The 57,671-nt window shown below is 39.9% G+C and carries 61 protein-coding genes (1 of these 61 running past the window's edge); 44 read left to right on the forward strand and 17 right to left on the reverse strand.

Features of this window, described 5'->3' with window-relative positions:
• The 3 genes from B4U37_RS08925 to B4U37_RS08935 form a co-directional block, all read left to right on the forward strand.
• On the forward strand, positions 1-1,083 hold the 3' portion of the coding sequence (locus tag B4U37_RS08925; RefSeq protein WP_088017945.1) for an EAL domain-containing protein. The gene continues 135 nt to the left of window position 1, outside the view; 1,083 of the gene's 1,218 nt are visible here — the last part of the coding sequence; its start codon lies off the left edge, out of view; the stop codon is at positions 1,081-1,083.
• A gap of 65 nt (positions 1,084-1,148) precedes the next feature.
• A complete protein-coding gene (locus B4U37_RS08930; RefSeq protein WP_010192707.1) occupies positions 1,149-1,388 on the forward strand; it encodes a hypothetical protein in 240 nt (79 codons plus the stop codon).
• A gap of 192 nt (positions 1,389-1,580) precedes the next feature.
• On the forward strand, positions 1,581-2,261 hold the full coding sequence (locus B4U37_RS08935; protein ID WP_088017946.1) for a DUF3993 domain-containing protein: 681 nt from the start codon (positions 1,581-1,583) through the stop codon (positions 2,259-2,261).
• A gap of 536 nt (positions 2,262-2,797) precedes the next feature.
• On the opposite strand, the gene B4U37_RS08940 is transcribed toward B4U37_RS08935, so the two are convergent.
• Complete coding sequence (locus B4U37_RS08940; RefSeq protein ID WP_010192709.1) at positions 2,798-3,034, reverse strand: glutaredoxin domain-containing protein; 237 nt, start codon at positions 3,032-3,034, stop codon at positions 2,798-2,800.
• A gap of 217 nt (positions 3,035-3,251) precedes the next feature.
• On the opposite strand from B4U37_RS08940, the gene B4U37_RS08950 reads away from it, so the two are divergent.
• From B4U37_RS08950 to B4U37_RS08985, 7 genes are all read left to right on the forward strand, one after another.
• Positions 3,252-3,491 (forward strand): YkuJ family protein, encoded by a 240-nt coding sequence (locus B4U37_RS08950; RefSeq protein ID WP_010192712.1) that lies wholly within the window; start codon positions 3,252-3,254, stop codon positions 3,489-3,491.
• Positions 3,492-3,534: 43 nt separating this feature from the next.
• Positions 3,535-3,921, forward strand: a complete 387-nt coding sequence (locus B4U37_RS08955) for a YueI family protein (protein ID WP_010192714.1) — start codon at positions 3,535-3,537, stop codon at positions 3,919-3,921.
• Between the two features lie 14 nt (positions 3,922-3,935).
• Complete coding sequence (locus B4U37_RS22205; protein WP_087942032.1) at positions 3,936-4,079, forward strand: hypothetical protein; 144 nt, start codon at positions 3,936-3,938, stop codon at positions 4,077-4,079.
• A gap of 609 nt (positions 4,080-4,688) precedes the next feature.
• A complete protein-coding gene (locus B4U37_RS08970; protein ID WP_088017949.1) occupies positions 4,689-5,207 on the forward strand; it encodes a ribonuclease H-like YkuK family protein in 519 nt (172 codons plus the stop codon).
• Positions 5,208-5,239: 32 nt separating this feature from the next.
• Positions 5,240-5,410, forward strand: a complete 171-nt coding sequence (abbA, locus tag B4U37_RS08975) for an antirepressor AbbA (protein ID WP_010192724.1) — start codon at positions 5,240-5,242, stop codon at positions 5,408-5,410.
• A gap of 212 nt (positions 5,411-5,622) precedes the next feature.
• Positions 5,623-6,084 carry a cyclic-di-AMP-binding protein CbpB gene (gene cbpB, locus B4U37_RS08980; RefSeq protein WP_088017950.1) on the forward strand — a complete coding sequence of 154 codons (462 nt, stop codon included), beginning with the start codon at positions 5,623-5,625 and terminating at the stop codon, positions 6,082-6,084.
• A 128-nt stretch (positions 6,085-6,212) separates the two neighbouring features.
• The gene (locus tag B4U37_RS08985; RefSeq protein WP_088017951.1) at positions 6,213-7,739 is read left to right on the forward strand and encodes an MDR family MFS transporter; all 1,527 of its coding nucleotides are present in this window, start codon (positions 6,213-6,215) and stop codon (positions 7,737-7,739) included.
• 35 nt (positions 7,740-7,774) lie between these two features.
• Here the strand turns inward: B4U37_RS08985 and B4U37_RS08990 are convergent, their stop codons facing one another.
• Positions 7,775-8,515 carry a sulfite exporter TauE/SafE family protein gene (locus B4U37_RS08990; RefSeq protein ID WP_010192729.1) on the reverse strand — a complete coding sequence of 247 codons (741 nt, stop codon included), beginning with the start codon at positions 8,513-8,515 and terminating at the stop codon, positions 7,775-7,777.
• Between the two features lie 122 nt (positions 8,516-8,637).
• On the opposite strand from B4U37_RS08990, the gene B4U37_RS08995 reads away from it, so the two are divergent.
• From B4U37_RS08995 to B4U37_RS09015, 5 genes are all read left to right on the forward strand, one after another.
• Positions 8,638-9,516, forward strand: a complete 879-nt coding sequence (locus B4U37_RS08995; protein WP_088017952.1) for a transcriptional regulator CcpC — start codon at positions 8,638-8,640, stop codon at positions 9,514-9,516.
• A 95-nt stretch (positions 9,517-9,611) separates the two neighbouring features.
• Positions 9,612-10,448, forward strand: a complete 837-nt coding sequence (locus tag B4U37_RS09000; RefSeq protein ID WP_088017953.1) for a DUF368 domain-containing protein — start codon at positions 9,612-9,614, stop codon at positions 10,446-10,448.
• Positions 10,449-10,556: 108 nt separating this feature from the next.
• A complete protein-coding gene (dapD, locus tag B4U37_RS09005; RefSeq protein WP_088017954.1) occupies positions 10,557-11,267 on the forward strand; it encodes a 2,3,4,5-tetrahydropyridine-2,6-dicarboxylate N-acetyltransferase in 711 nt (236 codons plus the stop codon).
• A gap of 120 nt (positions 11,268-11,387) precedes the next feature.
• Positions 11,388-12,467 (forward strand): N-acetyldiaminopimelate deacetylase, encoded by a 1,080-nt coding sequence (locus B4U37_RS09010; protein WP_245840091.1) that lies wholly within the window; start codon positions 11,388-11,390, stop codon positions 12,465-12,467.
• A 71-nt stretch (positions 12,468-12,538) separates the two neighbouring features.
• Complete coding sequence (locus tag B4U37_RS09015) at positions 12,539-12,784, forward strand: YkuS family protein (RefSeq protein ID WP_010192741.1); 246 nt, start codon at positions 12,539-12,541, stop codon at positions 12,782-12,784.
• Positions 12,785-12,976: 192 nt separating this feature from the next.
• On the opposite strand, the gene B4U37_RS09025 is transcribed toward B4U37_RS09015, so the two are convergent.
• Positions 12,977-13,816 (reverse strand): mechanosensitive ion channel family protein, encoded by an 840-nt coding sequence (locus B4U37_RS09025; protein ID WP_088017956.1) that lies wholly within the window; start codon positions 13,814-13,816, stop codon positions 12,977-12,979.
• A gap of 368 nt (positions 13,817-14,184) precedes the next feature.
• On the opposite strand from B4U37_RS09025, the gene B4U37_RS09030 reads away from it, so the two are divergent.
• From B4U37_RS09030 to B4U37_RS09045, 4 genes are all read left to right on the forward strand, one after another.
• Positions 14,185-14,727 (forward strand): peroxiredoxin, encoded by a 543-nt coding sequence (locus B4U37_RS09030; RefSeq protein ID WP_010192747.1) that lies wholly within the window; start codon positions 14,185-14,187, stop codon positions 14,725-14,727.
• Positions 14,728-14,810: 83 nt separating this feature from the next.
• The gene (locus B4U37_RS09035; RefSeq protein WP_088017958.1) at positions 14,811-15,260 is read left to right on the forward strand and encodes a redoxin domain-containing protein; all 450 of its coding nucleotides are present in this window, start codon (positions 14,811-14,813) and stop codon (positions 15,258-15,260) included.
• Positions 15,261-15,545: 285 nt separating this feature from the next.
• Positions 15,546-17,300: an ABC transporter ATP-binding protein gene (locus tag B4U37_RS09040; RefSeq protein ID WP_088017960.1), complete on the forward strand. Its 1,755-nt coding sequence runs from the start codon at positions 15,546-15,548 to the stop codon at positions 17,298-17,300.
• 16 nt (positions 17,301-17,316) lie between these two features.
• Complete coding sequence (locus B4U37_RS09045) at positions 17,317-19,164, forward strand: ABC transporter ATP-binding protein (protein ID WP_088017961.1); 1,848 nt, start codon at positions 17,317-17,319, stop codon at positions 19,162-19,164.
• A 401-nt stretch (positions 19,165-19,565) separates the two neighbouring features.
• On the opposite strand, the gene B4U37_RS09050 is transcribed toward B4U37_RS09045, so the two are convergent.
• The gene (locus B4U37_RS09050; RefSeq protein ID WP_088020222.1) at positions 19,566-20,030 is read right to left on the reverse strand and encodes a helix-turn-helix transcriptional regulator; all 465 of its coding nucleotides are present in this window, start codon (positions 20,028-20,030) and stop codon (positions 19,566-19,568) included.
• 159 nt (positions 20,031-20,189) lie between these two features.
• Here B4U37_RS09050 and B4U37_RS09055 point away from each other — a divergent pair, with 159 nt between their 5' ends.
• Positions 20,190-20,870 (forward strand): potassium channel family protein, encoded by a 681-nt coding sequence (locus tag B4U37_RS09055; RefSeq protein ID WP_088017963.1) that lies wholly within the window; start codon positions 20,190-20,192, stop codon positions 20,868-20,870.
• A 320-nt stretch (positions 20,871-21,190) separates the two neighbouring features.
• Here B4U37_RS09055 and rnjA read toward each other — a convergent pair whose 3' ends face one another.
• The gene (gene rnjA, locus B4U37_RS09060; RefSeq protein ID WP_010192757.1) at positions 21,191-22,858 is read right to left on the reverse strand and encodes a ribonuclease J1; all 1,668 of its coding nucleotides are present in this window, start codon (positions 22,856-22,858) and stop codon (positions 21,191-21,193) included.
• Between the two features lie 6 nt (positions 22,859-22,864).
• Positions 22,865-23,074, reverse strand: a complete 210-nt coding sequence (locus tag B4U37_RS09065) for a DNA-dependent RNA polymerase subunit epsilon (protein WP_010192759.1) — start codon at positions 23,072-23,074, stop codon at positions 22,865-22,867.
• A gap of 791 nt (positions 23,075-23,865) precedes the next feature.
• On the opposite strand from B4U37_RS09065, the gene B4U37_RS09070 reads away from it, so the two are divergent.
• Complete coding sequence (locus tag B4U37_RS09070; RefSeq protein ID WP_088017965.1) at positions 23,866-24,771, forward strand: DMT family transporter; 906 nt, start codon at positions 23,866-23,868, stop codon at positions 24,769-24,771.
• Positions 24,772-24,790: 19 nt separating this feature from the next.
• Positions 24,791-25,579 (forward strand): Cof-type HAD-IIB family hydrolase, encoded by a 789-nt coding sequence (locus tag B4U37_RS09075; RefSeq protein WP_088017967.1) that lies wholly within the window; start codon positions 24,791-24,793, stop codon positions 25,577-25,579.
• Between the two features lie 229 nt (positions 25,580-25,808).
• Here the strand turns inward: B4U37_RS09075 and def are convergent, their stop codons facing one another.
• On the reverse strand, positions 25,809-26,363 hold the full coding sequence (gene def, locus B4U37_RS09080; RefSeq protein ID WP_088017969.1) for a peptide deformylase: 555 nt from the start codon (positions 26,361-26,363) through the stop codon (positions 25,809-25,811).
• A 217-nt stretch (positions 26,364-26,580) separates the two neighbouring features.
• On the opposite strand from def, the gene B4U37_RS09085 reads away from it, so the two are divergent.
• The 5 genes from B4U37_RS09085 to lpdA all read left to right on the forward strand — a co-directional run bounded on the left by B4U37_RS09085 (position 26,581) and on the right by lpdA (position 32,917).
• Positions 26,581-27,246, forward strand: coding sequence for a YkyA family protein (locus tag B4U37_RS09085; RefSeq protein WP_088017970.1), 666 nt, complete (start codon positions 26,581-26,583; stop codon positions 27,244-27,246).
• Positions 27,247-27,772: 526 nt separating this feature from the next.
• The gene (gene pdhA / locus B4U37_RS09090) at positions 27,773-28,888 is read left to right on the forward strand and encodes a pyruvate dehydrogenase (acetyl-transferring) E1 component subunit alpha (protein WP_060667189.1); all 1,116 of its coding nucleotides are present in this window, start codon (positions 27,773-27,775) and stop codon (positions 28,886-28,888) included.
• Positions 28,889-28,891: 3 nt separating this feature from the next.
• On the forward strand, positions 28,892-29,869 hold the full coding sequence (locus B4U37_RS09095) for an alpha-ketoacid dehydrogenase subunit beta (protein WP_088017971.1): 978 nt from the start codon (positions 28,892-28,894) through the stop codon (positions 29,867-29,869).
• A gap of 267 nt (positions 29,870-30,136) precedes the next feature.
• Positions 30,137-31,501, forward strand: a complete 1,365-nt coding sequence (locus tag B4U37_RS09100; RefSeq protein ID WP_088017972.1) for a dihydrolipoamide acetyltransferase family protein — start codon at positions 30,137-30,139, stop codon at positions 31,499-31,501.
• Between the two features lie 3 nt (positions 31,502-31,504).
• On the forward strand, positions 31,505-32,917 hold the full coding sequence (gene lpdA / locus B4U37_RS09105; RefSeq protein ID WP_088017974.1) for a dihydrolipoyl dehydrogenase: 1,413 nt from the start codon (positions 31,505-31,507) through the stop codon (positions 32,915-32,917).
• Between the two features lie 77 nt (positions 32,918-32,994).
• Here the strand turns inward: lpdA and B4U37_RS09110 are convergent, their stop codons facing one another.
• A complete protein-coding gene (locus B4U37_RS09110; RefSeq protein ID WP_088017976.1) occupies positions 32,995-33,387 on the reverse strand; it encodes a thioredoxin domain-containing protein in 393 nt (130 codons plus the stop codon).
• Positions 33,388-33,613: 226 nt separating this feature from the next.
• On the opposite strand from B4U37_RS09110, the gene B4U37_RS09115 reads away from it, so the two are divergent.
• Together B4U37_RS09115 and B4U37_RS09120 are read left to right on the forward strand one after the other, a co-directional pair.
• A complete protein-coding gene (locus tag B4U37_RS09115) occupies positions 33,614-33,862 on the forward strand; it encodes a hypothetical protein (RefSeq protein WP_088017977.1) in 249 nt (82 codons plus the stop codon).
• 96 nt (positions 33,863-33,958) lie between these two features.
• On the forward strand, positions 33,959-34,897 hold the full coding sequence (locus B4U37_RS09120) for a polysaccharide deacetylase family protein (RefSeq protein WP_088017979.1): 939 nt from the start codon (positions 33,959-33,961) through the stop codon (positions 34,895-34,897).
• A gap of 211 nt (positions 34,898-35,108) precedes the next feature.
• On the opposite strand, the gene B4U37_RS09125 is transcribed toward B4U37_RS09120, so the two are convergent.
• A complete protein-coding gene (locus B4U37_RS09125; RefSeq protein ID WP_088017980.1) occupies positions 35,109-35,534 on the reverse strand; it encodes a DUF1885 family protein in 426 nt (141 codons plus the stop codon).
• A gap of 152 nt (positions 35,535-35,686) precedes the next feature.
• Between B4U37_RS09125 and B4U37_RS09130 the strand changes: the two genes are divergently transcribed.
• Both B4U37_RS09130 and B4U37_RS09135 read left to right on the forward strand, forming a co-directional pair.
• On the forward strand, positions 35,687-35,986 hold the full coding sequence (locus B4U37_RS09130; protein WP_088017981.1) for a DUF3055 domain-containing protein: 300 nt from the start codon (positions 35,687-35,689) through the stop codon (positions 35,984-35,986).
• 613 nt (positions 35,987-36,599) lie between these two features.
• Entirely contained in the window at positions 36,600-36,725 is a 126-nt protein-coding gene (locus B4U37_RS09135) for a GapA-binding peptide SR1P (protein ID WP_010192775.1), read from the forward strand.
• A gap of 62 nt (positions 36,726-36,787) precedes the next feature.
• On the opposite strand, the gene B4U37_RS09140 is transcribed toward B4U37_RS09135, so the two are convergent.
• Positions 36,788-38,269: an aminotransferase class I/II-fold pyridoxal phosphate-dependent enzyme gene (locus tag B4U37_RS09140; protein ID WP_088017983.1), complete on the reverse strand. Its 1,482-nt coding sequence runs from the start codon at positions 38,267-38,269 to the stop codon at positions 36,788-36,790.
• Positions 38,270-38,454: 185 nt separating this feature from the next.
• Between B4U37_RS09140 and B4U37_RS09145 the strand changes: the two genes are divergently transcribed.
• A complete protein-coding gene (locus B4U37_RS09145) occupies positions 38,455-39,414 on the forward strand; it encodes an NAD(P)H-dependent flavin oxidoreductase (protein ID WP_088017984.1) in 960 nt (319 codons plus the stop codon).
• Between the two features lie 54 nt (positions 39,415-39,468).
• The gene (locus B4U37_RS09150; RefSeq protein WP_088017986.1) at positions 39,469-39,744 is read left to right on the forward strand and encodes a UPF0223 family protein; all 276 of its coding nucleotides are present in this window, start codon (positions 39,469-39,471) and stop codon (positions 39,742-39,744) included.
• A gap of 44 nt (positions 39,745-39,788) precedes the next feature.
• Here B4U37_RS09150 and B4U37_RS09155 read toward each other — a convergent pair whose 3' ends face one another.
• Positions 39,789-40,436 (reverse strand): YktB family protein, encoded by a 648-nt coding sequence (locus tag B4U37_RS09155; protein ID WP_088017987.1) that lies wholly within the window; start codon positions 40,434-40,436, stop codon positions 39,789-39,791.
• Positions 40,437-40,651: 215 nt separating this feature from the next.
• On the opposite strand from B4U37_RS09155, the gene B4U37_RS09160 reads away from it, so the two are divergent.
• On the forward strand, positions 40,652-40,840 hold the full coding sequence (locus B4U37_RS09160; RefSeq protein ID WP_010192786.1) for a hypothetical protein: 189 nt from the start codon (positions 40,652-40,654) through the stop codon (positions 40,838-40,840).
• 160 nt (positions 40,841-41,000) lie between these two features.
• Positions 41,001-41,798 carry an inositol monophosphatase family protein gene (locus tag B4U37_RS09165; protein ID WP_088017988.1) on the forward strand — a complete coding sequence of 266 codons (798 nt, stop codon included), beginning with the start codon at positions 41,001-41,003 and terminating at the stop codon, positions 41,796-41,798.
• A gap of 73 nt (positions 41,799-41,871) precedes the next feature.
• Here B4U37_RS09165 and B4U37_RS09170 read toward each other — a convergent pair whose 3' ends face one another.
• The gene (locus tag B4U37_RS09170) at positions 41,872-42,057 is read right to left on the reverse strand and encodes a YlaF family protein (protein WP_088017989.1); all 186 of its coding nucleotides are present in this window, start codon (positions 42,055-42,057) and stop codon (positions 41,872-41,874) included.
• 128 nt (positions 42,058-42,185) lie between these two features.
• Between B4U37_RS09170 and typA the strand changes: the two genes are divergently transcribed.
• The 3 genes from typA to B4U37_RS09185 all read left to right on the forward strand — a co-directional run bounded on the left by typA (position 42,186) and on the right by B4U37_RS09185 (position 44,730).
• Entirely contained in the window at positions 42,186-44,021 is a 1,836-nt protein-coding gene (gene typA, locus B4U37_RS09175) for a translational GTPase TypA (protein WP_088017991.1), read from the forward strand.
• Between the two features lie 98 nt (positions 44,022-44,119).
• Entirely contained in the window at positions 44,120-44,434 is a 315-nt protein-coding gene (locus B4U37_RS09180) for a YlaH-like family protein (protein WP_010192794.1), read from the forward strand.
• A gap of 11 nt (positions 44,435-44,445) precedes the next feature.
• A complete protein-coding gene (locus tag B4U37_RS09185) occupies positions 44,446-44,730 on the forward strand; it encodes a hypothetical protein (RefSeq protein WP_088017992.1) in 285 nt (94 codons plus the stop codon).
• A gap of 55 nt (positions 44,731-44,785) precedes the next feature.
• On the opposite strand, the gene B4U37_RS09190 is transcribed toward B4U37_RS09185, so the two are convergent.
• Together B4U37_RS09190 and B4U37_RS09195 are read right to left on the reverse strand one after the other, a co-directional pair.
• Positions 44,786-45,217 (reverse strand): hypothetical protein, encoded by a 432-nt coding sequence (locus B4U37_RS09190; protein WP_088017993.1) that lies wholly within the window; start codon positions 45,215-45,217, stop codon positions 44,786-44,788.
• Between the two features lie 3 nt (positions 45,218-45,220).
• A complete protein-coding gene (locus tag B4U37_RS09195; RefSeq protein WP_010192800.1) occupies positions 45,221-45,421 on the reverse strand; it encodes a YlaI family protein in 201 nt (66 codons plus the stop codon).
• 164 nt (positions 45,422-45,585) lie between these two features.
• Between B4U37_RS09195 and B4U37_RS09200 the strand changes: the two genes are divergently transcribed.
• Positions 45,586-46,044 carry a pyridoxamine 5'-phosphate oxidase family protein gene (locus B4U37_RS09200; protein ID WP_088017994.1) on the forward strand — a complete coding sequence of 153 codons (459 nt, stop codon included), beginning with the start codon at positions 45,586-45,588 and terminating at the stop codon, positions 46,042-46,044.
• A gap of 728 nt (positions 46,045-46,772) precedes the next feature.
• On the opposite strand, the gene B4U37_RS09210 is transcribed toward B4U37_RS09200, so the two are convergent.
• Positions 46,773-47,402 carry a YhcN/YlaJ family sporulation lipoprotein gene (locus tag B4U37_RS09210; RefSeq protein WP_088017996.1) on the reverse strand — a complete coding sequence of 210 codons (630 nt, stop codon included), beginning with the start codon at positions 47,400-47,402 and terminating at the stop codon, positions 46,773-46,775.
• 227 nt (positions 47,403-47,629) lie between these two features.
• On the opposite strand from B4U37_RS09210, the gene B4U37_RS09215 reads away from it, so the two are divergent.
• On the forward strand, positions 47,630-48,958 hold the full coding sequence (locus tag B4U37_RS09215; protein ID WP_088017997.1) for a PhoH family protein: 1,329 nt from the start codon (positions 47,630-47,632) through the stop codon (positions 48,956-48,958).
• 79 nt (positions 48,959-49,037) lie between these two features.
• Here the strand turns inward: B4U37_RS09215 and B4U37_RS09220 are convergent, their stop codons facing one another.
• A complete protein-coding gene (locus B4U37_RS09220) occupies positions 49,038-49,538 on the reverse strand; it encodes a hypothetical protein (RefSeq protein ID WP_088017999.1) in 501 nt (166 codons plus the stop codon).
• Between the two features lie 113 nt (positions 49,539-49,651).
• On the opposite strand from B4U37_RS09220, the gene glsA reads away from it, so the two are divergent.
• The 4 genes from glsA to B4U37_RS09240 all read left to right on the forward strand — a co-directional run bounded on the left by glsA (position 49,652) and on the right by B4U37_RS09240 (position 56,620).
• Complete coding sequence (gene glsA / locus B4U37_RS09225; RefSeq protein WP_088018000.1) at positions 49,652-50,581, forward strand: glutaminase A; 930 nt, start codon at positions 49,652-49,654, stop codon at positions 50,579-50,581.
• 104 nt (positions 50,582-50,685) lie between these two features.
• The gene (locus tag B4U37_RS09230) at positions 50,686-50,967 is read left to right on the forward strand and encodes an Fpa/YlaN family protein (protein ID WP_010192813.1); all 282 of its coding nucleotides are present in this window, start codon (positions 50,686-50,688) and stop codon (positions 50,965-50,967) included.
• Between the two features lie 224 nt (positions 50,968-51,191).
• On the forward strand, positions 51,192-54,635 hold the full coding sequence (pyc, locus tag B4U37_RS09235) for a pyruvate carboxylase (RefSeq protein WP_088018002.1): 3,444 nt from the start codon (positions 51,192-51,194) through the stop codon (positions 54,633-54,635).
• Positions 54,636-55,198: 563 nt separating this feature from the next.
• Complete coding sequence (locus tag B4U37_RS09240; protein WP_088018004.1) at positions 55,199-56,620, forward strand: cryptochrome/photolyase family protein; 1,422 nt, start codon at positions 55,199-55,201, stop codon at positions 56,618-56,620.
• 42 nt (positions 56,621-56,662) lie between these two features.
• Here B4U37_RS09240 and B4U37_RS09245 read toward each other — a convergent pair whose 3' ends face one another.
• Positions 56,663-57,601 carry a COX15/CtaA family protein gene (locus B4U37_RS09245; protein ID WP_157663756.1) on the reverse strand — a complete coding sequence of 313 codons (939 nt, stop codon included), beginning with the start codon at positions 57,599-57,601 and terminating at the stop codon, positions 56,663-56,665.
• Positions 57,602-57,671 lie beyond the last annotated feature (70 nt).

The following is a 57,671-nucleotide window of genomic DNA, read 5'->3' on the forward strand; positions in this document are numbered from 1 at the left end:
AGTTTAGGGGCATTTTTTCGTGATAAAACAGTGCCTGGGGAATACCAGCTCGAAGTGGATAAGGTTATCATAAATAAAGCTTTAACCTATTATACCGAGCAAGATTGCACGTCGAAGTTATTTTTCAACCAAAATGCAGAACTTCTTTTGGAAGATCAGGGTGAATCTTTGCTTGAACTCTTTCTGTCCTATGTTCCAAGAGGGTTAAAGCTTGAGAATATTGTAATTGAAGTAGATGAACATTCATCTATGGAAGGGGAGGAATTTCTCCAACATCTTTTCAATTACTATAGGACTTATGGTATCCAACTTTCTGTAGCAAATATCGGGGATGCTGGTGCAAATATGGATCGAATTGGACGCTTAAATCCTAATATACTAAAGGTTAATTTAGAAATCCTTCGTCAATCATATGAAGTCGCGGCCCACCAAGATATTTTGTATTCTTTATCCATTTTATCTAGGAAAATAGGAGCTGCATTAATGTATGAGAACATGGAAGCATCTTTTCAATTACAGTATGCTTGGAGAAATGGTGGAAGGTACTACCAGGGTTACTATCTGCATAAACCTGAACCTAATTTTATTGACATTTACCATGCAAAAAATGTTCTTGTAGAAAAGTTCCAACAATTCATTCGTTATGAGAAAAGGAAATTGCAAGCCATTCACCAGTTTACCGGTATGCTTCAAACTAGACTTCAACCACTTATTCTGAAAGGACATAACCTTGAAGATTATGATGAATGGTTGAACTCCATCGCGGACGAACTAACAAACATCAGCTTCAGAATGTATGTTTGTGATGAAAATGGATTTCAGCTTTCTTCGAATCTCACAAAAGATAATGGAAAGTGGAAACCAGACAAAAGTTATAAAGGGAAAAACTGGAGTTGGAGGCCATATTTCCTTGAACATGTCATGAAAATGACTATCGAGAAAAAAGGAATATTATCCGACTTGTATAGTGATATTGAATCAGGTGAAAGTGTTCGGACCTATTCTTGTCTGATTAATCAAAACCGGTTCCTATATGTGGATATTTCTTATGAGTATCTATATGAAAACCAGGATCTTTTATAAGCTATGAATAGAATTTACCCGTTTGTTTACCTTAAGAGTATAGTATGCTCGGTGAGGTGATAGAAATGGGTTCTTTTGATTTTATTTTGCTAATAGTGGCATTGCTTATTTTAGCTGGTGGAATGATTTACACTTATAAAGTTGGTCGGCAGTCAAGTACGCAGTCAGCAAATCAGGATTCTTCTATCGATGAGAAGGTTCAGGATCATTATGTGCTAAGAAATCCTGTTTTTTTAACCTACTTAATTGCGGCGGTATTGGTATTGTCATATATCGTATATGCAGGACTGAATTCCAACTGGTAATGCAAAAACCCTTACATAAAATGTAAGGGTTTTTGTTTTATCCGTATTTTTGTTTTGTCTTTAAAAATGAGGGTAAAAGTTAATAGAGTGAATAATTTGTCAGTTTTCAACGTAATTTTACGAACGGTTACGAACCCTTGTCCGCTCTGTTCTTGATACAATTAGAACACATCATCTGAGGAGGAGAATGGATTGCTTAAAAGTATGACAGGAATTATTGCCATTATAACCATACTATTTTTCGGATCAAATTATGCCAGCGCTGAACAATCCCCTAGAGACGAAGAAGTTTATACCTTTTTGAAAGATGCGTTTCAATCACAGCTTTCCTTAGGAGAGAAACATCGTTCTTTAGAAGAAATTGACCTGGTATTAGATCCGTATTTTACAAAAGAATATCAACAATCATTTCTTAAGGAGCATTTATTCGAGGAAGAAGCAGGCTATATAACATACGGAACCGACTTTCCCGCATATTACATTCCTTTCTTTAGCTATGATGAAGAAACGAAGGTGATGGAAAGCAGTGAGGATGAGATAATCATATATGAATTTTTCACATCTGAGGAGGATATGCCAAGCCTTTATGATGACCACTATGAGTACGTAAAGCTACAAGAAACACCCTCAGGTTGGAAAGTGAATGACTATGGGTTTGAATATGAGATGCCCGATTTTGTTAAAAACAATGAAATGGAACAAGAGGACTCCATCGTTACTACAGGCTCTGTGAAAGATGTAAGGATGAATCGAATCACCCCATTTGGAATGTTTGCCTATCCCTTTTTTCATTCCTTACCAGTAACGATCGGGATGATGGCATCTCAATTACTTCATGATTATAATCAGAATACCTTTCTTGTGACAAGATAATCCCACTAAAAAAGAGCGTGGAAATACGCTCTTTTTTTAGAAAGATAAGAAAGTATAAAAATCGGTTGATTTCCGTTCCAGGCGCTTCGCTAGCCTGCGTGCGGTCCGTGAGCCTCCTCACTCCGTTGCGGGGTCTCACCTGTCCCTTCCTCCCGCGGGCGTCTGCGCGCATTCCACTCCAATCAACAAGGTGACTTCATTCAGCTAAGGGGCTATGAAGAGGTTTTTACTTGAGTTAACTGTTAAAGCACTAACGTATCGTTCTAGTAATCTATAGCTGTTGATTGGAGCAAAAGGCGGAGACTCCTGAGGGAGATAGCGCTTGATGGAGACCCCGCAGGCGAAGGCCGAGGAGGCTCCAGCAGCGCCCCTAGGAAAGCGAAGCCATTTGCGGAAATCAACAGCGGTGCATAACCAAGCAACAAAACAAGGACCGGGCGGTTTACCCGGTTTTTCTTATGGAAATCAATAAAATGCTTTCTTCTAGCATCTCATTAGTGGTATGATGTATTCTCTTGCGAAATTAGCACAGTGACTTATTCCTCTATACCTAATAAATTTTGCAGCTTTGACAGGTCAAATCCTTTTACAACCTGCTCATCGACTGTTACAGTAGGAGTGGAATAAGACTGTAATTCATGTACTAAATAATCTCTTGCTTCTAGGTTCTCAGAGATGTCAATCACCTTATAGGAGATATTATGGTGTGTTAAAAATTGTTTTACCACCTGACACGGGGGACAATCAGGTTGAGTATAGACGGTTATATTCATGGATACAGCTCCTCGTAAGAAAAAATTCACAACTTCGCATGTTTTATTCGTCATTTTAGACTACAATAAAAGGGAAGTTATGTTCGAACATTATTATAAATTTGTATTCCTAACTTTTATTTTACCGGATATTGAAAGGTTTTGTACAAAAAAACGAATGGCCTTACAAAACAAGGTGAATGATATAGGTAGGAAGGAATAGAAGGAGAGTTGTTACATGTCACTATTAGTAGGGATTGTAAAAAGATTGAATGATTTAAAGGAAACATCAGAAGCAGGAAATGAACCAGCACAACGCTTTTTTGAAGTAAACGGAGAAAAAGTGTGCAGCGTGAAATTCTTCGACAAGACCAATACATATGAATTGGAAGTATTTCTAAAAGGGGAAAACCCTAAAACATATCAATTTGATAATATTGATATGATTGCTATTGAAATATTCGACCTGATCCACTAAGAATTCCAGGGAAACCCTGAATTTCGAAATGGAGGGAAGTTACATGGGTAAAAACATTGATGATTATATAGATAAAGGGCTTAAAGGAACACCGGAAACAAAGGCAAGTGAGAGACGGGAATACCTCTCGCAAATTCGTGAGCGAATTATTCTTGCATTGACAAACGGCCAAGTGATCCAGCAAAAACCTTATAAGCCCATTGCAGATCTAATGAAAAGATACCCTTCTTCCAAACTGTATCTGGATGGGGAATTGGATTATATACATCTTTCCAAATATATTCGAATTGCGAATGATAACAATATCCCATTTACTATTGTCGACGATAAAGCGTCCTCTACCAATATTGGACTAGTCCTTTCTAGTCCTACAGCAATTGATAAAGAAGATATCTTTGTATCAAAGGAAGAGTTTCAACGACATTTATAGTAGGAGTGGTTTACATGATGCCAACGGTTCACTGTCCTAAGTGCAATCGCGAAGAAGAAATGGATAAAGTACTTACTGCCCATTCAAATCAAAATGTCATGTATCGATGCCCGCATTGTGCGTATTCGAAGTCACAAATCCATACAAGTAAAGGTTAACCAGGCTGTCCATCCACAGCCTGGTTTTTTTGTGTTTATGATCTGGTTGATTTCCGTTCCAGGCGCTTCGCTTGCCTGCGGGCGGTCCGTAAGCCTCCTCACTCCGTTGCGGGGTCTTACCTGTCCCTTCCTCCCGCGGGCGTCTGCACGCCTTCCACTCCAATCAACAAGGAAACTTCATTAATATAAGGGTTATTGAGTAGCTAATAAACCTAGATAATTGAACATCATTCTTTAACGAGATTTTTAGCTGTGACTTGGAGCAAATGGCGAAGACTCCTGCGGGGGAGTAGCGGCAATGTTGAGACCCCGCAGCGAACGCGAGGAGGCTCAAGGTCGCCCCGCGGAAAGCGCAGCCATTTGCGGAAAGGAACAGCGGATTAACCATTTACCTAAGAATTTCAGATTAAAAAGGGCCGGAAAGGTTTTAATGTTTTCTTTGCGAACAACAGCTGAAAATTCATTGGATTTAACGTATAAACTTTTGATAATCGCGACAATAATGTAGATATATTTGTCATCCAACCAGCTTGAACGAAGAAAACACTACTTTTTTGGGAGGAAGGAACATATAAGTATAAGGGAAAGTACGGAAAAGGAAGTGGATAAATGGATAACCCCAGCAAGTTTATTAATATTACCCACGGCTACCTTACTTTTGAACAAGCTTATGAAAAGATCCTTTTGTTTATCCAAAAAGACGTGAGGGCCCCATACTTACTATCTATCGGTACAGATTCGCATGTTCATCAACAGGAAACCAAATTCATGACAGCGGTGCATTTGCATCGGGTTGGTAAGGGTGCTTGGGGTTGTGTAAGACCATACATCGTAAATAGAGCCATTAGAAGCCTGCATGAAAAAATTTCGCTTGAGACTGCTTTAAGTCAAGAAATTGCGATGTTATTTACAATGGAAAAATTGGAAAAGATACAAAATCTTTTACTGCCACATATAGAGCATGGCGCGGATTTCCATTTTGAAATTCATCTCGATATTGGACAAAAAGGTGCTACAAAAGATTTCATTCAGGAAATGACAGGTCGGATTACTGCCATGGGCCTAGATGCCAAAATAAAGCCGGATGCTTATACAGCTTTTTGTTATGCTAACCGCTATACAAAGTAAAACCAATCATGGAAAGGAGGGAAAATGGTGCAATGGTGACTTTAACTCAAGAGGAAAAAGATCTGCTGGTAACCTTATTAATATCAACTGACGTGGCCAAGGAATTGGTAATCAGTGAAATAAACGATATAGAGGTGGGGGAAAAGGAACTTGAGACTAGAACCTATCAAAAACTGATTGAACTGTATGATAAAATCTCATAGCGGGACGTCTTCCAGTAGCTGCCTAATCTAGGGCAGTTTTTTTGTTTTACTCTTAATTTTACAAGTTTTAAGTTAATCTTTGTCGAAGAAAGACGATTATTTTATTTTGGTTAAAATTCGAGTCCAAGTCATATTTGTGCTACAATAATATTGGTCAATTACACAAAGTGGCATATAGTATTAGAGAGTAAATATAGAGAGGAAGAACATTTATGATCAGCCTCCAAAGTAGTAAAGTATTAGGAGCAACCATTAAAGATTTAATTATTCCAGCCGAACGGGTGGCACATGTGCAAGTTAAGAATAATCTGGAACACGCTTTACTAGTTCTGACTAAAACAGGATATACAGCTGTTCCTGTTCTAGATCCTAAATATAGGTTACATGGTCTTGTCAGCACTACCCACATTATGGATTCTATACTTGGATTAGAGCGAATTGAATTTGATAAACTTGAACATATGATTGTTGAAGATGTGATGAATAAAGAACTTCCTTGTTTAAATGTAACGGATACAGTGGAGAAGGGTTTGGAGTTACTAGTGGACCATCCTTTTGTCTGTGTACAAGATGAGAACGATGTATTTGAAGGTATCCTGACCCGTCGTACAATCTTAGATAGATTAATTACACATTTTCAAACGAATGAAACGAAAAAAGACCCTGAAGCATAGGGTCTTTTTTTGTTAAAATTCAAGGTTGCATTAATTTGGTTAAAGGGTACAATTTACATAGAGTCACGAAATATATGAAGCATACTAAGAATCTATAGAGTTATTCAATAGAGAGAGAAGGGAAACATATGGGAACTGCAACACTTGAGAGGCAAGAAGTGAAACAAGCCTCACCAAACAAAACGAAGAAGCCATTGGTCCTAGCAGCTATTATGCTGGCAATGTTCATGGCAGCCATTGAAGCGACGATTGTGTCTACAGCGATGCCGGCAATTGCTGCAGATCTTGGGGGATTCTCTTTATACAGTTGGGTATTTTCTTCCTATTTATTGATGAATGCTGTAACAGTCTTAATATATGGAAAACTGTCGGACCTGTTTGGTAGAAAACCAATCCTTACATTTGGAATTATCGTCTTTTTAATCGGATCTTTATTATGCGGAATGGCTACTTCCATTGAAATGTTAATCGTGTTTCGTTTTATTCAAGGTTTTGGGGCAGGAGCCGTTATGCCGATAGCCTCCACTATTGTGGGGGATATGTACACAAAGGAGGAACGGGCAAAGATACAAGGGTATTTATCGAGTGTATGGGGAATCTCTGCAATCTTAGGGCCAGCTATAGGCGGATTGCTTGTTCAGTATGTTAGCTGGAGATTTGTATTCTGGGTAAATATCCCTTTAGGCATTTTAGCCATTATCGGTCTGTATCTCTTTCTGCATGAGGGAGTGGAAAAGAAGAAGCACTCCATTGACTATGCAGGAGCTGGCTTATTATTTGTATCTGTAAGTTCATTCATGCTTGTCATGGTAGAGGGCGGTGTAAGGTGGGAGTGGATTTCAGCTCCTGTATTTAGCCTTATTTCCTTATCCTTGATAACTTTTATATTCTTTATTTTGCAAGAAAAGAGAGCGAAAGATCCAATGATGCCGTTTGATATATGGCAAGAAAGGTCTATCTTAATTGCCAATACGACTTCGTTGACAACAGGTGTCATGTTAATTGGTATTTCTAGCTTCCTACCAGCATTTGTGCAAGGTGTCATGGAAAGGCCACCGATTGTTGCAGGCTTCACCCTGACTACCATGTCCATTGGATGGCCAATCGCTGCCATGATAGCAGGCAGGCTTTTGTTAAAAATAGGTTTCAGAACCACTTCCATTATTGGAGGAGTTGCGCTGATACTTGGAAGCATCATTTTTATGACATTGAGCCCTGATGACGGTCCAGTCTGGGCTGCATTTGGTTCGTTCATGATTGGAGTCGGAATGGGGTTTTCCACAACTGCCTTCATCGTCTCTATACAAAGCACCGTTCCTTGGCAAAAACGAGGAGTCGCAACAGCATCCAATATGTTTATGAGAACGCTCGGAAGTACCATTGGAGCAGCATTGTTAGGTGGAATCTTGAACTCAAGAATTCAGGAGCATCTACGGGAAAATGGAGCCTTGGATCAATTTTCTTTAGACTCGACGACGCTTCTTCTTAATGAGGAGCAGCGCAATCAACTTACAGAATCCATGAGAGTCTTGCTTCAAGATGGACTGACTTCCGCACTTCAGACCGTTTACCTTGTCGTTGCAGGATTTGCGGTCATCAGCTTTTTATTAATATTGCTCTTACCTAAGAAAAATGAAGAAAACGGCAACTCTTAAGGATAATAATTTAAGAGTTGCCGTTTTTTCTTTTATTACAGAATAATTTTTATAGACAAATAGAGTATGAGAAAAATAGAAAACGCGCTAAGTATCTTTTGCCAAGGAAGAAAAGCCAGCCTGTTAGCCAGTTTAATTGCAGTTTGAGCACCTACAAAAGATCCTAACCCTAAGGCCACCCCGACCCTCCAATCGAAATACCCCATGGAGAAGTATACCCAAAATGAGACTGTGCAACTTGTAAAAGTTTGGAGTCTTGTTAGTCCAATGCTGGTAAGAAAAGAATGTCCAGCATTTAAAAAGGAATGCATAAGCAGAGTAGCTTGCCCTGGACCGAATAAACCATCGAAGGCGCCAATACCTATATAAGTTGGATAAAAAAGCGGGGTAGGAGTTCCGGTGTTTTTTGTTTTTTTAAAATTCGATTTTACGATATTTAGAATGGTGGCAATGAACAACAACACCAAAGCAACTTTAAGCAAGACTTCCTCTGTAAGAAAGGAGGCCAGCAATGCACCACTGATGCCTCCAATGATGGTAAAAGGCACAATGGATAAACCAAGCTTCAATTGAACTTGTTGCTTTTTCCATATCGTGTAAAAGCTAGTGAATGAACTAAAAGAATTTGAAAACTTATTTGCGGCAATCGCGGTATGAATAGGTACTCCCAAAAGTAGCATAGAAGGCAAATTAATAAGGCCGCCGCCTCCTCCGAGGGTTCCGACGAATGTTGCGATAAAACCAATTAAGGTAAGATAGTAGTAGGATGTTTCCATTGATGTCACCTTCTTTCAACGGTACTTTCTGTTGCTACTTCATTGTATGCTTTTAAAAGTCATAATGAAATGACATTAATATTAAGATATACTATAAGAAAAACTTATATTGAGGGTAGTTTATGAACACATCAGAATTTCAAATTTTATCGGTATTGGCAAAAGAAAAAAATATGAGAAAAGCATCTGAACGCTTATTTGTTTCCCAACCTGCTTTATCACAAAGACTGCAATCCATTGAAAAAAATTGGAATACGAAAATATTTATCAGAACGCAAAAAGGATTACTAATTACACCAGCCGGAGAAAAGATTGTGGAATTTGCCGAAGAGGTACTGGCAAAAGAAGCGAAGGTAAGAGAAGAAATTACTTCACTCGATAAAGAAATATATGGAACCCTAAAGATTGCAGTGGCAACCATTATAGGACAATATTGGCTACCTAAAGTGCTGAAGAGATACATTCAAAAATACCCGAACGCGAAAGTTTCGCTTGTGACAGGGTGGAGTAGTGATATTGTCAAAAGTTTGTATGAAGATGAAGTTCACTTAGGAATTATTCGGGGAAATCCGGAATGGAAAGGGGTAAAGAAACATCTGCTCAGAGACAAACTTTACCTGGTAGATACGGAAATAAAAGAGCTTTCTGAACTTGAACTTACGGAGCGCCCGTTTATCCAATTTAAGAGTGATTCCACCTATTATCAAGAAATTCAAGTATGGTGGCATAAGAAATTTCAGGCACCGCCAAAGCGCACAATTGTGGTAGATCAAATAGAGACATGTAAACAGATGGCGTTGAATGGAATCGGCTATGCAATCCTGCCGTCCATCACCTTGCAGGATGATTATGATAACATTAAAAAAATTCCGCTAGAAGAAGATGAAGTGTCCAATTTGCACCGAGATACTTGGTTAATTGGATATGAGTCTTCCTTTAATTTAAAGCAGGTAGAGGCGTTTCTAGAAGTATTAGAGGAATATGAACATGGAGGAAAATGATCCTTCTATTGAGATAATATTGGATTATCTAGAGAAGAAATAGTAATATAAATCTTTGAGATACTAGACTGCATGTTAAGGTGGAACGATTTTATATGGAATGGAAAAATATTTTTCGCGGTATGTTAATGGGTATCAGTGATGTGATCCCTGGTGTAAGTGGTGGAACGATTGCTTTTATTTTGGGAATTTACGATCGTTTAATTGAGTCAATAAGCGGTATTTTCAGCAGAGATTGGTTAAAGCACCTTAAGTTCCTTATTCCTTTGGGTATTGGGATTGTAGGAGCGCTGTTAATCTTCAGTCATCTGCTCGATTACTTGTTACATACCTACCCGCAACCGACTATGTTCTTATTTTTAGGATTGATTATTGGTGTATTACCACTACTAGCTAAAGAATCTAATATGTTACAGACATTTAAAGCACAACATTATTTTGCCCTTTTACTTTCCCTCGTATTGGTTGGTTCTATGGCATTCTTGCAGGAGTCCACAAGACCGGTAATTGAAACGTTAACTCTTGGATCAGCCATCAGTCTGTTCTTTGCTGGCTGGATTGCTAGTATGACAATGCTTTTACCTGGTATCAGTGGCTCGATGGTATTATTGATTCTTGGTTTTTACACCACAGCAATCGCGGCACTTAAAGATATCAATATCCCTATCATCCTTACTATCGGTGCAGGAGTTGCTGTCGGATTTATCATTTCAAGTAAACTGATCAAATACGTCTTAGAGCACTTTCCGAAAATTACATTTGCAGCTATCATTGGCCTTGTGCTGGGATCGACGCTAATTGTTTTCCCGGGCTTTTCCCAAAGCATGCTTGCAAATGTAATTAGCATCATTACCTTCATCATTGGTTTAATTGTGGTTCAATTTATCGCACGCACAAATGAAAAAATGGTTGCCAAAAGAGAGACAGAATGAGTCTCTCTTTTTCTATATGAAAAATGTATAATTTTTTTACTTGTCACACTTTTCTTTGTTTGATAGAGTAAAGGGATAAAGACTTATTGTTTTAGGAGGAATTACATAATGAAAATGATGGATGCAAACGAGATTATTTCTTTTATTCAAAACAGTACTAAATCCACACCTGTAAAGGTTTATGTGAAAGGTGACGTGGAAGGCATCGACTTTGGTGCTTCCTCAAAAACTTTCTTAAATGGCAATAGCGGAGTTGTATTTGGCGAGTGGGCTGAAATTGAAGTGGCTTTGAAAGAGAACGAAGCGAAAATTGAAGACTTTGTAGTGGAAAACGACCGTCGCAACTCTGCCATTCCTCTACTTGATATGAAAGGTGTAAAAGCTCGTATCGAGCCAGGCGCAATTATCCGTGATCAAGTGGAAATCGGCGACAATGCTGTCATCATGATGGGAGCTTCCATCAATATCGGATCCGTAGTTGGAGAAGGTACGATGATTGATATGAATGTTGTACTTGGAGGACGCGCTACAGTCGGTAAAAACTGTCACATCGGTGCGGGAACTGTTCTTGCTGGTGTAATTGAGCCACCTTCTGCTAAGCCGGTTGTCATCGAAGACGATGTAGTAATTGGAGCAAATGCAGTAGTACTAGAAGGCGTTACTGTAGGAAAAGGTGCAGTTGTAGCAGCTGGAGCCATCGTTATTGATGATGTGGCACCATATACAGTGGTAGCTGGAACACCTGCAAGAAAAATTAAAGATATTGATGAAAAAACGAAGTCCAAAACGGAAATTAAACAAGAACTTCGTCAATTATAATAAAGAAGAAAAGAAAAAAGGCGTGGGTGCTTAACTCCACGTCTTTTTCTTAGAAAGAGAGGAACTGTCGTGTCTAACTTAATCAATCCCTTTATACAGATAAGAAGAGACCTGCATCAAATGCCTGAAAAGGGATTTCAAGAAACGAAAACACAAGGATATTTGCTTCGTTATATACATAACCTCCCTCAGGACCATATAGAAATTAAAACTTGGGAAACTGGGATTTTTGTAAGAGTTCACGGAACCAATCCGACAAAAACAATTGGTTACAGAGCGGACATAGATGGATTGCCTATCACGGAGGAAACAGATCTGTCTTTTCATTCTTTACATGAAGGAATGATGCATGCATGCGGACATGATATGCATATGAGTATTGCCCTGGGAATCCTGACTCATTTTTCTCAGAATCCTGCATCTGATAACATCCTGTTTATGTTTCAACCAGCTGAAGAGGGCCCTGGTGGTGCGTTGCCGATGATTCAATCAGAAATCTTCAAAGCCTGGAAACCGGATATGATCGTTGCCCTCCATATCGCCCCTGAATATCCAGTCGGTACGATTGCTACAAAGCAGGGGCTTCTTTTTGCCAACACTTCGGAGTTATTCATCGATCTTAAAGGCCGTGGAGGTCATGCAGCGTACCCACATCAGACAAATGATATGGTAGTTGCTGCATGTTCGCTGGTAACACAGTTACAAACGGTTATTGCCCGTAATGTAGATCCACTCGATAGCGCGGTTATTACAATTGGGAAAATTACAGGTGGTACCGTCCAAAATATCATAGCGGAGCGTGCGCGGCTGGAGGGGACAATTCGTACCCTATCCGTTGAAAGTATGAAAAAAGTGAAAGAGCGGATAGAAGCACTTGTTCATGGCGTGGAAGTGGGATACAACTGCCAAACAACTATCGATTACGGCAGCATGTATCATCAGGTGGATAATGATCCTACACTTACAGAAGAGTTCATGCAATATGTATCGGAAAACACCAATGTTCGTGTAGTGGAATGTAAAGAGGCGATGACGGGTGAGGATTATGGGTACATGATTGAAAACATTCCTGGGTTCATGTTCTGGCTTGGAGCGGAATCGCCATATGGACTGCATCATTCAAAATTGAACCCGAACGAAGATGCTATCGGTGTAGCGATTAGTACCATCATTTCTTATTTCAATTTCAAAGCGAACTGACATATTTATTTTCGTCCCTTGTATAATTTGGCGCTTGAAAGCCAAATTAACAAAGAGGAGGTGGATTACATATGCCAAAAATCGGTGTAGAACAATCCTTAACAGATGTTCAACAAGCGTTGCAACAAAAAGGTTACGATGTTGTTCAATTAACGAATGAAAACGACGCAAAAGGCTGTGACTGCTGCGTTGTAACGGGAATCGACAATAATGTAATGGGTATCTCCAATAGTGTCACTGCTGGTTCTGTAATTGAAGCTAGCGGAATGACAGCTGATCAGATTTGCCAACAGGTGGAAAGCAGAATAAACCATTAAAAAAAGAGCCGTGATGGCTCTTTTTTTTGGTGGAGAAACGGTTGATTTCCGTTCCAGGCGCTTCGCTTGCCTGCGGGCGGTCCGTGAGCCTCCTCGGCTTCGCCTGTGGGGTCTCACCTGTCCCTTCCTCCCGCGGGCGTCTGCGCGCCTTCCACTCCAATCAACAAGGTAGTTTCATTTGCTTTAAGTAGTTTAATCCTTTTTCTCAATATAGACTTGATGTGGAAACGGGATTTCGATACCGTTTGCATCAAGTGCTTCTTTAAGGGTTTTGCGTAACTTACGTTCTACAGCCCATTGTTGCATGTTTTCGGTTTTCGCGATGATGCGGATGACCACATCAGAAGCACCAAGGCCTTGAACACCAATTACATTTGGACCTTCAATAATGGATTCATCTTCTGCTGCAATCTGTTCACAAACGCGTTGCATCACTTCGATTGCTTGGTCGATATTATCATCATAGGAGATGCCGATATCAATCAACGCTCTCATGTTTCCTCGAGAATGGTTGGTTAAATTCGAAATTTCGCGGTTTGGTACATAATGCAAGGAACCGTCGAAATCCCTAATTTTTGTGGTGCGGAGCCCAACTTCTTCTACAATTCCTGAAAAACCGGCAGTAGTAACATAATCATCTACATCGACTTGTTTTTCTAATAGTAGGAAGAAGCCTGTCACAACATCACTGACAATTCCCTGTGCACCGAATCCAATGGCAAGGCCAACAACCCCTGCACCTGCTAAAATAGCAGTTGTTTCAACGGCAAATACATTTTCAAGTACCATAATGACAAGGAAAAAGATTAAAGCATATGTAAAAATGTTAACTGTTAGCTTCTCAAGGGTTTTTGCCCTTCCAGGTGAAATCCCCTGTTTTTGTGATGCTCTTGCGAATGCACGAGTAATGATTTTGGATCCTATGGATTTTACAATCGCATAAACGATGAGGATCACTATAAGTTTTAGTAAAAGAATACCTAATGCAGTCAGTATTGCGTAGAAATCAATATCTGATAAGTCAAATACCATATAACGATTACTCCCTTCCTATTAATTTATGTATGCTCTAATAAGGCATTATAAAGGATTCGTTTAGGAAAACCAAATGATTTACAGAAATCGATTGATTAAGCTTATTGTTTTGTTCTTCAAGGAAAGAATGGTAGTATAAGATGTGAGAAAAAATTCCCATTTATCATCAAGCTTTATATGGGGAATACCAACAAGGTGAAATTTGATAAAGGAACATTTTATTAAATTCCTTATTTAAATTAATTATCATTTAACATTGACTAAAAATAAAGAGTGGTTTATAATAGTTGATGTTGATTAAAAAACTAAATGAGAAATATTTATTGATTTTCTCATTTGAAATTACAACTTGGAGGGATTTACAAATGGCAGAACGCATGGTAGGTAAACAAGCTCCACGTTTTGAAATGGACGCTGTATTACCAAACAAAGAATTTGGAAAAGTAAGCTTAGAAGAAAATATGAAAAACGATAAGTGGACAGTACTTTTCTTCTACCCAATGGATTTCACGTTCGTTTGCCCGACTGAAATCACTGCAATGTCTGATCGTTACGAAGAGTTCGAAGACTTAGATGCAGAAATCATTGGAGTATCTACAGATACTATCCACACTCACTTAGCATGGATCAATACAGATCGCAAAGACAATGGTCTAGGCGAATTAAGATATCCTTTAGCTGCTGACACTAACCACGTTGTATCTCGCGACTACGGTGTTCTTATCGAAGACGAAGGTATCGCATTACGTGGGTTATACATCATCAGCCCTGAAGGCGAACTACAATACCAAACAGTATTCCACAACAACATCGGCCGTGATGTAGAAGAAACACTTCGTGTACTTCAAGCATTACAAACTGGTGGACTTTGCCCGGCTAACTGGAAGCCTGGACAAGCTACATTATAATTTGATGCAACCTAGAATAAGGTCTAACGTTTTCGTTAGGCCTTTTCTTTGCACTACATAGATAAAAATAGGAGGTTGTTACGATGAAACTACGTTCCCCAATGCCTGAATTGACAGGCGCAACAGAATGGTTGAACGGACAGATGACAAGAGAAGACCTAATTGGAGATAAACCAACTCTCATTCATTTCTGGTCTGTTAGCTGCCATTTATGCAAAGAAGCGATGCCTCAAGTGAATGAGTTTCGCGACAATTATAAGGATAAGTTGAATGTAATAGCTGTTCATATGCCACGTTCTGAGGACGATTTGAATCTTGATTCTATTAAGAAAACGGCTAATGAACATGATATCACGCAGCCTATTTTCGTGGACAGTGAACATAAGTTGACAGATGCATTTGAAAATCAGTATGTTCCAGCATATTATGTATTTGATGCAGAAGGTAATCTTCGTCACTTCCAAGCTGGAGGCAGCGGAATGAAGATGCTAGAAAAACGTGTGAACCGTGTTTTAGGTGAAATGGAGAAATAATATGTTTAGACAAAAGGATTACCTTTATGGGTGATCCTTTTTTTGTGTACAGATTCTACTTGCACCTTCACTTTCATATACTCTAAAGTTGTTCACTTATCTCCGACTAAAGACGTAGAAAACATCCGTCTTCCTGTCACTTACCAAGTCTTAAGTAACCTAATAAAATAATAGTATAAATAATTTAAATTTTTCCAAAAAAGACTGGATAAATATTTCGAAACTCGATATATTAGATACTATCTTATATTTTCCAGCATGAGTTAACAAAGGGAGGGAATACATGTGGAGACTTTTAAGAAGCTTAAAGAGTTTTATTGGCCTTATCGCAAAAATTTCTATATTTCATTGATATTTTTGCTTTTAGTAACGGTCATCACTGTCATCTATCCTGTTATTTTACAGGTGACCATTGATGAAGTTATTGAAAAACAACAATTCCAATACGTACCATATATTGCACTTGGATTCATTGGAATCATGGCATTAAAGGGGTTATTTACGTATTTCAATCAGTTCCTAGGTGACCTATTTGGGATCCGATCGGTTTATCGCTTAAGAAATGAACTTTACGAAAAACTGCAATTCCTGCCGTTTCGTTATTATGATAATGCGAAGACTGGGGATTTGATGTCAAGATTGACAGCAGATGTAGAAGGATTCAGGTTTTTCTTATCATTTGGATTTGCCGAATTGATACGGTTCGTGTTGTTAGTGACCATCAGTTTAGGTTTGATGTTCTATTATTCAGTAGCATTAACTTTTGTCACATTGCTGGCTATGCCTTTTCTGGCATTTGTCACGTACCGTTTCGATAAAAGAGTTCATCCTGCATTCCGAGGAATCCGTAAGTCATTTGGAAAACTGAATACGAATGTACAAGAGAACATCAGCGGAATCAATACAGTCAAATCATTATCTCGTGAAGATCACCAAATCAATAAGTTCAATGATTCTAATGTGGACTACAAGGATAAATATATTTCGACTTCAAATGTTTGGGCTAAGTTTTTCCCGCTGATGGAGTTCATCGGTAATGCCTGTGTGGTGGGTCTTCTTGCTTTTGGTGGTTATCTGGTAATCAATGGTCAACTATCGGAAGGTGCACTTGTAGCTTTCTTTAGTCTAGTCTGGTATATTGTTTGGCCGATTGCAAACTTAGGATTTGTTATCAATCAGTTCTCACAAGCAAAAGCTTCAGGAGAACGGCTACTGGAGATTTTAGAAGCAGAAGAGGACATTCAAGATTCACCGGATGCAAAAGATGTACCAAATCTTAATGGGCATGTAACGTTTGAAGATGTGACATTCAGTTATCCAAATGAGGATAAAACCGCTCTTGAAAATGTTTCGTTTGACGCGCCTCCAGGAAAGCAGATTGGATTAATCGGTGCGACAGGTTCTGGGAAAACAAGTATCACACAGCTTATCACAAGATTTTATGAGCCGCAGTCCGGGCGTATTTTAATTGATGGGGAAGAAGTAAATAAATACTCGTTGTACTCACTTCGAAACCAAATCGGATTTGTGCTTCAGGAATCCTTCTTATTTTCTTCTTCTATTAAATCCAATATTGCTTACGGACGACCGAATGCTTCCATGGAAGAAATCGTTCGAGCTGCTAAAATGGCGCAGGCGCATGATTTTATCATGGAACTTCCTGATGGCTATGATACGATGCTTGGAGAACGTGGAATGGGGCTTTCTGGCGGTCAGAAACAACGTATTGCGATTGCTCGTGCGTTGATTCTTGATCCGAGTATCTTAGTGTTGGATGATGCAACAAGTGCGGTAGATATGCAAACTGAGTTTAATATACAAAGAGAATTAAAGGCCGCATTGGCCGGCAGAACAACATTTATCATTGCGCACCGTATCTCCTCACTTAAACACGCGGATGAGATTCTCGTGTTAGAGGAAGGTAAAGTAGTGGAACGCGGGACACATGACGAGCTTGTCCAAAAGAACGGGGCATATCGACGAATCTATGATATCCAATACAAGGACCAAAAAACGGTTTTGGAAGCTCAGACTAACTGAAGGCAGGTGAAACAGAATGCGAAAAAAACAGAAAATTGAATTGAACGATAATGTCAAAAAAAGATTCTATTATTCTACTGATAATGCGATAGAGAAGCCTTTTAACTGGCAACAGATGTGGCGGCTCTTCTCTTATATGAAACCTTATTCGAAAACCTTGCTGCCATTAGCAGTTATTACAATGTTAATAGCAACAGCTGTAAGGCTAGCGATTCCAATCATCATTGGTAAATATTTATATGATGTTGCCATTAAGCAAAAAGACATGGATATGCTTGTCCAACTAGCAGTGATTGTATCTGTTTTATATGTCATTTCCTATGTAGCGAACGCATTGAGGATACGATGGATGAACATGCTTGGACAGAATGTCATTTATGATTTAAGGAAACACCTTTTCACACATGTACAAGGACTGTCCCACCGCTTTTTCGATCAACGGTCGGCGGGGTCCATCCTTGTTAGAATCATGAATGATATTAACTCCCTGCAAGAATTGTTTACAAACGGTGTTATCAACTTGCTTATGGACTTTATCTTGTTAATTGGTATCGTAGTGATCCTCTTTTCATTAAGTCCAGAATTGGCTACAGCAATTTTAATCATCTTACCGATCATGTTCTTCATTTCCACAAGCTTGCGCAGGAAAATAAGAAGAGCGTGGCAGGATGTACGTATAAAGCAATCCATGCTAAATTCTCATTTAAATGAAAGCATTCAAGGAGTTCGTGTTACGCAATCCTTTACGCAAGAAAGAGAGAACATGGGATTCTTTGACCGTATTAATACGGAAAACTTTGAGTCTTGGAAAAATGCAACCAGGCAGAATGCCATTTTCCGTCCATTCGTAGAGATGACAAATGCTGTTGGTACAGCCATCCTTATTTGGTACGGGGCCTACCTTATTCAACAAAGTCTGACTGGTGGCACAAGTACTTTAACTGTCGGTATTTTCATTTCCTTTGCTTTTTACTTGGGGATGTTCTGGGAACCAATTTCTAGATTAGGACAGTTATATAATATGCTGCTTGTTGGTATGGCTTCTTCTGAACGTATCTTTGAATTTTTAGATGAAAAGCCGATTGTGGATGAGAAAGACAACGCCATTCAATTGGATTCCATTCGCGGAGAAATCGAGTTTAAGGATGTAGAGTTCTCCTATGACAGCAAACGTACGGCTTTGAACAGCATTTCATTAAAAATGGAGGCAGGTCAAACAGTGGCATTGGTTGGTCATACGGGTTCTGGTAAAACGACGATTGCCAACTTGATTTCCCGTTTCTATGATGCAACAGGAGGAGTAGTGAAGATCGACGGACACAATATCCGTGACATCTCTCTTCAAAGCCTTCGTTCTCAAATTAGTGTTGTCTTGCAGGATACCTTCATTTTCTCAGGAACCATTAATGATAATATCCGCTTTGGTAGACCTACTGCTACTGACGAAGAAGTAAAAGCAGCTGCTGAGGCAGTTGGTGCGAACGAGTTTATTGAACGGCTAAAGAATGGATATGAAACAGAAGTAGAGGAGAGAGGTAATGTCCTTTCTGTCGGGGAAAGACAATTGATCTCCTTTGCACGTGCTTTGTTAGCAGATCCTAGCATCATCATTTTAGATGAAGCAACTGCAAGCATCGATACGGAGACAGAAGTGAAGATCCAGACTGCTCTTAAACAGCTTTTGAAAGGTCGTACAGCGATCATTATCGCTCACCGTCTATCTACTATTCGTGAAGCAGATAACATCATTGTCCTTGATCATGGGAATATCATGGAGCAAGGCAATCATGATAAACTGATGGAGCATGGTGGTATTTATTATCACTTGGTAAAAGCGCAGTTTACAATGCAGGATGTAAGCTGAGAATAAGAAAAGACATCGGTTCTTGGGACCGGTGTCTTTTTGCGTTTTGTGAGAAATGTATGATATTGCTTAATAGCCGGCACCAAAATGCTCAAAATGGGAATTAGTCAATAAACGGGGGGAATTATACAATAAAGTGGTTAAAGTATGCAATAAACCTCTCCAATTATACAATAAATCACTTCAAATTAACTATAATCCATATATTTACACAAAGGCTTTCGGGATTCTGGAATTATATGTAATGAAAGTGCCTTTTAAATGAGTTTAATGCAATAACCAGAGGACGTCGCTATAGATATTTTGATCAATGATACTCAATCTTTTCAGTAATATAGCAAGCAGCCAGAAAAATAGGGGCAAGGACAGCAATCAGGAAGACAATATTGATATCCATCTGTTCATTCTCCTTTCATTTGTACTGATAACTCATTCAATCTCTCTAACGCATCCTCTTTATCAAAAGAGCTGTACCACCGGAAGTCCATTTCATCAAGAATTCTATAATGTTGACTGATGACATTTTGCTGTAAGCGGAATGCCCCATGCATCTTTATCTCTTTCCACCAGACTTTGCCACCCATAGTCTTATCCTTAGGTGCATCAATCTTCTCGTGTGCAATAGTTTCCAAAACCTCTAGGGGATCAGCACCAAGTACTGAGGATAATACTTGGCTTTCACGGAATAACGCACATGTTGCAGCACAGACAGTCCAGCCGGCTGTAGTGCGGCCCTTTTCTATTTGTACTAGTGTCTTTTTGGAAATACCCAAAACTTCCGCCATTCTGTCTTGTGTGTAGTTATGTTCGGTTCGAATGAGTTTGAGTTTATTTGATATTAGAATGATAGCTTCGTCTTGATTCATCATAGGGTGCCGAATGCTCCTTTTTATATTATATGTGTAATTTTACACTTTAATAGAGGTGGAATCAATAATTTTCTGAAAATATTTAAGTGCGCTATCATTTTAAAATCAAGAAAATTGTTGATTATGGTACAATAGTATCTATACATATCAGAGTAAATGGGGGAAACAGCCTTGAAGAAAAAAGAGTTTGCCGTTATTGGATTGGGACGATTTGGTGGAAGCATGGTACAGGCATTGAGTGATGAGGGAGTAGAGGTTCTTGCGATTGATAACGATGAAGAGAAAGTAAACCAGTTTGCTAATATAGCGTCACATGCAGTGGTTGGTGATACGACGGATGAGGCTGTGTTAAAAAGTATCGGAATCCGTAATTTTGATCATGTAATCGTTGCCATTGGTGATAATATTCAAGCAAGTATTTTGACAACCTTGATCTTGAAAGAACTCGGAGTTAAACATATTACGGTTAAGGCGACCAATGATTATCATGAAAAGGTATTGAGCCGAATTGGTGCAGATCAAGTAGTACATCCTGAGCGTGATATGGGAAGACGTATTGCCCATAATATCGTTTCAAATAACGTTCTCGATTATCTGGAGCTTTCGGATGAGCATAGTATCGTGGAGATTGTTGCTAGCAGGCGTTTGGATGGAAACACGCTGATTGATTTGGATATTCGTGCTAAATACGGAATTAACATTGTTGCGATTAAGCGTGGGAGAGATATTATTGTCTCACCTCAGGCGACTGATGCAATCAGGCAAGGGGATATTCTGATTGTTATCGGTGCGGATACAGATATTACGCGTTTTGAGAAGAATGTGGTGGAGGAATAAGAGTAATGGGAACCAGTGAGGGGAGGAGACCTTGCTGGTTTTTTACTTTTGTTATTGGTGAATGTTTTTCGATTTCCGAAATGTTACAATAACCCATAAAAAAGTCACAACACCATTTGAAAAAGTCACAATAACCACGTGAAAAGTCACAATGAACCTCCGATATGTTACAATCACCTCCAATACGTCGCAAAAGCGCACCATCGGGTTTAAGGGATCCCTAAAATTAACCCAATACGGTCCCTGAATTATAAAATACAACAAAAAAACTCCCCCAAACCACAAAAGTCAGGGGGAGTTTCAACTATTTCACCTTACAATTAAACTTCCATGATGATAGGAAGGATCATTGGACGGCGTTTTGTTTTTTCGTATAAGAATGGAGCTAGTGTGTCTGTAATTTCATTCTTGATTTCAGACCATTGTGTTGTGCGGCGTTCCATGATTTTATTCAGATGCTTGGAAATCAAGGACTGTGCGTCATTAATCAAGTCACCAGATTCTCTCATATAAACGAAGCCGCGTGAGATGATGTCTGGGCCAGAAGCAATGCGGAAGTCTTTCATGTTAATGCTTACTACCACAACCACTAGACCTTCTTCAGAAAGGATGCGTCGGTCACGAAGAACGATGTTTCCGATATCACCAATACCATTTCCGTCAATGTACACATTACCGGATGGGATTTTACCAGCTACAGAAGCCTCATCTTCGCTAAGCGCAAGAACTTCGCCGTTGTCCATGATAAAGCAGTTTTCTTCAGGTACTCCACAATCGATCGCAAGCTGTTTGTGCGTAATTTGCATGCGGTACTCACCGTGAATAGGCATGAAGTATTTTGGTTTGATCAAGCGAAGCATGAGCTTTTGTTCTTGCTGTCCGCCATGACCAGAAGTATGGATGTCGCTTAATGAACCGTGGATAACATCAGCACCTGCACGGAACAACATGTTGATGGTACGGTTTACGCTTAAAGTGTTTCCTGGGATAGGAGAAGATGAGAATACAACCGTGTCTCCAGGAATGATTTGAATCTGGCGGTGAGTACCGTTGGCGATTCTTGAAAGAGCAGCCATTGGTTCACCTTGGCTTCCGGTACAAAGGATAGTGACTTTGTTTGCCGGCATGCGGTTAATTTGGTTCGTTTCGATAAATGTATCTTTAGGTGCTTGGATATAACCAAGTTCTTGACCGATATTAATTGCTGCTTCCATGCTGCGCCCGAAGACAGCGACTTTTCTGCCGTGAGCTACAGCAGCTTCCACTACCTGTTGCAGACGGTGGATGTTAGATGCGAATGTAGCGAAAATCACACGACCATCTACTTTGCGGAAGATGTCCTGGATGCTCTCTCCAACGCGGCGCTCTGACATAGTGAAGTCAGGGATTTCACTGTTTGTGCTGTCAGATAATAGGCAAAGAACACCTTCTTTTCCGATCTCGGCCATTTTCGTTAAGTTTGCTGGCTCTCCTACTGGAGTGAAATCAAACTTAAAGTCCCCAGTATGAACGATATTCCCTTGAGGTGTTTTTACAACAACTCCGTAAGAATCTGGGATACTGTGAGTAGTGCGGAAGAATGTTACCGAAGTTTTACGGAACTTAATGATATCATCTTCTTGGATTTCAATTAGCTTTGCTTTACGAAGAAGACCATGCTCTTCTAATTTGTTTTTGATGAGGCCAAGAGCAAGCTTGCCGCCATAAACCGGAATGTCTACTTCACGAAGCAGGTAAGGAATTCCGCCAATGTGGTCTTCGTGTCCGTGAGTGACGAAAAGGCCTTTAATTTTCTCTTGGTTTTTTACTAAATACGTATAATCTGGAATCACGTAATCGATTCCTAGTAGTTCGTCTTCAGGGAATTTGATACCGGCATCTATTAAGATGATTTCATCTTGAAATTGGACTGCATAGGTGTTTTTCCCGATCTCACCTAGCCCGCCTAGAGCGAAAACCGCTGCTTGATTGTTTTTTACAAATTTCATTGTCTATCAGATCTCCAATACTTTAAAGTTTTCGGCTTGCTTTTCATACTCATAGAAATCTCCTGAAACAGGCTGTATAAATTCTATGTTATATGGCTTGTCCTTTAATTTTCTACGGACTTCAAACACTGCAGATGCTTCCACAAAAAGAGATTCCGTCTTTTCTCTCACTGGTGCTTCAGCTACATCTTCTTGATAATACACTTTAAATAACATTGCTATCTCTCCTTAAAAAAATCTTCTAGCCCTTCGCCTCTCCTTAGGCAGTAAGGGAAGGAACCAGTATATATAGTTATTTTATGTAAGGGAAAAAGGCGGAAGTGTCCGTCGACCCACTATCTTGCGTCAAGCTACAATGCTTTTTTCCTTACAAAAAGACAACGCGAATTTTAATAATGCTTCCTAGTAATATCCATATAGCATAACCGGTCATTGGCCAAAAAGCCATTATTACCCTATATTATATACGATACATCATGAAATTTCATGTTTTTCCCTAAAAGAAGTGCTTTTCTATTTTCTCCAATAGAAAAGGATTAAAAACAGAGGGAGACAAATTCATGGATAAATAATATGTAAGAGTCCTCCAATAAAGAAGGACTCATTAATAGCAAGGACTAGGCAATTGTTTTTCGTTTAAGAATATTGTTCATTCTACGCAGTATTTTTTTTCTTAGCCTTCTTAGCATAAGCGTTTCACTCCTTGTACTTAAGGTACGTTCTGTTTGTTAGTAGTTAATATGCGTCAAACAGAGTAAATAGTTGCTGGTAAATATACGAAATTTGAGTACATGAGGAAATGGCTTTCACTTCTGAACAATATACGTAGAGTTTAGTATGGTTATCATCAGAGTAACATATAAATGGTCTATTGGGAATAAGACCTTTGGTTGTCTTTTATTACATCTGTATTGAGGATCAAATTATCATTGACAGCAAACGTTTTCTTCGTGTAGGTTAAAATAAATATTTATTTCGTTACCCTAAAAGTTAAGGTGGTAAGTTGGATGAAACGACTCTATGCAGCATTATTTACATTAAGTTTGATTTGGGGCATGTCCTTTTTATTTATAAAGTTGCTTGTAGTGGATTTAGGCGTCTGGGGAGTTGTTTTTTGGCGGTGTATGTTTGGGGCTGGTACGCTTTTAATCTTGCTTCTTATTCAGAACAAATTAAAGTTACTTCGGAACCTCCCACTATTTCCTATTGTTTTGATAGCAATATTAAATAATGCCCTTCCTTGGGCGCTTATTGCAGTTAGTGAAACGTCGATCAGCAGTAGTCTGGCTTCGGTTGTCAATGCTACGACACCGATTTGGACAATCTTGATTGGCTTTTCCATCTTTTCAAGTAAGATGGAGAAAATGCAATGGATTGGTGTCAGTGTCGGGTTTCTTGGGATTATCGTTTTACTGGAATTGAACATTCTACAATTGTTTCAGGATAATCTTCTCGGAGTAGGTACGATGTTGGGAGCAACCATTTGTTATGGTTTCGGTGCTCACCTTAGCAAGAGACATTTACAGAACACCCCGATCACTGTTATATCGTTTAGTACGTTAGCAGTAGCTGGACTCTTGTCTGGGATTATGATGGCATTTGTGCAACCATCAGGATTTTTAGCAGTAGGAAGTGTTTCCATTGTTGTATCTTTGATTGGTTTAGGGGTCTTTGGATCGGGTGTTGCGTATCTCCTTTATTATTACATGGTAAAGGAAGGGAGTGCGGAGTTTGCTTCTCTTGTTACGTATATTGTGCCGATAACAGCGATGTTATGGGGAAGCCTATTATTGGAAGAAAAAATAACCCCTCACATGCTTTTCGGTTTGATTCTAATCTTTAGTGGTGTATATTTATCTTCGTATAAAACTAAGGCAAAAAAACAAAAAGTGATAAAAAATGTCACAGTCTAAAGAAGTAAGGTGATTAAAGATGGAAAAGAAAATAGTGTTTTTTGATATAGACGGGACTCTTTTGAATCATGATAAAGAACTACCTGCCTCTACGAAAATGGCAATAAAAGAATTGAAAGAACAAGGAGTTTATGTAGCAATCGCTACAGGAAGGGCTCCGTTTATGTTTGCGGACCTACGCAAAGAATTGGAGATAGATACTTTTGTGAGCTTTAACGGCCAATATGTCGTTTTTGAAGGAGAAGTTATATACAAAAACCCGCTAAATGTAGAAAAATTGCATTTGCTACGTGAAAATTCCGAAAAAGTGTCACATCCATTAGTGTATTTAAATCATGAAACTATGAAGGCGAATGTTGAAAATCATCCGTTTATTAATGAAAGTATGGGAAGCCTGAAGTTTGTCCATCCGGAATATGGTCCAAGCTTTCTTGATGAGACGGAAATTTTTCAGGCATTATTGTTCATAGAGGATGAACACCAGCAAAGTTATGTGAAGGCATATGAAGATTTTGATTTCATCCGCTGGCATCAATATTCTACCGATATTCTTCCAAAAGGCGGCTCTAAAGCAATCGGTATTCAAAGGATGCTAGAAAGATTGCCATTTAAGAAAGAGAACGTATTCGCTTTTGGAGATGGATTAAATGATATTGAAATGATTGATTTTGTCGGAACAGGGGTGGCGATGGGGAATGCGCATCCTGAGTTATTGAAAGTGGCCAACCATGTTACTAAAGATGTAGGGGAAGATGGAATTCTTCATGGGCTCGAGCAAGTTGGATTACTAAAACAGAAAATCCGTTAAGCGTTAAGAAGAAAGCCTGATCGAATGTCGATCAGGCTTTCTTAAATATAAAAATAATAATAATCGGTTGATTTCCATTCCAGGCGCTTCGCTTGCCTGCGGGCGGTCCATGAGCCTCCTCGACTTCGTCTGCGACGTCTCACCTGTCCCTTCCTCCCGCGGGTGTCTGGGCGCCTTCAACTACAATCAACAAGATGACTTCATATACTTATGTTTTTAGATTGAAAAATCATCTCTCTATCGGTATTGCTCCTTCTGGAGGTTGAAATGGGTTATCTTGGTTTATGTGGTCATAGAACATGACGCCGTTTAAGTGGTCGATTTCATGTTGAAATACAATGGCCACTAATCCTTTCAAGCGCAGTTTAATTTCTTCGCCCTGCAAGGTGGTGGCTTTGACCGTTACGCGAGCATATCTCGGTACAAGTCCGGGGACGTCCCTATCTACAGATAGACAACCTTCACCCGAGGTAAGAAAACTTTTTTCAACAGAATGGCTAACGATCCTAGGGTTAAAAAGTGCGTAGCTATGTAGTGTTCCGCTTTCGTCTCTAATATGAATGGCAATCATCTTTTTAGGAACATTAATTTGGGGAGCTGCCAGCCCGACTCCAGGACGTAAATTATATTGTTGAGAAATATCAGGGTTTTGACTGTTTTGAAGGTACTCCATCATCTTTTGCAGAGTAATGGAATCTTCCTGAGAAGGGGGAAGGGATACGTCGCTTGCCACTACACGTAATGTGGGATGCCCTTCTTTTATGATGTCTTTCGCTGTAAGCATGATTTCACTCCTATCTAATATACTTCTATACTATACTCCAAAGTAGCTTATAAATGGTAGCTGTAATCTATCTCATTATATACTACCAAAAGCGGTATGTTACGTGAAACAATTCGTTTTGCCTTATTTAATTTTATGTGTAACATATGAATTTAATATTGTAAAAATTAGCAATAAAATTTATAGTTAAATAGAAGATATGTTAGGGGGATTTAAATTGCGTTTTTGGAAAAGGACTGTATATACGGGTACTCTGGCTTTTTCCCTAGTACTGGCAGGTTGTGTTAATGGAGAATCAGCTGAACAAGAAATATTTCAAACATTAGAAGAAGTAGTAGAACTTGAAGCCAGCTTTGAAGAGCAACAAGGACCTTTATTGGAATTAGAAAAAGAGGAATCTGCTATTTATGAAGAAATTCTTACCCTTGGGATGAAAGAGTTCGATCAAATTGTTAAACTTTCTCAAGAAGGGCTTGCTTTAGTGGAACAAAAAGAAGCTGCCATGAAAAATGAAAAAGAGAGCATAGAAGCAGCAAGGAGTCAATTTGAAGAGGTGAAAACTTCTATCGAATCCTTAGAAGATGAAGAGTTGAAAAAAGAGGCACAAGCGTTATATCAGCTAATGGAACAACGTTATGAAGCCTACATGACTTTATCAAATCATTATATGAAGTCAATGGAAGACGAAAAAGAAATGTACGAGTTATTCCAAACGGAAGATTTGACATTGGAGCAACTCCAAGTCCAGATAAATGATTTAAATGAGAAGTATGAAAAAATCAATGAAGCAAACAAATCGTTCAATGACCTTACCGACCAGTATAATAAAGCTAAATTGGATTTTTACAAAAAAGCGGGACTTAACGTCAGCTATGATAATTAAGTTTAAAAAAGACACGTTGGAGCTAGCCTCCCCGGGTCTTTTTTGTTGTAGAAATATGTTTTATTCTTATCTCAAAATAGTCAATGTTTCGTTAATGGTTAAGATTGAGTTATATCGGGAATGGGATTTATAGCGTTTTTTATTATTATGACATAACATGAAGTTGACCTGTTCTGCATTGTGATACAGTTTTAAAAGTTGTATTAGTACAGTTAAGGGTTCAGAATAAACTTTTTACTTTTTTTGGTTTTAAAAAGCAATGCAAGCAAAGAGATTGACGGGATTGCAAACTGTGTTGTAAACTTGACCTTGGTGAAAAGTTGTATTAATATTTTCTTCGGAAAGATTAATACAGTATAAATTTTAGTGTTTATCATGCGTATTGCTGAAGACACGAAAAGAGGAAAGATACGTTTTTGCATCACAAACAGAAAAATGTCTTTTAAAACACGTTTTTGGGTAACCTATTTTTGTATGTAATGATGTATTAAATAGTTCTCTTAATAGAAAGGAAGAGGTGACGTAGATGGCTGCAAAAACTAAAAATGCTAAATTTGATCCAAAGCAGCAGAAAGCGAAAGTGGAAGAACAATTCCAAACGTTCCAAATCTTAAATGAAGAAGGCGAAGTAGTAAATGAAGCTGCAATGCCTGAACTTAGTGATGATCAATTAAAAGAATTAATGCGCCGTATGGTATATACTCGCGTACTTGATCAGCGTTCCATTAGCTTGAACAGACAAGGACGCCTAGGTTTCTACGCTCCTACAGCAGGTCAAGAAGCTTCACAATTAGCTTCTCAATTTGCACTAGAAGCAGATGATTTTATTTTACCAGGATACCGTGATGTGCCACAGATGATCTGGCATGGTCTTCCTTTATATCAAGCATTCCTATTCTCTCGTGGTCACTTCCACGGCAACCAGATGCCAGAGGGTGTTAACTTATTGCCACCTCAAATCATCATTGGTGCTCAAATCATCCAAACTGCAGGTGTTGCACTTGGACTGAAGAAAAAAGGGAAAAAGACGGTAGCAATTACATACACAGGAGACGGTGGAGCTTCCCAAGGTGATTTCTACGAAGGTATTAACTTCGCAGGGGCTTACCAAGCACCAGCAATCTTTGTTGTACAAAACAACCGTTTTGCTATTTCCACTCCTGTTGAAAAGCAATCTGCAGCAGGTACAATTGCTCAAAAAGCGGTTGCAGCAGGTATTCCTGGAATCCAGGTAGACGGAATGGACGCATTAGCAGTTTACGCGGCAACTCGTGATGCTCGTGAGCGTGCAGTGAATGGTGAAGGTCCTACATTAATTGAGACATTAACGTACCGTTATGGTCCACATACTATGGCTGGAGATGACCCGACTCGTTACCGTACTTCTGAACTTGATGATGAGTGGGAAAAGAAAGATCCGTTAGTACGTTTCCGTAAATTCCTTGAAAACAAAGGAATCTGGAGCGAAGACGAAGAGAACAAAGTTATCGAAGAAGCGAAAGAAGATATCAAGGTTGCTATCAAGAAAGCAGATGACCAACCTAAACAGAAAGTTACAGACTTAATCTCTTTCATGTACGAAGAGCTTCCTAATAACCTAAAAGAGCAAAATGAAATCTACAAAGAGAAGGAGTCGAAGTAAGCCATGGCGCAAATGACAATGATTCAAGCGATCACTGATGCGTTACGCACAGAATTGAAAAATGACGAAAACGTCTTACTTTTCGGTGAAGACGTTGGTCAAAACGGTGGGGTTTTCCGTGCAACTGAAGGCCTTCAAGCTGAGTTCGGGGAAGATCGCGTGTTTGATACACCACTTGCAGAATCAGGAATCGGTGGACTTGCTGTTGGCTTCGGTGTAACCGGCTTCCGTCCTGTAATGGAAATCCAATTCTTCGGTTTCGTATACGAAGTAATGGACTCTGTTAGTGGACAACTTGCTCGTATGCGTTACCGTACTGGTGGCCGTTGGTCTGCACCAGTTACTATCCGCTCTCCATTCGGTGGAGGAGTTCACACTCCTGAACTTCATGCAGACAGCTTAGAAGGACTTATGGCGCAACAACCAGGTCTTAAAGTAGTTATCCCTGCAACACCTTATGACGCAAAAGGTCTTTTAATTTCTGCAATCCGCGATAACGATCCTGTTATTTTCTTGGAGCACATGAAATTATACCGTTCTTTCCGTCAAGAGGTACCTGAAGAAGAGTACACAATTGAGATCGGGAAAGCTGATGTTAAACGTGAAGGTTCCGACATTACAATGGTTACTTATGGAGCAATGGTACATGAGTGCTTAAAAGCAGCTGATCAACTTGAAAAAGACGGAGTATCCGCTGAAGTAATCGACTTGCGTACTATCAGCCCATTGGATATCGAGACAATCATTGCATCTGTTGAAAAAACAGGCCGTGCAATTGTTGTCCAAGAAGCACAAAAACAAGCTGGTATCGGAGCTAACATCGTAGCAGAAATCAACGACCGTGCGATTCTTAGTCTAGAAGCACCGGTATTACGTGTTGCTGCACCTGATACGGTATTCCCATTCTCTCAAGCAGAGAGCGTATGGTTGCCAAATCATAAAGATGTTCTAGAAACAGCGAAAAAAGTTCTGAACTTCTAATATATAACCAGTTCTTCAACAGAGCTACCATACGGAAGTCCATTCTTCGCCTAGCCAAGAGTGGGCTCTCCATTTTATACAAAAGTAAGCAAAAGAAGGCTATCTCGTTATATTTATATCACTGTAGATTGGAGTGCAAGGTGTGAGACCCCCGAGCGTTGTGAGGAGGCTCAAGCACCGTCCCGCGGAAAGCGAACACCTGGAACGGAAATCTACAGAGGGTAACAGATTCCTTATAAAGCTATCTATCATAGGAGGTTGAATACTGTGGCATTCGAATTTAAACTGCCAGATATCGGTGAAGGTATCCATGAAGGTGAAATCGTAAAGTGGTTCGTAAAACCAGGTGACGAAATCGAAGAAGATGACGTACTTTGTGAAGTACAAAACGATAAAGCAGTCGTAGAAATTCCATCTCCTGTTAAAGGGAAAGTAACGGAATTAAAAGTGGAAGAAGGTACTGTCTGTACTGTTGGACAAACCATCATCACACTAGACGCACCAGGTTATGAAGACCTTAAATTTAAAGGTGACGACCACGGAAGCGACGATGAAAAAGCAGAAGAAAAAACAGAAGGACAAGTTCAAGCAACAGCTGAGGCTGGTCAAGATGTGAAAAAAGAAGAAGCGCCTAAAGAAGAGCCAAAAGCTGAAACTGGCGCTGGTACTCAAGAGCAAGTAGAAGTAGATCCAAACAGACGTGTTATCGCAATGCCTTCTGTACGCAAATATGCTCGTGAAAAAGGCGTAGAAATTCGTCAAGTAGCTGGTTCCGGCGACAATGGCCGTGTTCTTAAGAGTGATATAGATGCATTCTTAAGCGGAGGAAGCGCTAAAGCAGAAGAAACTACTACTGAAGCGGCTCCTGCAGCTAAAGAAGAAACAAAAACAGAAGCAAAACAAGAAAAACAAGCAATTCCTGCTGGTCAATACCCAGAGACTCGTGAGAAAATGAGTGGTATGCGTCGTGCAATCGCTAAAGCGATGGTTAACTCCAAGCACACTGCACCTCACGTAACATTAATGGATGAGATCGATGTGACAGAACTTGTTGCTCACCGCAAGAAATTCAAATCAGTTGCAGCAGACAAAGGTATTAAGTTAACATTCTTACCATACGTAGTTAAAGCACTTACATCTGCGTTACGCGAGTACCCTGTACTTAATACATCTCTAGATGATGCAACAGATGAGATTGTTCACAAGCACTATTTCAACATTGGAATCGCTGCTGATACAGAAAAAGGCTTATTAGTTCCTGTAGTGAAAGATGCGGACAGAAAGTCTATCTTCTCTATCTCCAACGAAATCAATGAACTTGCTGGAAAAGCACGTGACGGTAAATTGGCATCAGATGAAATGAAAGGTGCATCTTGCACAATCACAAACATCGGATCTGCTGGTGGACAGTGGTTCACACCGGTTATTAACCATCCAGAGGTTGCGATTCTAGGTATCGGCCGTATCGCAGAAAAACCTGTAGTGAAAGACGGAGAAATTGTAGTGGCTCCAGTTCTAGCATTATCACTAAGCTTTGACCATCGTATGATTGATGGCGCTACTGCTCAAAATGCGCTTAACCATATCAAGCGTCTATTGAACGATCCACAATTATTGTTAATGGAGGGTTAATAAATGGTAGTAGGAGATTTCGCAATTGATGTAGATACGCTTGTCATCGGTTCGGGCCCTGGCGGATATGTTGCTGCAATCCGCGCGGCTCAACTGGGACAAAAAGTAACAATCGTAGAAAAGAACACACTTGGTGGAGTATGTCTAAACGTTGGATGTATCCCTTCCAAAGCGTTAATTTCTGCAGGTCACCGCTTTGAAACAGCTCAACATTCTGAAGACATGGGAATCAAAGCTGAGAACGTAACAGTTGATTTCTCTAAAGTTCAAGAATGGAAAGCAGGAGTTGTGAAGAAATTGACTGGCGGAGTAGAAGGTCTACTTAAGGGGAATAAAGTAGACATCGTTTCTGGGGAAGCATACTTCGTAGACGGTAACACAGTTCGTATAATGGACGAAAACTCTGCGCAAACATACAAGTTTAATAACTGTATCATTGCAACAGGTTCTCGCCCAATTGAAATTCCGACTTTTAAGTACTCCAAACGTGTTCTTGATTCTACAGGTGCATTGGCACTTAAAGACATTCCAAAGAAACTAGTTGTTATCGGTGGAGGTTACATCGGTACGGAGCTAGGTACAGCTTATGCAAACTTTGGAACAGAAGTTGTTATTGTTGAAGCGGCAGATGAGATCTTGGCTGGATTTGAAAAGCAAATGAGCTCTCTTGTAAAGCGTAACCTGAAGAAAAAAGGAAACGTAGAAATCTTCACAAAAGCAATGGCTAAAGGTGTAGAAGAAACAGAAGATGGTGTGAAAGTAACGATTGAAGTAAAAGGCGAAGAGCAAACAATCGACGCTGATTACGTATTGGTTACTGTTGGTCGCCGTCCTAACACAGATGAGCTTGGCCTTGAGCAAGTTGGTGTGGAAATGACAGATCGTGGCGTTGTCAAAATTGACAAGCAGTGCCGCACTAGCGTTTCTAACATCTATGCTATCGGTGATATCGTTGATGGACCACCGCTTGCACATAAAGCTTCTTACGAAGGTAAGATTGCTGCAGAAGCAATTGCTGGTGAGCCTGCTGAGATCGACTACTTAGGTATTCCTGCAGTAGTATTCTCTGAACCAGAACTTGCATCTGTCGGTTACACAGAAGCACAAGCAAAAGAAGAAGGAATTGAAGTGACAGCTGCTAAGTTCCCATTTGCTGCGAACGGCCGTGCATTGGCATTGAACGCAACAGACGGATTCTTAAAGCTTGTAACTCGTAAAGAAGATGGATTAATCATTGGTGCTCAAATTGCCGGTTCTAGCGCATCTGACATGATCGCTGAACTTGGTCTTGCAATCGAAGCTGGTATGACAGCGGAAGATATCGCTATGACTATCCACGCGCATCCAACATTGGGAGAAATCACAATGGAAGCTGCAGAAGTGGCAATGGGAAGCCCTATTCATATCGTGAAATAATGGACCAACCTAAAGAGCCTCCGCAAATGTGGAGGCTCTTAATTTTATTTTAAACACAAAAAAAGGAATCCCTCCGGCTAATAGGTGGAATTCCCAGCTTGATTTAAGGCTTGTTCAATGGAAACAACGATATCTTTTTTAGGCTTTGAGCCTTCTATTTGTGTTACTACTTCATTGTCATGAACCACAATTAATGAAGGGGTTGCCTTTACATTGAACTGCTTATATAATAATTTTTCATTTTCAGAATGAACTACTTTTAAATTTGCAACTTCATCTGGAAATGAATTTTTCAAATCAATGATCGCATCATAATATGTACTCTCATCCTGTAAATTAGATTCGTCCGTAAAGAAAACGAGTGTCCGAGAATCATCAGGAAATTGAATGTGAGTTATCGATTGATTTTCTTGACAGGAAGATAAAATGAAAAAAGACAACGTGAAAAAAATAACAGCGCCTCTAATCATGGCAATCCTCACTTTCTATTAACAACATATATAATAATGAATAGTTACTTTTTTGTTCTGCTATTTGGTGCTATTCTACCATTAAATTTTATATAAACAGGCCTTGTCACGTAAATGTTACATAATTGAAAAATAGATAGCTCCTTTCTGGCATAATAATTATAAAGGTTTTTAATCATGATAAATCGGTTACATAAATAGAAATATGCAGTAAGGAGCTGCTTTTATGAAAAATTATGTGGTATTTTTAATACAAAATATTTTTTGGGGGACATATAGTCTGATAGAATGGTTTTCGGTTCGGGATAAAATGCAGGCCAAAATTATTTTATTAGGTATATTTATCTATCTCTGTTATACACTTGCCATGTCAATAATTCATAAAAAGAAGCATGCGGCATTGACAACTGCCATTAGTTTTATTTTCTATTTTAGTTTTCAGAGTCTATTTTACTATTTTGTTTTTGGTGGTTGAATTATCTTACTAAGATTTAATAACTGGAAAAAGATTGCCTTCATATAGTAATTGCTAGTATGATTAAAGGTGAAACTTACGTATGGAGGAAAGAATATGAAAAAATGGATACTATCAGCATCATTATTGCTCCTCCTTGTAGCTTGCGGGCAAAATGGACAAGTTGAAAATGAACAAAATTCCTCTTCAGAAAATCAGGCGGAAGAAAATGATTCTGTGGTGGAAGAGGATGAAAAAGAAAAAGATGTCCCTGTATCAAATACAGAAGACCCGAAAAAAGAACCTGAGGAAGAAGAAGTAGCTGACTCCGAGGAAGATCAGAATGAAAAAGAAAAAGAAGACTCTGGTAACGAGGACCAAGTACAAGAACCTTCTCCTGAAGAACCCCAATATGTCGTAAATCCTACCACTTCTGCTTTAGAACCAATAGGTGATGCAAACTCCGAGGTGGTTCTATTGACAATAGATGACGCTCCTGATTGGTATGCATTAGAAATGGCTACGACTTTGAAAGAACTTGGCGTAAAAGCTATCTTCTTTGTAAATGGTCACTTCCTTGAAACGGAGGAAGAGCAGGGGGTACTAAAGACCATTTATGAGATGGGTTTTCCGATTGGTAATCATACGATGACACATAAGTCATTAAGACAGCTTACGGAAGAAGAACAGTATGAAGAAATAGTATTGCTCAGTGACCGGGTAGAAGAAATCACAGGTGAACGCCCACGCTTTTTCCGTGCTCCGTTTGGCACTAATACAGATTATGCCTTAGAACTTGTAAAGCAAGAGGGCATGATTGCTATGAATTGGACATACGGTTATGATTGGGAAACAGACTACATGGATGCAGAAGCACTTGCAGATATTATGGTTAATACGGAATTTCTGAACAGCGGAGCCAATCTGTTAATGCATGACCGTGAATGGACCAAAGATGCGTTAAGCGATATAGTAAAAGGGCTTCAAGGCAAGGGATATGAGATACTTGACCCAGACTTGATTGGGACTGAAGATGATAGCGTAGAAACGGAATAAATGAATAACCCCCACTCCTTTGGGAGCGGGGGTTATTTGTGACAATGAAAGTATGTAAAACCATTGATTTCCGTTCCAGGCGCTTCGCTTGCCTGCGGGCGGTCCGTGAGCCTCCTCACAATGCTTCAGGGGTCTCACCTGTCCCTTCCTCCCGCGGGCGTCTGCGCGCCTTCCACTTCAATCAATAAGAGGACCTCATACCTCCAATGATTCAACGTTTATAGTAGTACATAATGCTGCCGGTAAATAGTTTAAGCTCAGCCTCTAGCTTTTTTGCAAGAAACTTACATAGTTCGTTAGCCTTTGCTTTATCTCCGTGGGTACTTTGGTCGTGCAACGTAACTTGTATGTAGGAGAGTGGTTCAGTCTCGTCTAAGGTGGCTTGCTGTGTGCCAACTCCTATAAGAATCATTTTGTACCGATCCTCCGTACCTTTTAAATAAAACCACTGGCCTTTGCCTTCAGGTTTTTCTTTTAATTCGTATGGGAAGGCTGCCTGGCTGTATTCCCATCCTAATTGTTTTCCAGTTTTAGATGTTATGTCTTTATAGTAGTTTAATAACTCTTTTACATGTTCAACGGTAAGCGTTTTCTCTTTTGATTTGGGAACTAAATTAATGTAAGCGCTACTGGCCATCAAATTCACTCCTAAGATTACTATTCCATTATATATATTCTAGCATTAGAGGAAATCGGCTGACAATCACTAAGTGAAAATTCTTGCAAATCAAGCATTTCGTAAGTTATAATAATATTCTGAATAACCAAAAAATAAAAAGGAGGTACCTTATGAACTTATTTGACAAGCTTTATGATAACAATGAGAATGTTCCTGTTCGCTTTGTTGGCTTTACGACTAAAGATGTTAGATATGATTTTGGTATCGTGTACACGAATATGTTTTTTGGTAAGCCCCTTGTCATCTGTATGCAAACCGGCCGTTCTACCCTCCTCGACCCTAAAGACATTACTGACCTTAACCACCTTCAGCATGTATTCCGAATTGATTCACAACAGGAAGCAGAAGACCTTGCAGAGTTTTTTACTGAGGCGATACCTGCAAGTCCGTTTCAAGAGCAATATGAATAAAAGCTAATCTCCTTCGAGGCCAATGTCCTGTTTTTAGGGCATTGGCCTATTTCATTAAAATAAGAAAGTTTGTAATTCAGTTGATTTCCGTTTCAGGCGCTTCGCTTGCCTGCGGGCGGTCCGTGAGCCTCCTCAGGCTTCGCCTTCCGGGGTCTCACCTGTCCCTTCCTCCCGCGGGCGTCTGCGCGCCTTCCACTCCAATCAACTAGGGGTTTTTACATACCAAAAGATTCAAGAAGAATATCTTAACGAGTTAGTTGGATTAGCATAAACGTTTTTTAACGAAGTTTCTAGCTGTGGATTGGAGCAAATGGCAAAGACTCCTGCGGGGGGTAACGGTTGATTGAGACCCCGCAACGAAGTGAGGAGGCTCAATCACCGTCCCGCGGAAAGCGAAGCCATTTGCGGAAAGGAACAGCGGTGATAAACCAAGTTTTATAAGACTGGGCGGTTTATGCCCATTTTTATGTGGTGGCAAATTTAAATGTGTTATACAATTTAATCATTGACATAACACATTAGAGCCTTTATGATGTAAGTAAGACAACATAAAGCGCTTTCATTAAAAGGCAGCTTTGCAAAAAAATTTCTTTTAGGAAAGAGGTTGAAGGGTATGGGTACAATCATTTGTCAAACTTGTAACAGCGCGGTGGATCACTTTGAGGATGAAAAAGTTACGACTTATTATGCAAAATGTCCAGATTGTCAGTGCTCTGAAAAAAGCGAAGATTTAGCCTAGAATTATATATTAATAGAAAGAGCAGGTCCCCGGGGTAGGAGGGGACCTGCTCTTTGTTCATTTTATCGAATTGCTTTGTGTTCCTTAATTACTCTTAAGGTTTTCAATTCATGATCTTCGGGACCTTGTACTGGCAGTCCTACTTCTAACGTTCTTGTAATGTAGGACAAGTTTTCTTCTGTTATGATCTCACCAGGAGTGAAAATTGGAATGCCTGGAGGATACACCATGATAAACTCTGCGATAATACGGCCGGCAGATTTTTCAAACGGAACAACTTCCGTTTCAGAGTAGAAGGCATCGCGTGGTGCAATCGCTAACACCGGAATGTCGGGAAGAAGAACCTTTACTTTTTCACCGGAATCTCCAGCCTGTTGATGAAACTCTGCTGATAACTCTTTAAGGGCTTCTAATAACGTTCCAGTCTCCACCTCTGAGTCTCCAGGTGTGATAATACAAAGAATGTTATAGAGGTCAGAAAGCTCCACTTCGATGTTATATTTTTGACGAAGCCATTTCTCGACATCATACCCTGTAAGGTTTAATTTCTTTACAGAAATAATCAACTTCGTCGGGTCATAGTCAAAGGTTGCTTTTCTGCCTAAGATTTCAGGTCCTACACAATGTAAATGCTCAATTTCATTAATAGCATCCCGTGTTTGGTTGGCAAGTTGGATCGTCTTTTCTATAAGCAAGTGTCCTTCGGTGGCAAGTCGTTTCCTTGCAACATCCAACGAAGCCAATAGTAGGTAAGAGGTGGATGTAGTGGTTAACATACTTAAAATGCTTTGAATGCGATTTACATTCACCAATCCTTCTCGTACATTCAATATAGAGCTTTGTGTCATAGAGCCTCCAAGCTTATGGACACTTGTCGCAGCCATGTCAGCTCCGGCCTGCATAGCGGATAAAGGAAGTTCCTCATGGAAATGGATATGAACACCGTGCGCTTCATCCACAAGAACAGGGACGTTAAAAGAATGAGCAATTTCAACAATCTGGCTTAAATCAGCTGAAAAGCCAAAATAAGTTGGGTTAATGACAAGAACACCCTTTGCGTCAGGATGTTGCTGAAGCGCCTTTTCCACAGAGTCTGTCGTGATCCCGTGAGAGATTCCTAAGTCTTTGTCCACTTCTGGGTGGATAAAGATTGGAACTGCTCCTGAAAAAACAATGGCAGACATGACAGATTTATGAACATTCCTTGGTACGATGATTTTCTCTCCAGGCCCGCATACAGCCATTACCATTGTCATGATGGCTCCACTTGTACCTTGTACGGAGAAAAATGTATGGTCAGCTCCAAAAGCTTTTGCTGCAAGGTCTTGGGCTTCTTTAATCATCCCCTTAGGCTGATGGAGATCATCAAGGGGTCCAATATTGATTAGATCTATGGAAAGAGCATTTTCACCGATGAATTCACGGAATTCTGGATCGATCCCAGCTCCTTTTTTATGTCCGGGAATATGGAATTGAACCGGGTTCCCTTTTGCATGATTTAAAAGTCCAGTAAATAATGGCGTGTCGTTTTGAGAATATGTCAACTTACTTATGCACCTCTTTAATTTAGCTTAGTTTCGGTTTCGTTTATCTTAACGCATCGAATTACGCAGAACAAACATTCACATAAAACAAATGAAATTATAGCATTTATCCTCTTCATTGCATAGCAGGAATTTGCCACATTATAAAGAAACATATAAAGAGAGATAGAAAGGGGAAGATGATCATGAAATGGGAAACAAGAATAACCAAACTTTTAAATATAAAATATCCAATTATCCAAGGTGGACTTGCTTATTTAGCATACGCTGACCTGGCTGCCGCGGTTTCGAATGCAGGAGGTTTAGGGCAAATAACGGCAATGAGTTTGGAAAGTCCAGAATTATTAAGAGAAGAGATTCGAAAGGTTAGAAGGATGACGGATAAGCCTTTTGGTGTGAACTATGCAATTGGCCAACATGGAAGACCTTTTGAGCATATGTTGGATATTGCTTTGGAAGAAGAGGTTCCGGTCATCTCCATGACAGGGGGAAACCCTGCACCGATTTTCAAAAGGCTAGAGGGCTCAGTTTGCAAAAAGTTAGTTCTGGTAGCAGCTCGCAGACAAGCAGAAAAAGCGGAAGAGCTAGGTGCTGATGCCGTCATGGTCGTAGGACAGGAAGGAGGAGGTCATCTAGGCAAAAATGACCTAGGTACCATGGTATTAGTTCCAAAAGTAGTAGACGCCTTAAAGATACCTGTCATCGCTTCAGGAGGCATTGGTGATGGGCGCGGGATGATGGCTGCATTGGCACTTGGTGCAGAAGGGATAGAAATGGGAACAAGATTTATCGCAACCAAGGAGTGCCTGCATGCTCATCCTATTTACAAAGAAAGGCTGGTAAGCGGAACCGAGAATGATACGGTAGTCATCAAAAGAAGTCTTGGTGCCCCTGCAAGGGCCATTCAAAATACTTGGACGGAACAAATATTAAAGATAGAACAGGAAGCAAAAGGGTATGAAGGATTGAAAGACTTCATTAGTGGTACTGCGAACAAGCGGTATATCTATGATGGCAAAACAGATTCAGGTTATGCATGGGCAGGGCAGGTAATGGGGTTGATCGAGGATGTGCCAAGTGTGGATCAGCTTTTGTCTAGAATGGTGAAGGAAGCGGAAAATATTAGAGAGAAGTGGACAAACTAGAGAATGAAAATGATATACTTTACTTTTCCACTATACATATTTTGAGGTGAAGTTATGGATTTCTCTTATCCCATTTCCTATGATTGGTCTACAGATGAAATTGTAGATGTTATTGCACTATATGAAGCGGTTGAGCTCACTTACAGCAAAGGCGTGGAGCGTGACCAGCTTTTATCCTTATATCGCCGGTTTAAAGAGATCGTGCCAGGCAAGGCGGAAGAACGAAACCTTGCAAACGAGTATGAGGAACTTAGTGGTTTCTCTGTTTATCGTACGATAAAAAAAGCAAAAGACATGAATCCAGGCGAACAGGTGAAGATGTCGAAGTGATACGAAAAAATCTCAGAACCTAGATGGTTCTGAGATTTTTTTGTTTATGCTTCCACCGTCTGTTTTGTCATCTGATAAAGCCCTTTTACTGTCTGGATAGCTTCCTCGATGCGCGCAACGGTTTCATCTCCCGTAAGCTTGATTGCCTCTTCTTTAGGTATTTGTATGCCGCAAAGTATTTCTGCTTTTTTTACGTTGATCAGTCGTTCAAATAGCTCTTTGTGGGTTTCCTCCGTCAAATCAGATTGGCGGATAACTTCTGGTTTCGTGTGATCTTTGGACCAGACAAATTCAGAAGGAATCTGCTCGCGAATGGACGATACATTTTTAAGTAATATCTCACCAAAAGCTTCTTTCATCGGTGCTTCATAGATAACGGCAAACCAGACAAATACATGTGTCTCCCACAAGCCGATCTGGAAATGTGGTAACATCTTGTATCCGCGTGCATTGTTTGCAAAGGCAACCCAGGAATCTTTTGGAGGGTTCTTGGTTCTTCTTGCATGTTTGGCAACATGATAGTGCATTTCATCACCAGTCATGGCAGTTAGTGAGGGAGAGAAATATTGGCCAAGCTGTTCAAACTTTGGCTGTATTTGAGATTTTAGAGTTTCCATTCTATCTTCAAGTCCATCTATTGTAAATACTTCAAAATCTTCTTTTTTAAATCCGTTGAAATTTTCGTTTGTCATGTAGTCGCCCCGTTTCTAAAACTTTGCTTTTTTTATAATCCTCATTTTAGCATAGCCAATTTTTCCTGCCAAAAGATTAGATTTTCAACCTCTTCCTTTCTTTTTAGGTAACTGCACATTTTAGTTACCATCTTTCATTCCCTTCATATGATATAGCAACCATTAGAAAATTAAATCCTTTGGACCGAGAAACTTTATAGAAGGAGGGAATAACCGTGAAACAAGTGGCGACACCTTGGAAAAAGAAAAAAGAGGAAAATCAGCGCGCGGTCTTACGAATGGAAATCGACTATGAACTGGCAGTTTTATTCGAAGCAATACAAGAGAGTGATAAGGAAAAAATGAAAAAAACGAAATCTAAATTAGAGCAATTAAGAAAAGAAATGTTAAGTCTAGAGGTTTAGTGGCATAGGCTACTTAGACGAACCTGTATGAGGTTCGTTTTTCTGTGTGACCTATTACTTGATTTTACTCATTCGTTTAAGTAAGCTAAAACATACATAATTTGTTTAATCGTTATAGAATAGCTGCAATGACAAGGTTAACAGAAGGGCAGGAGAACACATGAATTGGACTGAAATTGATGAGAATGCAAAAAAATGGACGAGAGAAGCGGGAGAACGTATTCGAACTTCTTTCAGCAAAGAATTGATGATACATACAAAATCCTCTCCTGATGATCTGGTGACTAATATTGACCAGGAAACGGAACAATTTTTTATAGAACGAATTAGAAAAACTTATCCAGAACACCAAATTCTTGGTGAAGAAGGATTTGGTGATGAATTGGACAAACTTGATGGAACGGTTTGGATTATCGACCCTATTGATGGAACGATGAACTTTGTCCATCAGCAACGTAATTTTGCTATCTCCGTTGCTGTATATGAATATGGCGTGGGAAAGATTGGGCTGATTTATGATGTGGTTCATGACGAGCTATACCATGCAAAAGTAGGGGAAGGAGCTTATTTGAACGATACGAAACTGCCACAGTTGGAAGAGGTGGCAGTAGAGAAAGCGGTTATCGGTTTAAATGCCACATGGATCACGGAAAATAAGCGTATCGACCCCACTATTCTGGCCCCGCTTGTGAGGAAAGTAAGAGGTACAAGATCTTATGGGTCGGCAGCGCTTGAAATGGCCTATGTAGCAACAGGGCGCATTGATGCATATATTACGTTGAGACTTTCCCCTTGGGATTTTGCAGCGGGACTAATACTTGTAAACGAGCTCGGTGGTAAAGTGACCACACTCCATGGTGAACCGCTTAATATGCTTGGACAAAACAGTGTCTTTGTAAGTAAACCGGGTTTACATGAAGTGATTAGCAAGGATTACTTGTATAAATTGAAGAAATAAATGTAACCCACGGTCGTGAATAGACCGTGGGTTTCATTTATTTTTAAATTATAGTAGGAACATTTTGTCAATTTTATAATTGTCCGTTTTCACGCATTTTTCTTTTTGTTTTGAATCCAAGTCCCATGACCACACCGAATAAAACAAACGCTCCAATGATTCCAAGCGTGTTTCTCTCACCGATTGCGATTCCGACCATGCCTAAAGAAACCGCTGCCAAAACCGCATAAAGCATGAAAATCCACTTAATATCCTTCATAAAATCAACTCCTTTGGTTAACGCTAATTACATATAACATATATTTTACATAAGTCTCTTTCTCTTTTCTACCATGTTTGTGGTATAATACTAAAGTTGTTAAGTTGTAAAATTAGGGAGATGAAATAGTGAACATCCGCAATGATATTAGAAACATCGCAATTATCGCTCACGTAGACCATGGTAAAACAACGTTAGTGGACAAATTGCTACATCAAGCTGGGACGTTTAGAACGAACGAGCAGGTAGCAGAACGTGCCATGGACTCCAATGATTTAGAAAGAGAACGTGGGATTACTATATTAGCTAAAAATACGGCAATAAACTATAAAGATACGCGCATTAACATCATGGACACACCTGGACATGCCGACTTTGGTGGAGAAGTGGAACGTATTATGAAAATGGTTGATGGTGTACTTTTAGTAGTAGATGCTTATGAAGGCTGTATGCCTCAGACGCGCTTTGTATTGAAAAAAGCGTTAGAGCAGAACCTGACACCAATCGTAGTTGTTAACAAAATTGACCGTGACTTTGCTCGTCCAACTGAAGTTGTTGACGAAGTAATTGACTTGTTCATCGAGTTAGGTGCAAACGAAGAACAACTTGAATTCCCAGTTGTATATGCATCTGCGATCAACGGTACAGCTAGTACAAATCCTGAAAAACAAGATGAAAACATGGAAGCGATCTATGAGTCCATAGTTGAACACATCCCAGCTCCAGTTGATAACAGTGCCGAGCCGCTTCAATTCCAAGTAGCGCTTCTTGACTACAATGACTATGTAGGTCGTATCGGGGTTGGACGTATCTTCCGTGGGACGATGAAAGTTGGCCAACAAGTTGCTCTAATGAAGCTTGATGGTTCTGTAAAACAATTCCGTGTAAGCAAGCTATTTGGTTTCATCGGTCTTAAGCGTGTGGAAATTGAAGAAGCAAAAGCTGGGGACCTTGTAGCAGTTTCCGGAATGGAAGACATCAACGTAGGAGAAACAGTTTGTCCGGTTGATCAACAAGATGCACTTCCTGTTCTTCGTATTGACGAGCCAACTCTTCAAATGACTTTCTTGGTAAACAACAGTCCGTTTGCAGGTAAAGAAGGTAAATTTGTTACTTCTCGTAAAATTGAAGAGCGTTTGAATGCACAGTTGGAGACTGATGTAAGCTTGCGTGTAGATCCAACCGATTCTCCGGATGCGTGGGTTGTTTCAGGGCGTGGAGAGCTTCATTTATCCATTCTTATTGAGAATATGCGCCGTGAAGGTTTCGAGCTTCAAGTGTCTAAACCTGAAGTAATCATCAGAAATATCGATGGTAAGAAATCCGAGCCGGTTGAGCGTGTGCAAATTGACGTACCTGAAGATTACACTGGTGCAATCATGGAATCCATTGGAGCTCGTAAAGGTGAAATGGTTGACATGATCAATAATGGTAATGGTCAAGTTCGTTTGATTTTCATGGTACCTTCTCGTGGATTGATCGGTTATACAACTGAATTCCTTTCCCTTACTCGCGGATACGGAATCATCAACCACACATTTGACAGCTACCAGCCAATGGCAGCAGGTCAAGTAGGTGGACGTCGCCAAGGTGTTCTTGTTTCTATGGAATCAGGCAAAGCATCTACTTATGGTATCATGGGTATTGAAGACCGCGGCGTTATCTTCGTTGAGCCTGGAACAGAGGTTTACGAAGGAATGATCGTTGGAGAGCATAACCGTGAGAACGACCTTGTTGTTAACGTTTGTAAGATGAAGCAGGCTACTAACGTGCGTTCTGCGACTAAAGATCAAACAGTTAGTATGAAAAAGCCTCGCCTTATGACATTAGAGGAGTCTTTAGAATACTTGAACGACGATGAGTACTGTGAAATTACTCCACAATCCATCCGTTTACGTAAAAAGCTTCTTGATAAAAACGAACGTGAAAGAGCAGCGAAAAAGAAAAAGTTCGCTGAAGCATAAAAAATTAGAAATGGGGATGCAGGGGTGCTTGAAAGAGGACCTTTGTCATCCCTTTTTCTAAATCTCTATCTAAAACTGTTAGAAATGGGGAAAAGGCAATGGATGTAACACAAAGGTTATCCTTTTTTGCTAGTCTATTCCGTGTGGATGAAAGTCCTGATCTAGGAATGTGGCTTTTGTATTTTACCATTTTAGGATTGTCCATTTTAGTTTATAAGCTTGGATTCGCATTGAAGCTGCCTGTTTTAAAGTCAGTGGTTATTTATACCTTCCTTGCTTTAGGAAGCACAGTGCTTACGTTTCTTGGAATCTTTCTTCCTGTTGGAGAAGGTTTGGTAGTGGCAGCTTTAATATTGATTATCTATAAGATTCGACTTCACCGTTCAAAGCAAGCGGAAAGCACAGAATCATAGGGGGTCAGTAGATGAGGTCTTTACAAGACACGCTTTATAATTGGCTGACCATTAAGGTGGTAGCAGAAGCAAGACCGGAAGATAAATCCGCGCACGATACAATGAAGTTGTTTGAAGGAATTCTCTTAGAAGATCATAAACTCTCAAACATTGTAGTATCTAAAGAGGAGCCAATGTATTACGTGGAATATGAAAAGGACGAAGAACGGCACAAAGTAAGATTTCCAATTGAATTAATCGACGTGATGCTCGAACAAATTCAAAACGAGCCTGATAAGTACCATAATTATGAATAAAATAGAAAAAGGATAGCTCCTTCTTGAGTGATTATGATTGTCACTTCCGAGGGATCTATCCTTTTTGCTTATTTTTATAAAATATAGGGAGAAATACAGCAAAGGCCAAGTGCCCGATCGACCATAATAGTATCGCAATTACATCCGTTGGTGCCGGGGTTTCTTTTATAGCCAGTATCGTCAATGGAAAATATAAAAGAATAGTAGGAAAAGTGATACCTATAGCGAGCAGGTATTGTCTTCTTTTATCAAATAAGTGGAAATGCTCCACAATATAAGAAAACATAATACCGATTAGCACAGCAACAATCAAGTGAAGGGAGAATTCGGCCAGTTCGGATAGGTTTGCATTATTTAAACCTGGGATAAAATCGACATTCAATAAAAGCACATATATCTTTTTTCCCGAGAGGATTTCAAGGGCTTTAATAAACAAACCCATCAAGATCCCGCTTATCAAACCAGTAAAAGCGCCTCTTCGTATCAAGTTCTACCACTCATCCTGATTTTGTTTTTGTTCATATAGCTTAAAATTCCCTGTAGCTTTTCTCTCGTTGGTTCTTTTTTCAATTCTTTCACTGCATTCGTCGCACATATATGTATGAATTGGTCGGTTGCGAAGCCTTTTCGCAACTAACGTTTCGTCATCGATGCTTTCAATTTTATCACAAATTACACACTTGACTCTCATGGCACACCTCTTTATTCAATCTTACTCATTAGTATAGCATAAAGGGTGAAAATTAAGAATTAATTGCTAACAGGGGTGTTGAATGTATAACATAATGGTGCTGTTTCTTTCTATGGAAATGGTGATATGGTAAGATTAATAAAAATATTGTAGGGGGATGGACCATGCCTAACCTTGTAGAAAATGTTCTTGTAGAACCACTTATAGAAGCATTGCAAAAAGAAACTCTTGTGACAATCAGTACTGTGGATTATGAAACAGGTGGTCCGAATGTGAGTGCAATCTCCTGGCTATTTGCTCCAAATGAGAAGACTATTTTACTTGCTGTTAATGCGGAGTCTCGCATTGTGAAGAATGTGTCCCATAATAGCGAATTAGTGGTTAACCTGATGGCCAATGATTCGGTTTACTCCATTCATACGGAAGCAACTGTTAAAGTAGAGAGAATGGATAATGTCCCATTAAAATTGGCGTTGTTGCATCTTGATGTAAAAGTAGTAAGGGATGTCATGTTTTATGGAGCGAAAATAAGTGTAGAGCCGAAATTCGAGAAGACCTATGATGTAGAAGCTGCTAAGAAATTAGACCATCAGGTAATGACGGCGGTCCGTAGGTATAGCTAAGAGCAGTGATTGGGGAACCAGGTGTATGCCTGGTTTTTTTGATGAAAGTAAGTATAAATTCCGGTTGATTTCCGTTCCAGGGGCTTCGCTTGCCTGCGGGCGGTCCGTGAGCTTCCTCGGGTTCGCCTTCCTGGGTCTCACCTGTCCCTTCCCCCGCGGGCGTCTGCGCGCCTTCCACTCCATTCAAGAAGGTGGCTTCATTCATCGAAGGGTTTATGAAATGGTATCTAACCGAGAGAACTGAATAAGCACCTATGTATATTTTACGTAATTTTAGCTGTGGATTGGAGCAAATGGTGGAGTCTCCAGCGGGGAGCGGGGGAGTAACGGTAGCTTGAGACCCCCCACAGCGCAGCGAGGAGGCTCAAGCACCGTCCCGCGGAAAGCGAAGGCCATTTGCGGAAAGGAACAGCTGCGATAACCCAATACCCTTGTGGTTTATGATAGTAGTGACCGGGCTTCCTTCGGCCGGTTTTTCTTGAAGTGGGAGGGGGCGAGGGTAATATTGTTGGACCGAGTCGATTTCTTGATATAATCTGTTTTTTCTTGATATATCACAAAAATTCTTGATATATCTCCAGAATTCTTGATATATCCGGAAATTTATTGATATATTGTTTTTTTTCTTGATATCCCCTCACCCGCAGTGCCTGCAGTGCATAAAAAACTGCCCCGAAGTGGAAGTTAATCCACGTCGGGACAGCTAACAACGTAATTTTAGCAAATCTCTAGTCCTGTTTTACTTCCTTGTATCGTTTTTCGTCTTTTTGGTTATTGGATTGATTCTGTTGTTTCTGTTCCAGTTGTTTTTCCTGATCTTTTGGAAGTTTCGAGTTATTTTGCTCCGTTGGGTTAGGAGCTACCGGTTCTTTTAGATCAATCGGAATTTCAGGCATTACCCTTCCAACAATCTCCGCCAACTCTTCCATCACACCTGTTACAGGTCGTCCGTTTTGAATGTCTCGTCCCATTTCCTGCAAGCGAACAAAGGAGTCTGCATCTGCAAGGATGATAGCCGTAGCCCCATATGGGTCATTCTTCAAACTCTCTGCCACAGAATATTTAATGGTGCTTACTCTTTCACGGTCTAGGTCAGAGTTTACATCAATCCCTACCACCGCGTATGGACCAAGCACAACAGCAGTTGCATCATTTACATTTGGAACTCTTGTAGCAAGTTCCACCAGATGAGCGGAAACTTCCTGCCCTGTTTTTCTATCCACCTGCACATCTGCAGAATCTTTTACATGAATAATACGAGAGTTTTCATTCTCGCTTGAGATATTTCTTGGTTGATTGTTCATACAACCTGTAAGAGACAATGTTACGATTGCGGTCACTAATAAATATCTTTTCACCTATTTCACTCCTTCTTTCGGATGATTCCATTTTCATCTGTCTTGATTTTATTGTTTATTTGTTCTTCTATCTTTATTCATTCCGACATATATTTTAACAACGGTCCGTCCCTCTTTTATGGTCAAGTAGTAACACACTAATTGTATTGGGGCCATATAATGTATGGGAGGATGCCTTGATTCACTCCAGAAAGACAATAGAAGGGCTGAGAGTAGGAGGCGGCAGGTTGGGTAAAATTTATGTATTAGATACGAACGTACTGTTACAGGATCCATATGCAATCTATTCATTTGCAGATAATGAGGTGGTTATTCCTGCGGTGGTATTGGAAGAAGTGGATTCGAAAAAAAGATATATGGATGAAATAGGAAGGAATGCCAGACAAGTTTCCAAATTAATTGATTCCTTAAGAGCTACAGGAAAGCTTCATGAAAAAATACCTCTGCATAATGGTGGAGCGCTTCGGATTGAACTGAACCATAGAAGTTTCCATCAGCTGCAGGAAATTTTCGTGGAGAAGACAAATGATAATAGGATTCTTGCAGTCGCGAAAAATCTTTCATTGGAAGAGCAGACAAAAGAGGCTGGGCGGACCGTCATATTGGTGAGTAAGGATGCATTAGTACGCGTGAAGGCCGATGCAATAGGGTTGATTTCTGAGGACTTTTTAAATGACCGTGTCGTGGAAGTGGATCATATTTACAAAGGATTCCTCGAGATTTATGTTCCGACAGATACTCTTAACGCTTTTTATGTAAAAGGGGAAATCAGTGCCGCAGAATTAGCGAATCACCCGTTTTATGCCAATCAGTTTGTGATTATGAAAGATGCATTGGGCGGTTCGGCTTCAGCCGTTGGTATTATTGACTCGACCGGGAAGAAAGTGAAAAAACTCGTTTTTGATCAAGATCATATATGGGGAATTAGGCCGCGTAATGTACAACAAACGATGGCGTTTGAAATGCTTTTACGGTCGGATATTCCACTTGTTACGCTGACGGGTAAGGCAGGAACGGGGAAAACTCTCCTGGCGTTAGCTGCAGGACTTATGCAGACAGAGGACTTGAACCGTTATAAAAAACTGCTAGTGGCACGTCCAATTGTACCTGTTGGTAAAGATATCGGCTTCCTTCCAGGTGAAAAAGAGGAGAAGCTAAGACCGTGGATGCAACCGATCTATGACAATCTGGAATATTTATTCAATACAAAAAAACCGGGAGAACTTGACGCTATTCTTGCTGGGATGGGGTCTATTGAAGTGGAAGCATTGACCTATATAAGGGGTAGAAGTATTCCGGAGCAGTTCATTATTATTGATGAAGCGCAGAACCTTACAAAGCATGAGGTGAAAACCATTTTAACGAGGGTAGGGGAGCGGAGTAAAATTGTTCTGATGGGTGATCCGGAGCAAATTGATCATCCTTACCTGGATGAGTACAATAATGGTTTGACTTATGTGGTGGAGCGGTTTAAGGATCAGAAGTTAGCTGGTCATGTGAAGCTTGTCAAAGGGGAACGTTCGATGCTTGCAAAGCTTGCTGCAGACTTGCTATAAAGCATAGACCAGCTGTTGATTTCCACAAAAAAAGTACCGCCGTAACTTTTGTCACGGCGGTACTTTTGGGGAGTCCCTTTTATTTTACGATGATTTTATGTACTCCTGTAAGAGGTTCTGAATGATTGGAGCCATCCTCAAAATAAATGTGGACAGGTCCGTTTTCTTTTAGTGGTTTGCCGTTTTTAGAAAAAGCAAGAATGATTTCCTGTGCAGTAGGGATGTCAACCTCAAGTTCCGCATCTGCTCCTACAAATACCACTTTAGTGGAGTCGGGTTGTGGTTCTGCATTGTGCAAGAATGGACCGAATTTAATGCCAAATGTACCATTCAACAGTTTTTCTTTTTCGAATTTACGTTCTGATTTCAAAGTTGGTGGGTAAATGGCACCTTCTCTGATCTCACGCTCCCAATGTTTCGAAACTGCTTTTGTATATTCCTCAAGCTCATCTGTTTTCTCGCGTTTTTGTTCTGTGAAATATGTATCCAAATCAATTCTGCGATCGTCGAAAATCCAGACACCTGGATCGAGTGTAATCGAGAAATTAACTTTTCCTTCTATTCTGATGATATTTTCCATGTTGTCCCCCTAAATTGTAATCCTTTTCATTATTATATAACTTGTATGTTTTTTTGTCATGTAATCGGGGAATCTATTGGTAGATTCACGTCGGATATTAAGGGGTGTCGCAATTGGCATGTAAAAGTGAGGATGTTTTAAAGTCATTAGTGGAAGAGGCAAGGAAGGTAGCAAATGAAGGAAAAGTGGCAAACTACATACCTGCATTACAAAAGGAAAACCCGGAGCATTTGTCATGTGCCATTGTTTACCCAAATGGTAACTGTGTATCAGCAGGGGATATAAAGAGGCGATTTACGCTGCAAAGCATTTCAAAAATTATCAACCTTGCACTTGTTCTCATGGATTATGGACCTGAACATGTTTTTCATAGAGTAGGGATGGAGCCAACGGGTGACCCATTCAACTCGATTATTAAATTAGAGACATCCTCAAAAGCCAAGCCACTCAACCCAATGATAAATGCTGGCGCACTTGCCGTCACTTCCATGATGAAGGGCAGTAATGCCGAAGACAAAGTAGAATATATATTAGATTTTGTCAGGAAGCTTACAAATGAACCTAACATCGATTATTGTGAGGAAGTCGCCATCTCGGAATTTACTACATCTTTTCTAAACAGGTCTCTCTGTTTTTATATGAAGGGTGACGGAGTAATACACGGGAATGTAGAAGAGATTATGGAAGTATATACGAAACATTGCGCTATAAGACTGAATTGTCTTCAATTGGCACGGATGGGTGCTGTTTTTGCAATGGATGGTATTAATCCATTGACGAACGAACGTGTGATGCCAAAGGAAGTTGCTCGTATTTGTAAAACATTCATGGTTACCTGTGGAATGTACAATGCATCAGGCGAATTTGCCATAAAAATTGGTATTCCGGCAAAAAGCGGTGTATCAGGGGGAATTATGGGTTCTGTGCCAGGACGGATGGGGATAGGAATATTCGGCCCTCCATTAAATGAAGTGGGGAACAGCCATACTGGCCTAAAATTACTAGAATTACTACAGGATAAATATGATTTAAGCATGTTTTAATATTGAGTTATAGTAAATGCGCGGATCCTCCTTGCAATTTTTTAAAAATAACGATAAAATTTATAGATAAGATAGGCAATTGTACGTAAACGGAGGGATCGATATTGGCATCAGATATCGTGGTCGATCATCGTGATAAAGCTATTACGCTTTTAAAAGCTGATTCAGATAAAATTTTGAAGCTGATTCAAGTCCAAATGGACAACTTGACCATGCCTCAATGTCCATTATATGAAGAAGTGTTGGACACGCAGATGTTCGGGCTTTCTCGAGAAATGGATTTTGCGGTTCGCCTTGGCTTAATTTCCGAAAAAGAAGGGAAAGACATCCTTTCTAAATTGGAAAAAGAACTTTCCGCACTATACGAAGCATGGGAAAGAAATTAATACTAATAACGCTCAATCATGCGATAGTTGCTGATTGAGCGTTTTTATTACATTTGACTTAGAACAGAGGAAAAATCAGCATTAATCTCATTTTTTCTACATAATTAGTAAGGATTACATCGAAAAAGAGGAAAGTTATCGAAAAATAATGTATAATGGCTTTTATAATTGATAAAATATTCTAAACTTTTCCACGCGAGAAGTAGCTACTAGGGGGAGACAATATGACGAGAAAAATAAACAAGGTTCTTGTTGCGAACCGCGGCGAGATTGCAATTCGTGTTTTTCGAGCTTGTACAGAACTGAACATTCGCACAGTTGCTATTTACTCAAATGAGGATATCGGCTCATTCCATCGCTATAAAGCAGATGAAGCATATCTTGTAGGGGAAGGTAAAAAACCAATTGATGCATACCTTGATATTGATGGCATCATTGAAATTGCAAAAGCAAATGATGTAGATGCGATTCATCCTGGTTATGGTTTTCTATCGGAGAACATTCATTTTGCTAGAAAATGTGAAGAAGAAGGCATTATATTTATTGGGCCAACATCTAAACATTTGGATATGTTCGGGGATAAGGTGAAGGCGAGAACACAAGCTCAGCTTGCCAATATTCCTGTCATTCCGGGTACAGATGGTCCTGTACATTCATTAGATGAAGTGATGGACTTTGCTGCAACTTACGGCTACCCATTGATGATCAAGGCGGCACTTGGCGGCGGCGGGCGTGGCATGCGTATCGTTCGAAGCAAATCCGAATTGCGTGAGTCGTTTGATCGTGCAAAATCAGAGGCAAAAGCAGCTTTTGGCAACGATGATGTGTATGTTGAAAAACTAATTGAAAATCCAAAACATATTGAAGTACAGATCCTTGGTGATCAACATGGAGAAATTATTCACCTGTTTGAACGTGATTGTTCCATTCAAAGACGTCACCAGAAAGTGGTGGAAATTGCCCCGAGTGTTTCTCTTACTGATGATCTGCGTGATCGAATTTGCAACGCAGCAGTAGAGTTAATGGAAAATGTGGATTATATTAATGCTGGTACAGTGGAGTTTCTAGTTGCTGGAGATGAATTCTACTTTATTGAAGTAAATCCGCGAGTTCAAGTAGAGCATACTATTACTGAAATGGTGACTGGTGTGGACATCGTTCAGTCCCAAATCATGATTGCAGAAGGACATGCCTTACATAGCAGCAAACTTGGTATTCCGAAGCAAGAAGACATTAGAGTTCACGGGTTTGCTATCCAGTCCCGTGTAACAACGGAAGATCCGCTAAATGGATTCATGCCGGATACTGGAAAGATTATGGCATACCGTTCTGGTGGAGGATTTGGTGTCCGCCTGGATGCAGGAAACGGTTACCAGGGAGCAGTCATTACACCTTATTATGATTCATTGCTTGTTAAACTCTCTACATGGGCATTAACATTCGAACAGGCAGCATCCAAAATGGAACGAAATCTTAAGGAATTCCGTATTCGTGGTATCAAAACAAATATCCCGTTCCTAGAAAACGTCGTAAAGCACCCGAATTTCATGAACGGGCAATATGATACTTCCTTTATTGATACAACGCCTGAACTTTTTGTCTTTCCAAAACGTAAAGACCGTGGAACAAAAATGCTTACCTATATTGGGAATGTAACAGTAAACGGTTTCCCAGGTGTGGAAAAAAGGAAAAAACCTATCTTCACGAATCCTAGAATGCCGGAAGTCAGCCACATCGAGGAAGTTCCAAGCGGTACCAAGCAAATATTGGACGAGCGAGGAGCAGATGGGTTAGTCAATTGGGTGACAGAGCAGAAGGAAGTGTTATTAACAGACACGACCTTTAGAGATGCCCATCAGTCCTTATTGGCCACACGACTACGTACAAATGATTTAAAACAGATTGCAGAACCAACAGCCAAGTTGCTGCCAAATCTTTTCTCCATGGAGATGTGGGGCGGAGCAACATTTGATGTTGCATATAGATTCTTAAGTGAAAATCCTTGGGATCGACTATTGACATTGCGCGAACAGGCACCAAATGTTCTTTTCCAAATGTTACTTAGAGCTTCCAACGCGGTAGGATATAAAAACTATCCAGACAACCTAATAAAAGAATTCGTAGAGAAATCTGCTTATGCAGGAATTGATGTCTTCCGTATTTTTGATAGCTTGAACTGGGTCAAAGGGATGACCTTGGCAATTGATGCGGTCCGAGACTCCGGAAAACTGGCAGAGGCGGCAATCTGCTACACTGGGGATATTAATGACCCAAGCAGAACGAAATATGATTTGCAATATTATTGTGATATGGCAAAAGAACTGGAAAGAAGCGGTGCTCACATTCTTGCAATCAAGGATATGGCGGGGCTATTAAAGCCACAATCAGCTTATCGTTTAATTTCAACGTTGAAAGAAACTGTCGACATTCCAATTCACCTTCATACACATGATACTAGTGGGAATGGAATCTATATGTATGCAAAAGCAATTGAAGCAGGCGTTGATATTGTAGACGTGGCCATTAGTTCTATGGCAGGGCTGACTTCTCAGCCAAGTGCCAATTCCCTGTATTATGCACTTGAAGAAACGGATCGCAAACCGGATGTATCTGTAAAAGCTCTAGAACAGCTTTCACATTACTGGGAGGATGTACGTAAATACTACAGTGATTTTGAAAGCGGCATGAACAGCCCACACTCCGAGGTATATATGCATGAAATGCCTGGAGGACAATATAGTAATCTTCAACAACAAGCAAAAGCAGTAGGACTTGGAGCTCGTTGGGAAGAAGTAAAACAAATGTACCGTCGCGTAAACGATATGTTTGGTGATATTGTAAAAGTAACACCTTCCTCTAAGGTTGTAGGAGATATGGCGTTATTCATGGTTCAAAACAACTTATCTGAACAAGATGTGTTGGAAAAAGGAGAAACGATCGATTTTCCTGATTCTGTTATTGAATTGTTCGAAGGATATTTAGGTCAGCCTCATGGAGGATTCCCTGAAGAATTACAAAGAGTCATTCTAAAAGGAAAATCACCTATTACAGTTCGTCCAGGCGAGCTATTAGATGATGTCGACTTTGAAGAGATTCGCAAGAAATTATTTGAAACATTGAATCGACAAGTAACAAGCCATGAGATGATTGCTTATGCTCTTTATCCAAAAGTGTTCTTGGATTACCAAAAGAAATATGAACAATATGGAAATGTATCTGTATTGGATACACCGACGTTCTTCTTTGGTATGAGGCTGGGAGAAGAAATTCAAGTGGAAATTGAGCAAGGGAAGACATTAATGGTCAAACTTGTTTCCATTGGGGAACCACAGAAGGATGGAACAAGGGTTGTGTACTTTGAATTAAACGGACAACCTCGTGAAGTGAACATTAAAGATGAAAGTGTTAAATCAGATGTAGTGACAAAACCTAAAATGGATGCCACAAACCCTACACATATCGGTGCAACCATGCCAGGAACAGTTATCAAGGTATTGGTGGAAAAAGGGGAGAAAGTTTCCAAAGGAGATCACTTGATGATCACAGAAGCGATGAAAATGGAAACGACCGTTCAAGCTCCATTCAGCGGTACAGTGAAACAAATTCATGTGGCAGCTGGAGAGGGAATTGCAACTGGAGACTTATTGATTGAAGTAGATAAAGTTTAAATAACATTTATTATGAAAAGAACCTGAGAGTGATAGACATCATTCTTGGGTTCTTTTTTTAAAGGATTAGAGAGTTTAAAATACTGTTGATTTCCGTTCCAGGCGCTTCGCTTGCCTGCGGGCGGTCCGTGAGCCTCCTCACAACGCTTCAGGGGTCTCACCTGTCCCTTCCTCCCGCGGGCGTCTTCGCGCCTTCCACTCCAATCAACAAGATGACTTCACTCGACTTAAGAGTTACTAGCGAGGTATGGTTTTTACCTGAGTTAACTGTAAAAGCAATAACGTTTTGTTCTAATATTCTAGAGCTGGTGATTGGAGCAAAAGGCGAAGACTCCTTAGGGAGATAGCGCTAGGTGGAGACCCCGCAGGCAAAGCCGAAGGAGGCTCTCGTCAGCCCCTAGGAAAGCGAAGCCATTTGCGGAAATCAACAGCGGAGCATAACCAAATAACTAAAAAGGTCGGTCGGTTTTGCCCGTTTTTTCTAATGGTATTTGAATTTTAACCCATCAAAACTTTCTTTCATTTAACTATGTACCTATAATGGTGTCTGAGGTGACTAACTTATGACTTTATCAATTATGTGGTTCCGCAGAGATTTTCGTTTGCAGGACAATGCTGCCTTATACCACGCGGTAAAGGAAACACAACATAGAAATGAGCCTTTACTGCTTGTATACCATTTAGATCCGGTTTTCACCACAAATGATACACCAAATCACCGCTTTTTCTTTGCTGCGTTGGATCGATTTATTAAACGGTGTGAAAAGCAAGGTATATATATTCATTTAGTGGAGGGAACTTGGCAAGAAGCGTTCAATCGAATTTTGGAACATTTCCCTGAAGTGACATCATTATACTATAACCAAGATGAAGTGGGAGCTGGTCAAAAGCGAGATAAAGAGGTAGATAAGTTCTTTATTAAAAGAGGAATTCGGGTTTCTTCCTATATCGACTACACTATCCACGGTGCTAATGAAGTGAAAAAGCCAGACAATTCCATCTACAAAGTTTTTACTCCCTATTTTAAGAAGTGGATGGCTCAGCCTAAAAGGGATCCTTATATCTTAACAAAAGAAGACCTGACTATAGATAATATCAAAAATGATGCATTGTATTCTAAGGGGCAAAATGTTTTATCAAATCTTATTAAGGTATCAGATCAAGATTTAATTCCGCATGAGGAAGCTGCATTGGAAGTATTAAACTTATTCTTGAAAAAGAAAATTGATGAATATGATCGGTTTAGGGACATCCCTTCAGCTGAAGCGACTTCAAGGTTATCTGTCCATTTAAGGACAGGAACTATTTCAGCCAGGACAGTCTTGTACCATATTCAAGAAAAGCAACAAACATCTTATAGTACAGGAATGGATACATTTATAAAAGAACTGGCATGGCGAGACTTTTACAATATGATTTTTCATTACTACCCTGAGAGTAAAACAAAAGAAATCGATGATAAGTATCAGAAGCTCAAATGGAATGATAATCAAGATCTATTAGATCTATGGAAAAAAGGAAAAACCGGATTTCCCATTGTAGATGCTGGAATGAGGCAATTGGCCGAAGAAGGGTGGATGCATAACCGAATTAGAATGATTAACGCTTCCTTCCTCACTAAAGATTTTTTGATGGATTGGAGATTGGGGGAGAGGTATTTTGAACAGATGTTACATGATTATGATGAAGCATCCAATATTGGAGGCTGGCAATGGGCAGCATCTGTAGGGACGGATGCAGTGCCGTATTTCCGTGTTTTCAATCCTATTACACAATCAATCAGATTCGATACTAAAGGGGAGTATATAAAAAAATACCTTCCAGAGCTAGTGGGAGTTTCCGAAAAAAACATTCATGAGCCTTGGAAAATGGATGACCATGAACAAGAGAAAGCAGGATGTGTGATTGGCAAAGATTATCCGCGACCAGTGGTAGATCATGCTCTACAAAGAAAAAAGGCAATTCAGATGTTTAAGGAATTATAGGGACTATAAAAAACGAGTGGGCAATGTGAGCCCACTCGTTTTTTATATAGATTTAGTTGTTTGGTTGCTTAGTTTAACCTGATTAGTTTTATTTCTAGTTACTAGCATTAAGAAGTAGCTCAATACTCCAAATAAACAAGAGATAATTAAAGCGTGTAAAAGTGCTACAAAGATATTTAAGTTGGTTAGCACAACTAATGCTCCGGTTGTAGCTTGGGAAAGTACTAGAATGGAGCAAATGATCCAGCCAATTTTTATAACAGGCTGATGCTTGTATTTCTTAAAAGCAAGAATCGTGACATATACAATCCACACGACAATTAGTCCGGCCGCAGCTCGGTGTCCCATTTGAATCCATTCATGCATTTGGGTGGGAATCCCCAGTCCGTTCCGTGTACAGCTTGGCCAACTTGGGCATGCTAAGCTTGCGCCAACATGTCTAACTAATGCGCCACTATATACCACCAGATAGCAGTAAACAATAATACCGATAATGTGAAACGACATCCGTCGGTCTACTATCAGCGTTTCAGCATCAAACTTCTTATCTACTTCAAAAATGAGCAGTGTAAGAAGGAAGACGGAGGCAAATGAAATGAGGGAAATCCCAAAATGAAGTGCCAGTACTGCAGATGATTGTCCCCACATAACAGCAGCAGCTCCAATTAGAGCTTGTAAGATTAATACCATAAAGGATAACAGGGCCAAAAATTTTGTCTCTCGCTTATGGCCAATTGCTTTCCAAGCCCAAACTGCTAGAGTAAGAACCATAAGAGCGGCTAATCCTGAAACAATACGGTGACTTAACTCAACAATTAGAGCAAAGTCAATATTGCTTGGAATTAGTTCGCCATGACATAGGGGCCAAGATCTTCCACACCCCATTCCAGAACCGGTTTTTGTAACAAGTGCTCCCCCGATCAGAACAAAAAGCATGACAATGGACGTGCAAACGGCGAACCATTTTAACAATTTATACACTCGATTCACCTTCTCAGAAAGAATTTGTATCTCCCTTATATAAAAAAAGAAACAGAAATGGTAAAATAAT

Origin of the sequence: Sutcliffiella horikoshii, from assembly GCF_002157855.1 — a bacterium.
Taxonomy (GTDB): Bacteria; Bacillota; Bacilli; order Bacillales; family Bacillaceae_I; genus Sutcliffiella_A; species Sutcliffiella_A horikoshii_C.

Excerpts from the sequence above, each read along its gene's own strand:
- B4U37_RS09155 (WP_088017987.1), bottom strand. The coding sequence starts at position 40,436 with ATGACAAACGAAAATTTCAACGGATTTAAAAAAGAAGATTTTGAAGTA.
- B4U37_RS09050 (WP_088020222.1), bottom strand. The coding sequence starts at position 20,030 with ATGAATCAAGACGAAGCTATCATTCTAATATCAAATAAACTCAAACTC.
- B4U37_RS09095 (WP_088017971.1), top strand. The coding sequence starts at position 28,892 with ATGGCGCAAATGACAATGATTCAAGCGATCACTGATGCGTTACGCACA.
- B4U37_RS09180 (WP_010192794.1), top strand. The coding sequence starts at position 44,120 with ATGGATGTAACACAAAGGTTATCCTTTTTTGCTAGTCTATTCCGTGTG.
- B4U37_RS09045 (WP_088017961.1), top strand. The coding sequence starts at position 17,317 with ATGCGAAAAAAACAGAAAATTGAATTGAACGATAATGTCAAAAAAAGA.
- B4U37_RS09110 (WP_088017976.1), bottom strand. The coding sequence starts at position 33,387 with ATGATTAGAGGCGCTGTTATTTTTTTCACGTTGTCTTTTTTCATTTTA.
- B4U37_RS08940 (WP_010192709.1), bottom strand. The coding sequence starts at position 3,034 with ATGAATATAACCGTCTATACTCAACCTGATTGTCCCCCGTGTCAGGTG.
- B4U37_RS09200 (WP_088017994.1), top strand. The coding sequence starts at position 45,586 with ATGCCTAACCTTGTAGAAAATGTTCTTGTAGAACCACTTATAGAAGCA.
- B4U37_RS08985 (WP_088017951.1), top strand. The coding sequence starts at position 6,213 with ATGGGAACTGCAACACTTGAGAGGCAAGAAGTGAAACAAGCCTCACCA.
- B4U37_RS09165 (WP_088017988.1), top strand. The coding sequence starts at position 41,001 with ATGAATTGGACTGAAATTGATGAGAATGCAAAAAAATGGACGAGAGAA.
- B4U37_RS09240 (WP_088018004.1), top strand. The coding sequence starts at position 55,199 with ATGACTTTATCAATTATGTGGTTCCGCAGAGATTTTCGTTTGCAGGAC.
- B4U37_RS08995 (WP_088017952.1), top strand. The coding sequence starts at position 8,638 with ATGAACACATCAGAATTTCAAATTTTATCGGTATTGGCAAAAGAAAAA.
- def (WP_088017969.1), bottom strand. The coding sequence starts at position 26,363 with ATGCTTACAGCGAAAGACATCATAAAAGAAGGGCATCCCACATTACGT.
- B4U37_RS09015 (WP_010192741.1), top strand. The coding sequence starts at position 12,539 with ATGCCAAAAATCGGTGTAGAACAATCCTTAACAGATGTTCAACAAGCG.
- B4U37_RS08930 (WP_010192707.1), top strand. The coding sequence starts at position 1,149 with ATGGGTTCTTTTGATTTTATTTTGCTAATAGTGGCATTGCTTATTTTA.
- rnjA (WP_010192757.1), bottom strand. The coding sequence starts at position 22,858 with ATGAAATTTGTAAAAAACAATCAAGCAGCGGTTTTCGCTCTAGGCGGG.
- cbpB (WP_088017950.1), top strand. The coding sequence starts at position 5,623 with ATGATCAGCCTCCAAAGTAGTAAAGTATTAGGAGCAACCATTAAAGAT.
- B4U37_RS09145 (WP_088017984.1), top strand. The coding sequence starts at position 38,455 with ATGAAATGGGAAACAAGAATAACCAAACTTTTAAATATAAAATATCCA.
- lpdA (WP_088017974.1), top strand. The coding sequence starts at position 31,505 with ATGGTAGTAGGAGATTTCGCAATTGATGTAGATACGCTTGTCATCGGT.
- B4U37_RS08990 (WP_010192729.1), bottom strand. The coding sequence starts at position 8,515 with ATGGAAACATCCTACTACTATCTTACCTTAATTGGTTTTATCGCAACA.
- B4U37_RS09070 (WP_088017965.1), top strand. The coding sequence starts at position 23,866 with ATGAAACGACTCTATGCAGCATTATTTACATTAAGTTTGATTTGGGGC.
- B4U37_RS09220 (WP_088017999.1), bottom strand. The coding sequence starts at position 49,538 with ATGGAAAATATCATCAGAATAGAAGGAAAAGTTAATTTCTCGATTACA.
- B4U37_RS09055 (WP_088017963.1), top strand. The coding sequence starts at position 20,190 with ATGGGGGAAACAGCCTTGAAGAAAAAAGAGTTTGCCGTTATTGGATTG.
- B4U37_RS09170 (WP_088017989.1), bottom strand. The coding sequence starts at position 42,057 with ATGAAGGATATTAAGTGGATTTTCATGCTTTATGCGGTTTTGGCAGCG.
- B4U37_RS09125 (WP_088017980.1), bottom strand. The coding sequence starts at position 35,534 with ATGGCCAGTAGCGCTTACATTAATTTAGTTCCCAAATCAAAAGAGAAA.
- B4U37_RS09150 (WP_088017986.1), top strand. The coding sequence starts at position 39,469 with ATGGATTTCTCTTATCCCATTTCCTATGATTGGTCTACAGATGAAATT.
- B4U37_RS09185 (WP_088017992.1), top strand. The coding sequence starts at position 44,446 with ATGAGGTCTTTACAAGACACGCTTTATAATTGGCTGACCATTAAGGTG.
- B4U37_RS09075 (WP_088017967.1), top strand. The coding sequence starts at position 24,791 with ATGGAAAAGAAAATAGTGTTTTTTGATATAGACGGGACTCTTTTGAAT.
- pyc (WP_088018002.1), top strand. The coding sequence starts at position 51,192 with ATGACGAGAAAAATAAACAAGGTTCTTGTTGCGAACCGCGGCGAGATT.
- B4U37_RS09000 (WP_088017953.1), top strand. The coding sequence starts at position 9,612 with ATGGAATGGAAAAATATTTTTCGCGGTATGTTAATGGGTATCAGTGAT.
- B4U37_RS09030 (WP_010192747.1), top strand. The coding sequence starts at position 14,185 with ATGGCAGAACGCATGGTAGGTAAACAAGCTCCACGTTTTGAAATGGAC.
- B4U37_RS22205 (WP_087942032.1), top strand. The coding sequence starts at position 3,936 with ATGATGCCAACGGTTCACTGTCCTAAGTGCAATCGCGAAGAAGAAATG.
- B4U37_RS09195 (WP_010192800.1), bottom strand. The coding sequence starts at position 45,421 with ATGAGAGTCAAGTGTGTAATTTGTGATAAAATTGAAAGCATCGATGAC.
- dapD (WP_088017954.1), top strand. The coding sequence starts at position 10,557 with ATGAAAATGATGGATGCAAACGAGATTATTTCTTTTATTCAAAACAGT.
- B4U37_RS09130 (WP_088017981.1), top strand. The coding sequence starts at position 35,687 with ATGAACTTATTTGACAAGCTTTATGATAACAATGAGAATGTTCCTGTT.
- B4U37_RS09065 (WP_010192759.1), bottom strand. The coding sequence starts at position 23,074 with ATGTTATTTAAAGTGTATTATCAAGAAGATGTAGCTGAAGCACCAGTG.
- B4U37_RS09010 (WP_245840091.1), top strand. The coding sequence starts at position 11,388 with ATGCCTGAAAAGGGATTTCAAGAAACGAAAACACAAGGATATTTGCTT.
- B4U37_RS09120 (WP_088017979.1), top strand. The coding sequence starts at position 33,959 with ATGAAAAAATGGATACTATCAGCATCATTATTGCTCCTCCTTGTAGCT.
- B4U37_RS09115 (WP_088017977.1), top strand. The coding sequence starts at position 33,614 with ATGAAAAATTATGTGGTATTTTTAATACAAAATATTTTTTGGGGGACA.
- B4U37_RS08950 (WP_010192712.1), top strand. The coding sequence starts at position 3,252 with ATGTCACTATTAGTAGGGATTGTAAAAAGATTGAATGATTTAAAGGAA.
- abbA (WP_010192724.1), top strand. The coding sequence starts at position 5,240 with ATGGTGACTTTAACTCAAGAGGAAAAAGATCTGCTGGTAACCTTATTA.
- B4U37_RS09135 (WP_010192775.1), top strand. The coding sequence starts at position 36,600 with ATGGGTACAATCATTTGTCAAACTTGTAACAGCGCGGTGGATCACTTT.
- B4U37_RS09025 (WP_088017956.1), bottom strand. The coding sequence starts at position 13,816 with ATGGTATTTGACTTATCAGATATTGATTTCTACGCAATACTGACTGCA.
- pdhA (WP_060667189.1), top strand. The coding sequence starts at position 27,773 with ATGGCTGCAAAAACTAAAAATGCTAAATTTGATCCAAAGCAGCAGAAA.
- B4U37_RS08955 (WP_010192714.1), top strand. The coding sequence starts at position 3,535 with ATGGGTAAAAACATTGATGATTATATAGATAAAGGGCTTAAAGGAACA.
- B4U37_RS08970 (WP_088017949.1), top strand. The coding sequence starts at position 4,689 with ATGGATAACCCCAGCAAGTTTATTAATATTACCCACGGCTACCTTACT.
- B4U37_RS09035 (WP_088017958.1), top strand. The coding sequence starts at position 14,811 with ATGAAACTACGTTCCCCAATGCCTGAATTGACAGGCGCAACAGAATGG.